The organism is Corynebacterium sp. HMSC034E11, from assembly GCF_001835905.1.
GTDB lineage: Bacteria > Actinomycetota > Actinomycetes > Mycobacteriales > Mycobacteriaceae > Corynebacterium > Corynebacterium coyleae.
On record NZ_KV826370.1, the window covers coordinates 24308 to 71771 of the forward strand.

Genomic DNA, 47464 nt, shown 5'->3' on the forward strand with positions numbered 1-47464 from the left:
TCGCAACAGCATCGACCCATGCCTGGTGGCCACCGTCAGCGTTGTAGGAGATGGTGAACTCGCCGGTGAACGGTGCGATTGCGTCGGCTTCAGCCCACAGACGCTTCGCCTCATCCGGGTCGTACTTCAGTACCTCAACACCGTTGAGGCTGTCGGAGTGGCCCGGCAGCACCGGGGAGGTGAAGTCCGTGGCCGGGGTGCGGGTGCCGTCGAAAATCGTTGCCGTGATCTCCTCGCGGTTGATCGCACGCGAGATTGCTTGACGACGAAGCGCACCCTCCTCACCGCTGAAGTGGTCGGCCTTCTCACCGATCGTCATGGACTGGAAGATCGCTGCCGGCTGGTTCACTGCACGGTCGCCGAGCTCGTCTTCGAAGGTGGCGAATGCAGAGTCCGGGATGGCGTCGAGGACGTCCAGGTTGCCGGAGAGCAGGTCGGCGTAGGCGGCGTCCTGCTGCGCGTAGAAGACGTAGTCCAGGCCGTCGTTCTGGGCCTTGCGCGGGCCGTCGTACTCAGCGTTCGGGACAACAACTGCGTTCTGGTTGTGGTTCCACTCGGACAGCGTGTACGGGCCATTGGAGATCGGCTTCTCACCGTACGCCTCGATGTCGTCGTATGCGGACGGGTGCATCGGGAAGAACGCCGTGTAGCCAAGGCGGCTCGGGAAGTCAGACTCCGGCTGGGCCAGCTCGATAGTGAAGGTCTTGTCGTCGACAACTTCGAGGCCCTCGAGCTTCTTGCCCTCCTCGAAGCCCTTGATCGGTTCGAGGTGGTACGCGCCGAGCAGCGAGTTTTCTACCGTGTAGTTCCATGCGTCGACGAAGTCCTTGGCGGTCACTGCGGTGCCGTCGGACCACTTCGCGTCCTTCAGGGTGACGCGGTAGCCTGCGTCGCCTTCCGGCTCGATGGACTCGGCGATATCGTTTTGCACTTCGCCGTCGCCGTCGTAATAGACCAGGCCTGCGAAGATCTGGTCGATGATGCGGCCGCCACCGGTCTCGTTGATGTTGCCCGGTACGAGCGGGTTCTGCGGCTCCGAGCCGTTGACAAGAACGTAGTTGTCGCCACCGCCGTTGTTGGTGCCTTCAGCGCCACCGTCTGCAGAATCGTTTGAGTCACCGCAGGCGACCAGACCGAGCGTCAGAGCACCGGCGCCAAGAATCGCCGCTGTCTTCTTCAGTTGCATGTGTTCTCCTTCGACCAAGTATGGAGCCAAGGAATGTCCTGTGGCTCACAATTTGGATGTCCATGTATTTCACCACACTTGACGGTCGCCCGTGGGGAGTTTCACAAATATCTTTTGAAACGCTGTGAGCATCGTGTGTCAGGAGGTACGTGCAATACACTCGAGGCCCGTGGCGTTTGCGTCGCAAAGCAGTTGCACCTGTATGAAAGGACCCTCATGGCCGGTGGCCTCCTCGCACTTCTCGACGATGTCGCACTGATCGCACGACAAGCCGCGGCAAGCGTCGACGATGTCGCCACCTTGACCGCAAAAACATCCACGAAAGCAGCCGGGGTTGTAATCGACGATGCCGCGGTCACCCCGCAATACGTCTCCGGTGTTACTCCGGCGCGTGAGCTTCCGATGATCTGGCGCATCACCAAAGGATCCCTGCGCAACAAGCTGCTGTTTATTCTGCCGATCGCGCTGCTGCTCAACGCGATTGCACCGTGGGCATTGGTCCCGATCCTCATGCTTGGCGGCGCATACCTGTGCTTTGAGGGCGCGGAGAAGATCGCCCATAAGCTTTCCTCCGACGCCGAGGAGCAGCAAGAACAAGCGGTCAATAGAACAGAGCAGGACGAGGATTCCCTGGTCAACAGCGCGATCCGCACGGACTTGATCCTTTCTGCGGAGATCATGATCATCGCGTTGGACGAGGTCAAGGACCAGTCAATTTGGATGGAGGCCGCAGTACTGCTCGCGGTTGGCATTTTCATCACGTTTGCCGTCTACGGCGCTGTGGCGCTACTAGTGAAGATCGATGACATCGGCCACGGCATGATCAAGCGCGGCAACGCACCGAAAACCGGTCACGCACTGGTGAAAGGCATGCCGTACGTGCTTAGCACCATCGGCGTTATCGGCACTGTTGCGATGCTCTGGGTCGGCGGTCACCTCATTGTTCGTGGCCTCGACGAGGTCTTCGGCATCGACTGGCCACACCACATCATCGAAAAGGGTCAGGAACTCGTCGGTGGCGGTGTGCTTGGCTGGTTCGTGGACACCGGCGTCTCGCTCGTCGTTGGCCTGATCGTCGGCTTCATCATCGTCGGCATCGTCACTGCTGTGGGCAAACTGCGCGGTGGTGACGCATCCGAGCGCTCCCAAGAGACTGCCCCGACGGACGCTGCGTAGGCTGCGCCTACAATGCGCCCATGGCACAAAAGCTTTACCCACTGGCTCCATCCACATGGGGTGCGGCCGTTGAAATCCCCGTAGATCACGTCTCCCAAGCGGCGTTGTTCTCGGATTTCGCTGGTAAGCGAGGCACCTCCTATGTGCCCGTCGTGCTTGAGGCGAACCCCCTCAACGCGTCGTGGCGTGTGCGGCTACACAATGCAGCATCGCAAAACAGCATGCTGGCTGGACCAGTGCTTGGGGAGGTTTCGCCGCAGTGGCGTTCGCTTTTCGACGAGGTGGAGCGCGTCCACTCCTCAATCCTGAAACCCGTTGCCCTGGCGGCAGTGAAGTTGGAACGCGACATCGGCCAATTCGAGGTCAACTTGTTGCTGCCCGAGCCCCAGTTGGCGGTTCCGCGCAACAACGCACCTGAGACTGCCTCTGTCCTGCGTGCCGGCGACATGTTGGTCATCGACACCACCGAAGGGGAATTTAACGCGGCAGATCTAGCACACCGCTCCCCTGGCCAATGGTTCGTCGGATTGCAAGCGCTCGGCGACACCGCCGTCGCGACCCTGGATGGCAAGGTGCTCGGCTCGCTTGCGGAGCCCGAGGTCGTCGAATGGGTTCGCTCCTACGAGCACGGCAACCTTTGGGCACGCGCGATCCTGCTCGACGGCATGGCGGCGCTGGATGCCGCAAGCCCGGACGAAGGCACCGACACCGTCCCGCCGCTATCGGCGGCGCCGGTGCGCCAGATCACGCCGTGGCAAGTGATCGACTTTCCGGACGGCAGCTGGGCCATCACCGTGGAGCGCGACGCAGCGATCGACCCCCAAGACACGGTGCACCCGAAGCACACCGCACGCTATGTCTCGCTTGAGGGCAAAGGCCGCCCAGACGAGCTCGACGCACCGACGGAGATGTTCGCGCGTCTCGACGAGACCGAAACACCCGACAAGCCCACAGCGCCCGCAGCGCCCGCGAAGCGCCCGGACGCAACACGAGTTGCGCAGAACGACCGCCCAGAGGGCTACCTCACCGAGGTGGAGAAGGTCCAGCTCAGGAGGCGGAACCGGAAGCGTCGTCGTGGTGGAAGGCATCGTCGATAAGCAAAAGCTCCTATGGTGGGAACCGTAACGAACCCGAAGTTTAAGGAGCGATCATGGCTGACCATGGACCGAATCCGTACGTCGTTGACATTGAAAAGGCGACGCTTGATAACGAGGCGTTCCGCGACACCCTGTGGACCGGCAAGTTCCTGCAGCTGACCGTCATGACCATCCCGCCGGGCGGCGAGATCGGCGCTGAGATCCACGACGGCCATGACCAGTTCCTGCGCCTCGAAGAAGGCGAGCTGCGCGCAATGATCGGCGCATCCGAGGACGACCTCGAAGTCGACGAAGTGATCAAGGATGATTGGGCAGCATTCGTCCCGGGCGGCAAGTGGCACAACTTTGTCAACGAGTCCGACAAGCCGGCAAAGCTGTACTCCATTTACGCACCGCCGGAGCACAAGCCGGGTACCCGCCACGAGACCAAGGCGGACGCCGATAACGACCCGGATGAACACGACGCTGTCTAATCCAAACACAGGCAACGTACAGCAATAACGTCACGGCCCCGAGCACCTGCCGGGGCCGTTTTCGTCTGCTACATTCTAAGGGCTTATTCACACGCAATTCGACATCTTTGTTTAAGAAGGCCCTCCCATGCGTTTCCCCTCTCGTCGCAACGCTTTGCTGTGTGCAACCACCGCAGGCAGCTTGCTTCTCGCCGGTTCCGTATGCGCCCCCGCGCACGCCCAGTCCAGCCTGAGCTCTTCTAGCTCGTCTGGTTCGTCCGGCTCGTCGCGCCCCTCATCGCCGTCGAACGAGTCCTACACCTTCCCGAAACCACCTGAGAAGCGCGCGTCCGACCCTGTGACCATGCCCGACGGCACAATCGTGCAGGTGATGGACGATGTGCTGGGCAAGTATTCGAAGCACGTCGGGTTTAAGGACGGCGACCTGGGTGCGATGGCGCCGCTGAACAACAGCAAGGAGTTTGCCATGATCTTCGGCGACTCCTTCCGCGAATCCATCAAGGGCCCCAAGAACGAATGGTTGAGCCCGGTTGGTGTTGTGGCGAAGATGAACGACGACGGTTTTATTGAAATCGTCCGCCCCCTGAACAACGGACGCCGAGTGGAAAGCCTGGTGTCGTACCACCACACCGACAACCTGACGCTTATCCCGTCGGATGTGATCAACCTCGACGGCACCTTGTATATGCAGGGCATGTGGAACAAGGGCATCGGTAACGTGCTCTACACGGAGATCTGGAAGTCCACTGACAACGGCCAGACCTGGAAGTCGATTTCCAAAACCCCAACGAATTACATTCCGGGAGGCCTCGGCGACCTGATCACCTGGGAGAAGGGCCCGGACGGCTACGTGTACGTGATGTCGAGTGCCTTCACCCGCAAGGAAAAGGTTTTCCTTTCGCGTTTTAAGCCGCAGGACATTGCGGATCGCAGCAAGTGGGAGCTCTACGACTACTCCGAACCCGACGCCGACAAGAAGTGGAGCAACGTCGCTGCCCCAATTCTGTCGGACGGTGTCAAGGCCGGCGAGATGAACCTGCGCTACATCAACGGTCACTGGGTGCTCGTGATGTTCAACGAGGAGAAGCTGGCCATCGAGGTACGCATCTCCGACACGCTTGAGCAAAACTGGGACAACGTGCCCGTGGCGACGATTGCCAAGCACGGCTCCTGGCTCAGGCCGCAAAATCCCAAGAACTGGTCGCAGCCTTACGGCGGCTACATCGTGCCTGGGTCCACGATTGACAACATGGACATCGTCGTCTCCCAGTGGAACACCGGCACGAACGACCGCTACATGTCCACCCAGTTCAACGTGAAGGGCCTGGACACCTTCTTCGGCATCAACATGGATGAGGCTATCGAGGACGACAAGGTCCTGGAGGTCGAAGAGCACGCCGCCACCGACACTCCGGACATGCAATCCGAGGAAAACCTGGTCCAGAGCAAGCCGGAGACGCTCCTGTCCTCCGAGAACAACGACGCGCTGCGCACCACAGGCATCGTGTTGGGCGTCGTCGCCGCACTTGGCGCGGCTGGCATGCTGGTGTTCCCGTATGTGAAGGACCAGATCCCGCAGCAGGTCGTCGATATGCTTCCGCCTCAGATTCGACAGATGCTCGGCCTCTAGCCACCCCTGGGAAAGCCCAGTATCATCTCGGCAGTGACTGTCCCTGTAAAGCGCTCGCCGTGGCCTGCTCTTTGGAGCATGATGCTCGGGTTTTTCATGATTTTGGTGGATTCCACCATCGTCTCCGTAGCCATCCCGGCGATCTCTGACGGGTTGGAGGCGTCATATAACGAGGTGTTGTGGGTCAACAGTGCTTACCTGCTCGCCTACGCGGTGCCGCTGCTGATCACGGGGCGTCTCGGGGACCGCTTCGGGCCGCGCACGATCTATCTGATCGGCCTGACGATCTTTACTGTTTCTTCGCTGGCGTGCGGGTTGGCGGAAAGTTCGGCTGCGCTCATCGCCGCCCGCGCTTTCCAAGGTTTGGGTGGCGCGCTGGTGACGCCGCAGACGATGTCGGTGATGATCCGCACGTTTGCACCGAAGGAACGCGGCGGCGCCATGGGTGTGTGGGGTGCGACTGCCGGCCTTGCCACGGTGACAGGACCTCTGCTGGGCGGGGTGCTTGTCGACGCCGCCGGGTGGCCCTGGATCTTCTACGTCAACGTCCCAATCGGCATCATCGGCCTCATCCTGGCCTGGATATTTGTGCCGAAGCTGGAGCAGAATAACCGCCACTTCGACTGGCCCGGGGTGGTGCTCAGCGCGCTTGGCATGTTCTGCCTCGTCTTCGGCGTGCAGGAAGCCCAGCACTTCGGCTGGGACTGGCGCGTGTGGACCCTGCTCGTCGTTGGCGTTGTTGCGATGGTGTTCTTCTTCCGCTGGCAGTCACGCCAATCCACGAACGCATTGGTGCCGCTTGCACTTTTCGACGACCGCAACTTCTCCCTCGCCGCCTTCACCATCTCCACCGTCGGCTTCGCGGTATCCACTTATGTCATTCCGTGGATGATCTACATCCAAACCGTCGGCGAGCTCTCCCCCACCCACGCCGCATTGCTGATCTTGCCGTCTGGCTTGGTCTCCGGGGTGTTGTCGCCGTACATCGGCAGACTCACCAACACGCACGACCCGAAGCCGTTCGCCATAGCGGGAATGACGCTGGCGGCGCTAAGCATCGGCGCAACCGCACTGATCACAACACCTGGGGTTGACCCGAACTGGATGTATGCCATTTCGGTGGTGTACGGCGTGGCCAACTCGATGATGTGGGGGCCACTTTCCATGATTGCCACCCGCAACCTGAACCCGAAGTTGGCGGGTGCCGGTTCGAGTGTGTACAACACCACCCGCCAGATTGGTGCAGTGATCGGATCGGCGGCGATTGCCGCGATGATGTCCGCGCAGCTCGATTCGCGGTTGGGTACACACGCGGGTGCGAACGGCGGCGCCGCGGAGACACCGCCAGCATCGCCAACTGCACCGCCAACGCAGGTTTCCGGCCCCCTGCCGGAGTTTTTGCACGAGCCGTTTGCGGCTGCGATGGCAACGTCGATTTGGTTGCCGTGCCTCGTTATCGCCGCCGGCGCTCTGACTGCCTGCTTCTTTGCAAAAACCAAGTCCTGGGGCAGCGCCTAGAGAGGTAGGACCGTAGCGGAACAGCGCCTAGGTTGGTGCGCTTAAGGGCGCGGCATGATGCGGACGCGATCCCAGTCACCGTGGTCATTGAGCACGTAGGCCACGCGATCCGAGTTCGAGCGGTCGTCCCAAAGGTTGAAAAATTCGAAGTGGTTCGGCTCCACCCGCCAGAGGTTAAAGCGGTCACCATCGACAACGCGCGACGCAGCGCCGCGGATGCGCACTGCCCGGCGCATGGGCTGCCACCAGAAATTCAGCGCAGCGGCCCAGCTCTTTTCAAGCTGGTCTACCTTCGCCGTTCCTGTCGCGGTTCCGAAGTGGAAGCCGTCGGAGTTGAGGTACAACAGGTCAACAACTCGCGCATCGGGCTGACCGTTGTCGTCCACCGTGGCCACGGTTACCGCAGTAGGGTCGCCGACTTCGTTCTCAACGGCTTCTTTAAACCACGTGGCAAACAGTTCGTTCGGGTCCGCAGGAATATTGTCGGGATCAAACTTTCCCAGCGAGATATGTTGCTTGGGTAGCTCACCGATATAATCCTGCGACAAGTAGATCATGCAGCGATCGTAACAACTGGTCCGACCCTGTGCTGGTATTTCCCTTATGAACTCCCCACGGCGTAAACCTCGTGCGCCAAAGCGACGCATCACGGGCACCTACCCCATTGCTTCAGGCCACGCGGCCATCATCGCGGATCCGGACCGCGACGGCGGCTACACGTTAGAGGTGAATAACGTCCCGTCGTCGTATGTGGTGCCCGGCGCGCCCGAGGTGTTGGAGTACGACTACATGCGGTGGATCGCGGGGTTTATCCAGGGGTTTGTGGAGGACCGGCCCCTCGCGCCGTTTGCTGCGGTGCATCTGGGTGCTGCGGGGTGTGCGTTGCCGAGTTATGTGCAGCATCGGTGGCCGAGCAGCAACGTTGCGGTGGAGCTGGATGGTCAGTTGGCGCGGTTGGTGCGCGATGCGTTTGATCCGCCGGTGGCGATCAAGGTGGCGGAGGCGCGCGCGTTTACGCATGCGTTGCTGGAAGGTTCGGTGGATGTGATTGTGCGCGATGTGTTCGCTGGCCCGGACACGCCCCGCCCACTGACCACGGTGGAGTTTTATCGGGCAGTACATCGAGCGTTGTGTCCAGGTGGGTTGTTTGTGGCGAACATTGGAGATGCCGCTGGTCTTGCACGCACGCGTGCGGAATTAGCGGGTTTGAGCGAGGTGTTTCGCCACACCATGGTCGCGGCAAGTGCGCCGGTGCTCGCCGGCGGCGCGTACGGCAACGTGGTGGTCGCGGCGTCTGATCAGCCGTTGCGGTGTTGTGCTGACGTGCCGTCGAAGTTGGGGCAATTGCTTATCGACGACACCCCGCCCCACCACGACTAACCCACCGCAAGGGACTTCAGAGCCGTAACTCAGAGCCGTAACTCAGTGCCCAGCGACGGCTGGTAGAGCGCGGCGTATTCCGCGGTGAGTTCTTTGAAGTGCGGGGATGTGACCTCGGCTAACGCTGCGATGTAGTCCGGCACCATGGCCTTGGGAATACGCAGTCCCATGGTCAGGTGCGGGATCCAGCGAGCGCCGCGACCGTCCGGGTTGGCGGCGCTGACGCGCTGGGCTGCCGTGTCGAGGGATTCGGGGGCTTCAAGCAGCCAGGCCACGGTTTGTTTGGATTTGGTGCCGAAGACGACGACCCCGGTTCGTCGTAAAGCAGCCGGCAATTCTGGCGGCAGGATGACTGCCGCCTCCCCGATAGCGTTGCGGTGCATTGTCGATGCGAAGGTAACCGAGATGTGCGGCCGTTGGTGCTGCTGCGGGAAGCCCCGCTCCGCGAGCTCCGCGTAGATCTGCCGAACTGCGCGTTCTTCCTCCTCCGGGATGCGCAACAAAATATTCTCGGGTGACACGCCAGTAGCGTACCTATTTACATGCGTATTGTGGCTGCATGAATCCTTTCGAGCGCGCGCTGGCCGCCGCACCCGATTACGTTCCGTCGTATTTATCCAAGGTTTCACCGGGGGACTTTTCGCTTATAGGCGACACCTGGCAGATCCACGCCCGCACCTACACCGGCAGCGACGCGGTGTACGGCTTGCGCCTCGGCGAGGACGACACCGTGGAGACCGTGACCATCAACGGTGTGGTCACGCCCGATATCCCCGAGTTGCCGCAGCGACCGGTGACGCTTCTGGACTGGTACGACGCCATCGTCTACCTCGACGGCTGCGGGCGCGAAGCCGACCGGCAGGATCCGCGCTGGCACGGCGACGATCTGGAATCCGAACTCGAGCGCGCCGAGCACAACGTGGTCGAGGTGTCCTACACCCCGGTGCGCCTGGAAGCGTTCGCCGACCCGAAGGCCTGCGAGGACTACCTCAACCGTGTCCTTTCCTCCAGCCCAGTGCGAGTCGAGGTACGCGAGCTGTCCTGGCCGGGCAATGCGACACAAACCGGGCTTGGGGATGCCAGTCTGATTGCCGACACCGGCCACCCCGACGCATACTCCCCAGGCCCCTACACCACCTCGATCGAGCCAAACCAGTGGTACGAGATCCTCCAGGACATGGGCTACGCCTCCTACGTCTACGCCCAGTACATGGACGCCGCCGCAAGCACCCAGCCAACCCAGTGCGGTGCGGCGACCGCGTACCGGATCTCTGACCTGCCGGAATACGTCGCCTTCGAACCGTCGGCTGAGTACAACTGGTGGGCACTGTGCTTTCCCGACCTGAACTTCATGCTCAAGGTCTCCCCTGACGCCACGCTGCTGTACATCACGGTGGATAACAACGGCGGAAGTGTGGTCGTCGAAAATAAGCACCAAGTGCCGTACGCCAAACGCCACGAACTCCAGGAACGATTCCAGCGCAGGTGGGGCCACCTTGCCGACGACTCCATCCCGCACACCGACGCCGAAATCGACGCCGCAATCGCGACCGCACTCGAAGCCATTGGGGGTAAATGATGAGCACACGCTTTACCACCGACACCGTCGATTCGCTGCCACCGATGGACACCGACGACGGCTGGTCCCACAAGGGCTGCAACTGGACCAACGCGCCGTGTGGCGACACCGCACAGTACTTCGTGTCCTATCCCTGCCCCGAACACGGCTCAGCGCACGCGGGTGAAACGCTGCTGTTCTGCCCACGCCACTATGCACTCAGCCTGCTGTACGTGGCCGAGGTCGCTATGCCCGACGGCGACCTGGACTTCGCCGACCTCGTGTTGGAGCACGGGGCGCTCTAGGCGATTCCCCAGCGTCCCCCTAACTCACCCCCAGACACTTGACGCCAAGCCAGGCGTGCCTTACCTTACCTCCGAGGCTTGTAAGGTAAGCCTAATCAATATTTAGAAAGGTACTGGGTTGAAGCTCATCCAGCGCGCAGGGGTAGCCATTGTCTCCGCTGCAACAGTTCTCGGCCTCGTCGCATGCTCCGGCGAGACCCAACCACAAGACACCACCGCAACGTCGGCGACATCCGCCACGGCGTCCTCGACACGCAAGGCGGACGGTAGCGTCCACGTCACAGACGCTGCGGGACGCACTCTCGAATTCGACGAGCACCCCGACCGCATCGTCCTCGCCGAAGGACGCGCGGTCTTTGCTACCTCTGCTCTGCAAGATGACCCATTCGACAACATCGTCGCCTACGGCCAAGACCTGTTTAAAGCCGCACCCGCATTCCGCGAGAAGCTTTTCCAGCAGTTCCCGGAAGCCATCGACATGCCCATGATCGGCTCGATTCAAAAGGGTGACGTCACGGTGGAAAACCTGCTCGCTCAGGATCCGGACGTAGTCATCATGACGCTCGACCAGAAAAAGGCCACCGAAGAAAGCGGCTTCCTGGCGGACATGGACGCCGCCGGCATCACGTACGCCTTCATCGACTTCCGCCAAAAGCCACTGGAAAATACTACCGTTTCCATGTCCCTGCTCGGCGCCCTGCTGGACAAAGAAGATCGGGCAGCGAAGTTCAACGACTTCTACGACACTAAGGTCCGCACTGTGACAGACCGCGTCGCAACCATCAAGGACCGCCCCGACACCTTGGTGTGGACTGCAGCCGGGTTCACCGACTGCTGCAGCGTCGCAGGCGATGTCCACCTGGGCACCCTGGTCACCGCTGCAGGCGGGCATAACCTCGGACCTGATGTCATCAGCGTTGACTCTCCAAAGCTCACCGCAGAGAAGCTGGTAGAGATCAACCCGGAGAAGCTCATCGTCACTGGTGGTGAGTGGGCCCGCGATCCGAACAAGACCGAGCAGTTCCAGCATGTCGAACTCGGCTACCAGGCCGACGCCAACACAGCACTTAAAACCTGCTCTGGTCCGTTGGAGATCCCCGGCATCGAGCTGCTCGACGCCCCGAAGAACGGCAACTACTACGCCATCTACCACCAGTTCTACGACAACCCGTTCAACGTGTTCGCCCTCGAAGCGATTGCGAAGTGGCTGCACCCCGAGGAGTTCAAGGACCTCGATCCGGCAAAAGAGTTCGAAGAGTTCCACGACGAATGGCTGCCGTACGACTACAGCGGCACCTTCTTCGTCAACGCGTCGGATGCTAACTCCTAATGGCTACAGCGGTAACACCTCCAGTCATGTATGACGAGACAGAGGCAATGGAGGCGATTGCGACGTACCGGCAACGGGGTCGTCGCAAAGCAATCGCGATTGCGGGGCTCACCCTCGCCGCGGTTGTGAGCTTCCTCATCGCAGTCATCGTCGGTCCGTTGGACATTTCGCTCGGCCAGGTTTGGAATGCGGTTTTCCGCCCTGAACTTGTCGACGAGCAAACGCGCACCGTCATCTGCACCCTACGCCTTCCGGCTGCGATCATGGCAGTCCTCGTCGGCGTAGCACTGTCGCTCGCAGGCGCGCAGATGCAGACAATCCTGGACAACCCGCTAGCGGAACCGTTCACCCTCGGTATCTCCGCAGCGGCAGCCTTCGGCGCGGCAATGTCCATCGTCATCGGTTGGGTGGTGTTGCCGAACGCGCAACTCAACTTGGCGTTCACCGCAGCATTGTCGGCACTTGTCGCAGTCGCCATCGTTGCTGCGGCCGCAGTATGGAAAGGCGCAAGCGCCGAATCGATGATCCTGCTCGGCATCGCCCTATCATTCCTCTTCCAGGCGCTACTTTCGCTGTTGCAATACGGCGCGAACACCGAAGCGCTCCAACAGATTGTGTTCTGGACAATGGGCTCGCTGCAACGCGCGAACTGGACCACCACGTCCATCCTTGCCGTGGTTATTGCGGCCGCCATCCCATTTTGCGTTGCCAATTCATGGCGCCTTACAGCGCTTCGACTTGGCGACGACCGAGCCGCCGCCCTCGGCATCAATGTCGCCCGGCTCCGCGTCACCACCCTGCTCGTCGCTTCAGTGCTCGCAGCAGCCTCGGTGGCGTTCACCGGCATCATCGGTTTTATCGGGCTCGTCGGCCCGCACGTGGCCAGGATGCTGGTCGGCGAAGACCAAAAGTTCTTCCTCCCCGCCTCCGCTGCAGCCGGGGCAATGCTACTCAGCGTCGCTTACGCCGTATCCCTTTCCATCATCCCGGGCGTGGCGATCCCGATCGGCATCATCACCGCACTCGTCGGCGTGCCGTTTTTCATCTTCCTCATTTTCACCCGCAACAGGCGGAAAGGCTGAAACCATGACAGTCCAAGTAGATGACCTGACAGTGAAATACGGCCGCAACATCATCCTCGATTCCATGTCATTCGGCCCGCTAAAGGAAGGCAATGTGATCGGCCTGCTCGGCCCAAACGCCGCCGGAAAATCAACGCTGATCAAGACCCTGGCAGGCATTAAAACGCCAACGTCCGGCACCTGCACAATCACTCTCGACGGTGCGACTGTCTCCGACGCTAACCGCCCTCACGTCGTCGGCTATGTACCACAGGATCTGCTCACTGGAGCCTCGCTCACCGCGTTCGAGTCCATCGTGATCGCAGCCCGGCGCGGCGGTGGCTCCACCGAAAATCCCGTCGAAGCCACAGCACGCATCATGAGCCGGCTCGGAATCACAGCGCTTGCAGACCGCATGATGTCCGCCATGTCAGGCGGCCAGCGACAACTCGTCGGCATCGCACAGATGTTGGTACGCGAGCCTCGCATCTTGCTTCTCGACGAGCCCACCTCCGCCCTCGACCTCCGCCACCAAGTCGACGTCCTCCAGCTGGTCCGTGAGGTCATCGCAGGCACCGACAAGCTGGCAATCGTCGCCATCCATGACCTCAACCTCGCTGCCCGCTACTGCGACGAGCTACTCGTTATGAAAGGCGGCAAGACGATCACCCACGACTCCCCCAACGATGCGTTCACACCCGAACTGTTGGAGCAGGTCTACGGCATCCGCGCCAAAGTTCTCCACGACGGCAACGTTCCTGTCATTTGCCCGGTGTAGGTGCCGGCACAGATCCAGGGCAGGTACTGAACAGGTAGAGCGCGCCTCTGTCCCCGCCGGACAAAGCAGGCACCTTCTTCACTAACCCGGTCTCTCCCGAAAAGGCTCCGTCAGCGAGGGAAATCATGAGGGTTGAAGAGGCGGGTTAGTCCCACTGCGGGTTGTCCACGTCCACGCCTGCGTTCTTCGCGTGCGCGGTGATCAGTTCGAGCAGGTAATCCTGGGCGCCGTCGTAGGCGGCGTGGAAGCGGTCGTCGCCAACGTACATACGGGCCAGGATGAGCTGGCGCGCCGGGGTGACGTCGTACCACTGGCCGATGCTCGCACGGTGGCGCTCCACCAACGCCTCGGCTTCCTCGGAACCCGGCGCGACGCCGGCATCGCGGGCCGCAACCAGGTCCTTAGCCAGCGCGTCCTGCTCTTCCTGGAGGCGTTTAAAGTCGCCTTCGCCCATCTGCGCCAGTTTCTCTTGGGACTGTGCCCATTCCGGCGTATCGCCCCAGCGTTGCTGCGCTTCTTCCTGGTAAGCCGGCATGTTCTCGCCGAGGTACTTCTTCATTGCGTCCATGTTGATCGCTCCTTGTGTTGATTCGTTAATGAGTTTTTCGACAGAGGCGAGTTGTTCCTCGAGGGCATCTCGTTGAGAAGCAAGTGCTTGCTTGTGATGTTTAAGGGCGCTTGCGAGCGTGTGCGGGGAGGCGTCGAGAAGCGACGCGATCTCCGCGAGTGGCACGCCCACGCCGCGGTAGAGCGCGATGGCCGCACCACGTTCAAGATCGGAATCCGTGTAGATGCGGTGGTCTGCCCACGTGCGCTCCGGTTCGATGAGCCCGAGGGTTTCCCAGTGGCGCAGCGCTTTCGTCGTTACGCCAAGCGCCTGTGCTGCTTGCCCGATCGTGTACCCGTTACCATCTGTCATGATTGTGATTGAACAGGTTGCCGCAGGGGCAAGCGCAAATTGGAGGCGAACATGGACGATGTGCGTGTAGGCGATTCGGAGCGCTCAGCAGCCCTGGACAGGTTGGGCACACTGTTCGCCGACGGTTACCTCGACGTGGGCGAGTTCGAAGAACGCACAGGGCAGGCTGCAGTAGCGCGCACACGCGGCGAGCTTGCAACGCTTTTCGACGACCTCCCCGACCAACCCGCAGCCCCCGCAAAGCCGTCCGTTTCTGAGATCGAACTGGAGCAAAAACTCGCGGCGAAAAAGAAGATGGATGCCGCCATGGTCGCAACCGGTGTCCTCGGCGCCCTCACATACTTCATCCTCCAAATTGGCTTCGACTGGGATTACGCGTGGGCAGTCTGGCCGATAACTGGTGTTCTGATGATCACTTGGTTCCCCGTGTTCAACATCTCTGAAGAAGAGGATGAAGTCCTCGAAGAGCTGCTACAAAAGGACAAGAAGGAACGCGCGAAGCGCCTCAAGCTCGCGTACGAACGCCGCAAAGAACTTGGGAAATAGCCGGATATTTCCTGTGCACGGCGGTTAGAGTTGACGCATGATATTGCGTCGCGCCCTTGCGCTTGTTGCTGCCAGTTCCGTTGCGTTCGTCTCCGCCTGCGCGGGCGGGGATTCAAGAGAGACCGTGGTGGTCACCTCTGTGAAGTGGGTCAACCCCGATGGCTCGGAGATTGAAGGGGAGGATGGCCCGGATGGTGAGAAGGGGTCGTCGACAAGCAATTGGCGCGAACTGTACGCGAAAGTCCTTGACGCGCCAGGCGAGCAAAATTTCGATGTTCCGCTGGCCACGGATGGCGAATTAGACTTCACGCTGAACGGTAATTACAACTATGCGCTCGTTGAAGCCAACGGTGGCGGAAACCCGGAGCTGCTGCTCAGCCAGTGGGGCGACAACATGCACTCGGACCGTTATGCCAGTGTCTTGGTGTTCACCACGGACGGTGGGTCGCTGGAAGTTGCTGATCAATCACTCGTTTATGGCGCTGCTGGCGCCGGCGGCTTCCGGGCTGGTCTCTTTGCTTCCCAGCTTGGGCGTGGCCTGTACCAGACCACGCATTCTTCGGGCACGGGCGAGGGTCAAAGTACCTGGGTGGATCTGGAGGGGTCCTCGTTGGTTGCATCGCAGGAATCCTCTGGTTTCAGCGCTATGAATTCGTCTCCGCTACACCTGGTCATTGACTGGATGACTCCGGAGGATCGCGCGCCCCTTGACGCCGGCGAACTCACCGTCCACCTGGAGGAAAGCACTGTCGAGCGCGTTGGCGGCGAGGACGTTGTTATCGAGGGCACTGTGGTGATGAAAACTGGTGCCGAGCTGCAACCCGAAGGCATGCCAAACGGCGAGGACCCCTCGAGTGAATACTTCCTGCTTGAGCTGGATTCTCCCCAGGAGTTCACGGATTACAACCACGCCGGATCCGTGTACACAAAGTCCACGGATTCCGTGGCCCTGGGGCGTCGGGAAATCGGCGCCCGTGGCCACCAGTACCTCCAAAACCTCGAGTGGGAGAAGGTCGTTGGACAACGCGCCCGACTGACCGTTGCGCCGCAGTACATGCACTTCCAGACCGACGCTGGAATGCCGGTTGGTGCGCTTCGCGTTGGGCGCTACGAGAGTGTGGAGATTCTTTAAATGTTCGAATGCGTGTTCGAATGGGTCGGGTTGATGTCGTGAGGGGTTGATAGGTTTATGACAACTCACGAAAGCAGGGGCCATGACCAGCACCATCACTCAATGCGTCAACGAGATTTCCGCTGCGCTTCGCACATTAAGCTCGCTTTTCGACGACCCCTCCACCCTCGCATTCAACGACATCCGCCGCGACATGGAACGCCTGGAAGAACAATTTAAAAAGAAGGCAACCATCGACGCCGCATTCGCTTTTATTGCCGAACGCGACGACGCCGGCCGCATCGTTGGCGCCAACTACCCCAACGCATACCTCCAGCAGTACCTCGACCTGTCGAAGGGCGAAGCCTACAACCGCCTCGAGCGCGGACGCCTGCTGTTCGGCCCACCGCCGGAACCTGCCGCTCCCCCGGTTGAGGAAGACCAGGATGACGACCTTTTTGGTGCTGCGGACGAGGACCGTCAGGAGCAGCAGGAGCAGCAAGAGCAGCAGCGGGAACAGGACCGTCAGAAGCAGCAGCAAGACGACGCCCGCAAGAACTCCTCCCAAGTCAGCGCCGAAAAGCAAGACATCATCCGGCGCGAACTGGACAAACTTCTCAAGGCCGCCGCCGGCGAGCGCACCCGCATCTACGCCGACGCCATGGCCGAAGCGCTCCTGCGCAGCCCGGAAGACCTCCGGCAGTACGTCCGCCGCGCCGTGGCCGAAGCGAACCGGAAGCACGCTCCCCATTCGAACCCGAATGCGGGGTATGAAAACCGAGGTTTGTCGTTTGGTCGTCGTAAAGCAGATGGCACCGTAGACATCCTCATCAACGCCACCGCCGGCGCCGCCGCGTTGATCAAGGCGCACGCGGACAAAGGTCTCGCGCCGAACTCCAACCTCCCCGCCGACCAACACAACGAGGTCGATTCCCGCACCCCACAACAGCGACGCTTCGACCAGTTCTTCGCCATCTTCCAGCAGTACGAACAGGACTGCCAGAAGAAAAACGGTGGCGCGGCCTCGGTGGTGATCTCGATGACGCTCGACGACCTTGCCGACGGCGACGCCTCCATGCTCTACGACACCAACACCGGCATCGAAGTCGACTGCTTCGACCTCATCCGCCTTGGCATGGACGGAACCACCGACTTCCTCCTCCAAGTCGACGGCGTCACCTCAGTGCCGCTGTGGATGGGCCGGACCACACGACTCGCCTCGGTCGAACAGCGCATCGCAATGTTCGCCATCCAAGGCGTGTGCTCCTGGCTGGGCTGCACCACCCCAATGACGGAGTGCGAAGCCCACCACATCCTCGCGTGGATCAAGGGCGGCAACACCGACATCGAAAACCTCACCGGACTGTGCCGCGAACATCACAGGTGCAACAACGACAACAGAGACGGCTCCTTGAACAAGGGGTACATGGATTACGACCCCCAAACAGGCAAAGCCGGGTACCGAAAACACCCCTTTGACCCGCTGAAATACAACCAATCAGTACCCGCGAAACACTCCGCAGTCAGCAGAATTTACGCAGCCAAAGGAAGATGCGACTGCGCCCGGACCGGGACACTCGACCCTGCCTTTTACCCACCGGGCCACCCACCTGGTAGCCCACCGATGCCCAAAGGTGCCTAACGGTGCCTACCCTCGAAGGCATGCGTATTTTCACCGTCGGCCATTCCAACCTCGAGTTTGACCAGTTCACTGGCATGCTCGAGGCTTCCGGCGTGCGCGCCATTGTGGACGTGCGCAAACTCCCCGGCTCCAGGAAGTACCCCTGGTTCAACGACGACCACCTCGCCACACACCTACCCGAGCACGGCATCGCCTACTCCCGAAGCGAAGGCCTTACCGGGCGGCGCAACGTCTCCAAGACCATCCCCTTTGAGGTCAACGGAAACTGGCGCAACCGCAGCTTCCACAATTACGCGGACCACGCGCTTGGTAGCGAGTTCGTGCAAGCCCTCGCAGAACTCAGAGACCAGGCCGCGGAAACCCCAACGGCGATCATGTGCTCGGAAGCAGTGTGGTGGCGCTGCCATCGCCGCATCATCGCCGACCACCTCCTCGCCCACGGCGACGACGTGCAGCACATCATGGGCATGACCCAGCACGGCCCCACCCTGACCCCCGCAAAGCTCAACGACGGCGCCACCGTCGGCGACGACAAAAAGGTGCGCTACCCGGCGAAAGAAACCGAGTAGCACAGTAACACTCAACAAAGCCCCCTAAACACAACGCTTAGTTAGAACGGCGACGCAGCAGCACCAGGAAGCCAGCAACCACGAGGGCCAAAACGCCCAGGCCGATGGCAACGTTACGCCAGGACGCCGATGGCTCAGCCTGCGATTCCGGAGAGGCGGTCGCGGAGGAATCTGCCGCCTCACCACCAACAACGCCACGGATCCACTCGGCCTGCTCAGCGACCGGCGCCACCGCGACGGCGGCGTTGGAGGTCATTTCCTCCTCGGTCGGGTTCTCGGGATCCTCAAACAGACCGGCCGACATGACGCCAGCGACCTTGCCGTCGGCGAAGATGGCGCCGCCGGAGTCGCCCGGCTGGATGCGGGCGCCGTTCTTGAGGGCGACCTCGAGGGCGGTTGGGGCGTCGAAAAGGGCGAGCGGGGAATCGCCACGCACCTCGGCCTCGGCGGAGGGCAGCTTGGTGGAGCCGCCCGAGCCGTCGGAGGACCAGCCGTAGATGTTGACTGCGCCAGCGGGGATCTCGTCGGCAACCTCTGCAAACGTGTCTAGCTGCATTTCCTCTTCGGTGTGGAGCAGGGCGATGTCGCCACGCGGGGCAATCTCGTGGCGGTCGACCTTGTAGACACGCTGGTCGTCGCCCTGGCCGGTGCGCACCGAGCCGCCCGGCTTGGCGGCAGCCTCGACGCAGTGGCGGGCGGTGATTACCCAGTGGGGGTCGATGGCGGTGCCGGTGCAGACGCCGTCGTCGGGGTCGGAGTCGTCGACACGCACGGAGACTACGGGCTTAGCTTCGTCGGTGTCGCCGGCGAAGGTGGTGCTTTCCATCGCCCATGCGGGTTGGGCGACGAGGGCGCCTGCGACGGCGAGGCTAGCTGCGTACTTTTTCACGATTGTTCTCCTTCACTACCGCGGTGATGCGGCGAATTACAGTTTCAAGCGGCCCGCGCTTAAATATCGCGAGCCAGGCGTAAGCGATCACGATGGCGCCGCCCACGCTCACCCAGACATTGAGCCATTCGGAGGTGAGCACGTGGATGCAGTACAGGGTCAGCGGCATCCGCCCCAGCGGCGCGAGCCATCCGAGCCACCGTTGCGCCAGGCAGCACAGGGAGCAGATGCTTATCGACGCCCCCACGCTGCCCACAACGTCTATGAGCCCGCCGGTGTGTCCGGTGGCGTCGAGAAGCGGTGGCAACGGTGTGGTCCAGCGCAGCGCCACATCCAGGGCGAACAGCGCCCCGCCGACCACGAGGCCGGGCCACAACGGCATGTAGCGTTTGAACAGGATGCCGGCGATCATGAGCGTGGCCCACATCATGGGCGGGTACGGCCAGGACGACGGCGCGAGCACCGCCGAGCCAAAAGTGAGGGCGCACGCGAGCCACAGCAACAGTGGTGTGTCCCAGCGTGGCGCCCAGGCGAGCAGCGCCATGCAGACCCCGATGGTGCCGAGCACCACCACGATCGATCCCGAAAATGGGGCGAGCGCGAAGTGCAGGGCGATCAGAAGGATGCCGCGCACGATGAACTCGGCGGGCTGGGCGCGCATGTACCCCATTGAGACACCGGTGATGAAGGCGAACAGCGCGGCCGGGAAGCCGAACAGCACCTGTGCGGTGATGCCGTCTTGGACGGTGAGGTGCGCGACCATCATGGCGACGAGTGCCACCGCGCGGGCGGCGTCGATTCCTACGTTTCGGGTCTGCATGGCTGTGGAAGTTACGCAACCAGATGTTGCGGTGACGTTAACGTGGACGCAACACCCCCGCCGATACGATCGGGGCCATGACAATTCGGGTACTTGTGGTCGACGACGAAGCCTATCTCGCCGACGCCATCGCCACCGCACTCAACAACGCGAACATGCAGGCTAGTGCCGTTTACGACGGCCTCGAAGCACGTTCGCGTATCGACGACACCCGCCCCGACGTCGTCGTCCTCGACCGGGATCTGCCGGGGCTGCATGGTGATGAGGTGTGCAGGTGGGTCGTCGATACGCATCCTGCGACCCGGGTGATCATGCTGACCGCATCCGGATCCCTGGACGACCGGCTGGAAGGCTTCGGGCTCGGCGCCGACGACTATCTGCCCAAACCGTTCGAGGTGCCGGAGTTAATCGCGCGGGTCAACGCGCTGGCGAAGCGCAACGCCCCGGCGCGCGGCGAGGTGTATCGGTGCGGAGATGTGCGCCTAGACACCTTTCGGCGCGAGGTCACCCGTGGTGACGAGACTGTGCCGCTAAGCCCGAAGGAGTTCGCGGTGCTCGAGGTGCTCATGGAGGCCGACGGCGGGGTGATCTCTGCCGAGGACCTGCTCGCGGAGGCGTGGGACGAAAACGCGGACCCGTTCACCAACTCCCCGCGCGTGACGGTGTCGCACCTGCGCAAGAAGCTAGGTGAGCCGCGCATCGTGCACACCGTGGCCGGCGCCGGCTACTACGTGGCGGAGGAGGAACGATGAGGCTGAGTTTGCGGGCCCGCATCACGGTGATGTTCGTGGCCACGGTGCTTGGGATGGGGTTGGCTCTGATCGGGCTAGTGTATGCCTACCTGAAGCTCACCCCGGTGCCGGTAACGGCCACCTTCCCCACGGTGGAGGACGGTGTCATCATCGACGGTGCCGTGCCGATCACCAGCGAGATCCTGCGCCGCGTCCTCCTCGCCTCCCTGTCGGTACTTGCCCTGTTGACCCTGCTTGCGGGTGTGATCGGCTGGTTCGTGGCAGGCCTGGTGATCAAACCTCTTCGCGACATTGCCGACGACGCCGCCACCGTCACCCGCGGCGACCTCTCAGCCCGCATCACCCACCATGGTCCCGACGACGAGGTCGGCGAACTCGCAGACGCGCTCAACGTCATGCTCGACGAATTGGCGGGCGCAGTGGAGCGCCAGCGCCGGTTCGCCTCCAACGCCTCCCATGAGTTGAAGACTCCGATCGCAACCATCCAGACCATGGCAGACGTGGCCCTGACCGGCGACGACGGCGGGCTGCGTCCCACGCTAACCCGCGTGCGCGAGGTCAACGCCCGCAGCGCCGACACCGTCGCCGCCCTACTCCAGCTGGCCAACGTGGACGTGCGCGACCGGCAGCGCCTCGACCTGGCAGAACTGTGCCGCGAGGTGTGCGCCGACCGCAACGTCCCCGCCGACGCCGTGCCCGTGACCGTGGACGCCTCCCCCACCCTGACCCGCCAGGCGGTGGACAACCTGGTGCGCAACGCACTCACCCACGGCAACAACCCCGCGCTCACCCTGCGCAAGGTGGGCAACTTCGCTGAGGTCACCGTGGAATCCGGCGGCGAGACCTACTCCGCGGCCGAGGTTGCAACCTGGACCGAACCATTCGCGCGCGCCGAACGCACCGCAGGCGCCGGCCACGGGCTCGGGCTGGCACTCGTCGATGCGATCGCAAACGCCCACGGCGGATCCCTGGTGCTTGCGCCGCGGGCCGGTGGTGGGCTCGTCGCAAAGCTATCGCTTCCCGCCTAAAGCTCACGGATGTAGAGCAGCATGCGGGAGCCGTACTCGATGTTGGTCAGGCCGTGGCGCTCGTAAAAGCGGCGGGCGTCGGTGTCTACCTCGTCGACGTTGATTTGTAATTCGCCGGCGTTGCGCTTGCGGATCTCCTCGAAGACCCGTTGCAGCAGTGCCGTGCCGACCCCGCGATTTCGGTGAGCGGGGGCGACGTAGAGCTCGTCGAGCATCGCCACCGGACCGTCGTAATACGGGCTCGGGCGCAGGGTGAGGTAGGCGAATCCGATGTCGCCGGCGAGGAGGACGACGGCGTCGTCGCGTGCGATGATCTGCGCAAACCGCTCCTCAAGGCCTTCGGGTACCGGAGTATCAAACTCTGTGTTGAAGTCGCGCAGCAGCTTTGCGACGACCCCCGCGTCCCCCACCTCCGCGACCCTGATCTCGTTGGTTGTAGTCATATGCGCAAACCTTAGCGGGCCTCTTCTGAAACATTTTGAAGTGACCATTAGAGTATTTCGAGTGCCCTAGCAGAGCAGCATGAGAAAAGTTCGATATTGAGGAGGCCTCGGTTGCGTCATTTCAGCCCACTATTCACGATGGGACCTGCACGACGCGACCACATCCCCGCCTTCCGAACCGCGCTCGGCGTGGCCATCCCCATGTTTACCCTGCTGGCGCTCGGTCGGCTCGACCTTGCCATCTACGCGAACTTCGGCGCTTTTACCGGCGTGTATGGCCGCCACGCCACCCGCGAGGTCCGTCTGAAGCACCACATGCTTGCCGGCACCGCACTGACCTTGATGGTCACCCTCGGCGCCACCATCGCGTGGTTTGATGTCAGCCCCTGGATCCTGCTGATTGTCACCTCCATCGCTTCATCAGTGTGGGCGACGATCGCCTTGGCCACCGATATGAAACCGACCGGCTCCGTGTTCGTCATCTTTGCTGTCGCCGCCGTCGGTTCATTGAGCAACCCGGTGCATCCGTTGCTTGCCTGCGCCATCGCAGGAGGAGCCGCGCTGGTATGCCTCATCTTGGGCCAGTTTTCCCACCTCATCGGCGAAGGCCCTGGCGGCGATGCGAAGGAAAGCGAGATCCCCACCCGCGCCCCCGATGCTGGCCGGGTGCCCCGCCGCCGCCTTGCGGTCGAGGCGAACCGGTTCTTCTTCGCCCCGCTGCTCGCCGGAACCTTAGGTCTGATTTCGGTGACGCTTATCGACCCCCTCTCCCACTCCTACTGGGCCATGGTCGCCGCGGCCGCTCCCCTAGTGAACTCCCGGTTTAAGGTGCAGTACTTCCGTGCCATCGAACGTGTCCTTGGCACCCTGACCGGCATCGCCGTGACCGGCTTCCTGCTGTCCCACCACCCGCAGGGCTGGCAGATTGTGGTGTGGATCGTCATCCTGCAGTATCTGACCGAGATGTACGTGACCCGCAACTACACCATCGCCGCCAGCTTCATTACGCCGACCGCACTGCTGATGGTGCAAGTTGTCGACGCCGCCCCAGTCGTCCCAATGCTGCTCGCCCGCACCGCAGAAACCATGCTCGGCGCCGTGGCCGCTTTGGCGATCATCGCGGTGGGATACGTGCGCAAGTACCCCGCCGTGGTGCTTCCGCGGAAGGTGAGTTAGCGGGGGCCGTCTCCGGTGCTGATGTTCCATGCGAGCTCGAATTTATCCTCGAGCATTCCGAAATGCGCACCCCATGGCGCCAGCGCGAAGGGCATAGTGACCTTGCCGCCGCCTGCGGTAAGGCGTTCGATGAGACGCTCGCCTTCTTCCACCGACTCAACGTCGGCGGTGAATCCAAACACGCCACGGTCGAGAGCGCCTTTCTGATTTTGCAGGTCGTCGCCGCCAAACACGCCGTGATAAAACTCGAGCGCCTCTCAGGCATTGCCGGGGATCGAAACGTAAAGCGATGTCTTCATGCGCGCCAGTGTAAGCGGAAGTCGTCGAGCCCTCGATTGACCATTGCACGCCAGTCACCCGCTGAATACACTGTATTCAGTTTGATGAAAGGGGTACCCATGGCAACGATGACAATCCGGATGGATGACAATGATGCCGAGCTAGTGCGCAAGTACGCGCGCTTCGAGGGCGTAACTATTTCCGACTTCGCCCGCGATGCGATCTTGGAGAAAATTGAGGATGCGCACGATTTACAGGAGCTTCGCGACGCAATCGCTCACGACACCGGCGAGCGCTACAGTCTCGACGAAATTCTGGCCGACCTCGATCAGTAGCAACTTTCAATGAACGCAGCGGCAGGAGAGTACAAGGTCGAATTCACAGCCCGCGCCCGCAAACAGTTGAAGAAGATGGACCGCTTCGACGCGCGGATCATCGCCACCTGGATCAAAGACAACTTGGAAGGTTGCACCAACCCACGAGCATTTGGGAAAGGGCTCATCGCGAATCGGTCCGGCGAGTGGCGCTACCGCGTCGGCACATACCGAATCCTCGCTCTCATCAACGAAGGCACAATCACAATCGAAGTGCTTTCAATCGGTCATCGCCGCGAGATCTATCGCGATTTTTAGCTCGGACGTAGGGTGGGCGGCATGAACGACCTGACCATCGCGCCCGGCCCGGGGATCCCCGGCGGCGTGGTCATCGCGGCCGCCGACCTGACGGAGCGGTTCGCAAAGTCGTCGGGGCCGGGCGGCCAGGGCGTCAATACCACCGACAGCAAGGTACAGCTTTCCCTCGACATCGCCGCATGCGCATCGCTTACCGACGCCCAACGTCGCCGCATCTTGCGCAACCTCGAGCATCGCCTAGACGGCACCGTCCTCACCGTGGCAGCGTCGTCCCAGCGGTCACAGGTCCGCAACCGTGCCGAGGCGCGCGAGCGGTTGGCCGCCCTGCTGCGCGAGGCGCTCGCCCCGCCGCCTCCCCCGCGGCGCAAGACGAAGCCGACCAGGGGCTCGGTGCGGCGCCGTCGAGAAGCGAAGATGCGTCGCTCGGAGCTGAAGTCCATGAGGAAGCGGCCCCAGATTCCTTAGAGCTGTCACCATCGACCACAAGCGCCCTGGGCCAGTAGGCTTCAGCGCATGGAACGGACTTACACATGGCAGCATGTAGACAACCCCTTAATCCAGAACGAAGCAAGGGTGCAGTTCCACCAAACTGGCTTGACGGCTAGCGGTACCCAGGTCGGGGAAGGTTACAAAGCCGCCTGGGATCTGAGGGCTGTAGAAAACTGGGTAACTCAAAACGTGGTGGCCAACGTCGTGGGCGAAGGTTGGGAGCGTCACCTTAAGCTCACACGGTCCGAAGAAGGCGAGTGGAAATCGACTACTAAAGAATCAGGCACCCAGCCGGACCACCTCCCGTCACCGGGTCTTGTACAACCAGCTGATCTGGAAACTGCAGTGGACTGTGACCTGGGTCTATGCCCCTTGACAAACACGATGCCCATTCGGCGCCTCGGGTTGCTCGAAGAGAATGTCCCCAAGACTCCGCTCATCATGGCCTGGATCGATATGCCCTCTCTCCAGGTAATCGCCTCGGATCAGTACTACAGTTCAATCGACTCACACAAAGTTCGCTACGCAAGCGGAACACGAGGAGTCGATGTAGAGCTCGAAGTCGACGAAGATGGGGTTGTCGTCTACTACCCCGACATGGCGCGACGCATTTAAAGTCGCTGACCTGCTACGCCGAGGCAGCCTGGAGCGGCTGAATCCGTTCGATTTCCGCCAGGATTTTGTCTTCTGCCACATCCAGGTCGTACTGGGCCTGTAACCCAAGCCAGAACTGGGGGCTCATCCCGAAAAACTTCGCCAAACGAAGGGCAGTGTCAGCGGTTACAGCGCGCTTACCGTGAACAATTTCGTTGATCCGGCGGGGCGGAACGCCGATGGAGACGGCCAGCTTGTGCTGGGTGATCTCCATTTCCTTGAGAAAGTCCTCCATAAGGATCTCACCCGGGTGAACCGGAGGGAGCTTGTCAGTGGTAGTCAACGATCTCAACCTCCTCTGGCCCCGCGGCGGACCACCGAAAACAGATCCGCCACTGGTCGTTGATTCGAATGCTGAACTGACCCCGCCGGTCGCCTTTCAAGGCCTCGAGCCGGTTTCCCGGAGGAATCCGTAACTCATCGAGAGTCTGCGCGTACCCAAGCTGGCGAAGCTTGCGCAGCGCTACTGAGTGAATGCGGGAATCGATCGAGCGGACCCGCTCTCGATTCCACAGACGCTCAGTGTCCTTGTCAGCGAATGACTGGATCATGTCTCACCCTATCCCCCATAACGCGAAGCGTCAATAACGCACAACGTTAAGTTTGTGCTCGCCCGAATACAAATGCACACCCACTTTACGCAACCACACCGTCGCAAGCTCCGCATTACGGTGGCTACCGTGAAGACAATAAAACGGGAAGCCGATCAGTGAAGATCAGGTTGATGCTTGGGTCGCCGAAGCCGAAAAAGGCTACGACATCGAGTTCTTGCGCTCTCGCGGGAGTGACCCTCGCGATTCAATACGCTCCACTACGCCGGAAGGCTGAGTCCCCGCCCGGACACCATGCTGCGCTTTCTTAGCCCCGCCCCCATAATGATGCCCATGAGCGACCCCAACTTCACGATCCGCCAGATCACTTTCGACTGCCTCGAACCGTCCCAGCTCGCCGAGTTTTGGTCCGCCGCCACAGGTTGCGAAATCGCCGCGGATTACGGCGATTTCGTGATGGTTGATTCCACCCCAGCGCTAGGGTTTCAGCGCGTTGACGATCCCACGCCTGGCAAGAACCGCATGCACATCGACGCTGGCGGGGCGGAGCGCGAATCCTTAGTAGAGCGCCTCAAAGGCTTGGGCGCAACCGAACTCGGCACCCACAAAGCACCGGGATTGGTGTGGACCGTCATGCAGGATCCAGAGGGCAACGAGTTCTGTGTGGGCAGCCCCGAGGCCTAGCTACACGTTGAACTTGAACTCCACGGAGTGTCGTCGATAAATAACTATTCGATGCGCAAAGTACAACGAAATACCGCTAGAAACAGACAACATATGGGGGTGCACAGAAACACATATAGGTTCTGCGGAAAACCTATAGGGATCGTCGCTAAAAACCGCTGTGCGCGAAAAACATAAAGGGTTTACGGACCCGGTCCCAGACCCCTCAATACTCTGAGCCGGGAGAATGGAAAATGGAAGTCGATGTATCCCCACTATTCATTTTTCCGTTCTTCGGAGTACACCGGGAGCTACTCCTTCGGACCAGCTCCGTGTGAACTAGATGAGAAAGCGCAGCAGCGAATCATCGACGCTGGACAGTTGGTGCTGCGGGCACGCGAGCGGCACCCCCAGCGGTCACTCGCGGAGCACTACAACCCGTTATCGATGGACCCAATTCTGCTCAAGGCCCACAACAACTTGGACCGGGAAGTCGATAAGGCTTTCGATGTGGCACGCAAACTCACCAACGAGCGCCAGCGCCAGGAGCTACTGTTCGCCAGCTACGGGGAGTTGGCGAGGGGCTATGTCTCCTCGCTTTCATCAAAATCGAAACCACCAGCAGGGTCGTTCCCCGTGCGGGTGATTTTGATCGGTCCCGCTGCTGGGTGTAGAACCCTGTCGCTGGCAACGCCGGGAACTATGACTGTGCCCGACGAGAACACGTCACTGCCATAACGCGGCTCACGGTAGACGAACATGGGTCGTTCACTACTACTGGTGGATTTCGGTTTTGGTGGTGGGGGGATTACCGCCGCCGGCCTCGATTTTTCCGTTGAGGAGGGCGTTGACTACTTCCCGATTGTGAAATGGGCCGATGGCGCGGTGAAGAGGAACCAGTCACCTGGAAGAGATCGATCCAGTCGCTGGTGTGCAATCTGGGAGGTAGGGTTGCGGGGTCGATTCCTCGCGAGCGCAACCATGATTGTGTCTCTGAACGTGATGAAAACAACCCTGCCCTTCGGAGAATTTCCCCTATCCCGCGTCCCCGGGCGGTGAAAACGGTGTGCACCATCGCCTGAAAGGCTTTGCGTTGCTCTATCGGGATCTTCGGGTCACCCACCCGGCGGATCACTAAGATCCCCCCGTCAACGTTTGGCTGTGGCCGGAAAGCAGTCCTTGGTACCCGAGAACCCAGGTGAAATGTGAACCATGGGGACCACTGAGCCGTCATCATCGTGCTTGCGCCTACCCCGGCCCGGCGGCGAGCGACTTCCCACTGCATGAGGAGTACAGCGTCAGTCCATGCTGGCGCATGCAGCAACTTTCGAAGAATGGCAGTGGTGAGGTGAAAGGGAATGTTTCCCACAATGACGCAGGGAGTGGCGGGTAACCGGAAGTTAAGGAAATCATCATGGACCACTTCGACCGACGCCGAGGCGGTCTTTTTTGTGAGTTTGGCAGCTAGTTTTGCGTCCACTTCAACTGCCGTTATCGCCCTCCCCAAGTGGGCCATCGGGTGAGTGAGGGCACCGCTTCCTGGCCCGATCTCAATGATGGGGCCGGAGGTTTGTTTCACAAGGTCGATGATGGAGTTGATGATCTTGTGGTTGGTGAGAAAATTTTGGCCATGCTCGTGACGGCCGTGTCCGTATGCAGACATCAGGTGTGCTCCTTGGATTTGAAAGGGAGCCGGGCATGGCAAATGGCCGCCCGGCTAAAGGACCGGAGCGGTTTCTAACCTGCGGGAGGGAGAAAACCGCCTTAGCGGCTGGTGAGCGGCCGCATGAAAACGGAACCTGAAATCAACATGGGCCTATCGTATCCAATTAATTTCGCAGGGTCCAATACGGTGAGAAAGAAGACAACCGCACCGCAACAGTGCAAGACCTCTCTGGATTGGAATTTAATTGAACATGGGTTTGGGGTACGACGCGCCCTACTCGGAGTGGCACGGACACTACGGCTGCGCGCCCACACACAACAGTAAAGAGCTCGGCAATGCACAGACACGTAACGAGAGCGCCACAAATGTATGTACGTTTAAGTTACAGCATCGACACTGACGCTCCACATGGAGGGACGGCCGCAGCCCTGCAGCAAGCACACGGCAGGGTGTCTGCTTCGGGCGACGTGAAATTACGCAGAAAAATACGAAACACATCACCGCAGGTCACGGTAGGTATTTGCGGGTCATTTCGTAATCTCGTAAACGAAAAGAACAAAACTACGAAACACAAAAACATACGTTGAGCAGCGTAAATGGTTTTCGTTTCGTAATTTTTCCACTTTTTGAAGAAAATCTAAATAAGAAGAGACACCTTGATTGCGATTGTGTCCCGTGTCACATAGCTGCAACCCCTGCAGCGTGCCTTCAACGAGGACGCTCTGTGTCGTAGACATGTGCCTGCAATGCGTGTCTGTGTCTCTCTCTTAAAAGGTTTGGGTCGAAATACCGCAAAATTACGAAACACCGCCGAAATGTGACGTGTCTATGCAGGTCACAGCGTTATCGCGTGTTTCGTAGTTTTGTTCTTTTCGTTTGCGGAAATCACGAAACCGCAGGTAGAGCGTTTCGTAATTTTTTCGTATTTTGATCGGCAAATTACGAAACGAGGTCAAAACTACGAAACGAACACACAACACCTGTGTTGCGTGTCACACAACGGCGCGCCACGGACGTGTTGCAGCGTGGCAGTATCCCGGCCGTGTCACATAGCCGCAACCCCTGCAGCGTGCCCTCAACGAGGACGCTCTGTGTCGTAGACATGTGCCTGCAATGCGTGTCTGTGTCTCTCTCTTAAAAGGTTTGGGTCGAAATACCGCAAAATTACGAAACACCGCCGAAATGTGACGTGTCTATGCAGGTCACAGCGTTATCGCGTGTTTCGTAGTTTTGTTCTTTTCGTTTGCGGAAATCACGAAACCGCAGGTAGAGCGTTTCGTAATTTTTTCGTATTTTGATCGGCAAATTACGAAACGAGCGCGCTACAGACGTGTCACAGGTCATAAAAAGGCGCGCCCCTTGCGTGTCACCGTGACGCAGCATCCCGGCCGTGTCACATAGCTACAACCCCTGCAGCGTGCCCTCAATGAGGATGGTCTATGTCGTAGACATGTGCCCGTAATGTGTGTCTGTGTCTCTCCCTTAAAAGGTTTGGGTCGAAATGCCGCAAAATTACGAAACATCCCCGAAATGTGACGTGTCTGTGCAGTTCACAGCGTTATCGCGTGTTTCGTAATTTGGTTTTCCGATTTTCGTAGTTCTACGAAACCGCAGGTAGAGCGTTTCGTAATTTTTTCGTATTTTGATCGGCAAATTACGAAACGAGGTCAAAACTACGAAACGAGCACACTATAGACGTGTCACAGGTCACAAAAAGGCGCGCCCCTTGCGTGTCACCATGCCGCCACACAACAGCTGCCCCACCACAACACCCCAGCCGTGCCACGTGGCGTGTAGAAACGTGCTCGGTTCGATTCGTAAAGATTAGGTCGCAGGCTATTGTGCGCGACGCATAAGTTCCGTACGATGGCCCCCAGACCGTATGTGGCGTTTTAATTCGTTTTTGGTTTAGCCAGCCGCATACGGGGGATAACCCCGAGGATAATTCATAAAGAGACAGCCTCTCGACCGTGATAGGCGCGGTTCCTCCGACGAGATAGACCGGTCGGCAACGGCATTGCCAACCACAAAAGCGGTCAGGTAGGGAGTAAGCGCTCCCGTAAAGCGATGGGACGGCAGACCACCGTTCTAGCGAGTTGAGCACGGCACTCCAAGCCGCCTGAATAGCAAGCCGGTAAAGCACCCCGCTCCGGGACAGATCAATCTGCCCAGGAGCGTTTTTCTATGTCCGAAAAGGACACGACTACCGCCGTCGCGCCACGCTTTTACACGCTGCAGGAACTCGCCGATCTCGGCGTCGGCTCCGAGTCCACGTTGCGAAAAGCTATTAAAGAGGGCCGTCTTTCATTCCACCGTTTCGGCACCGCCTATCGGATTCGCCAAGACGATCTCGACGCCTACCTCGCGGCCGCACGCCGCCCTGCCCCGCAGCTATTCGACGGCTTCGTCGATGCCGTCGTGAATGCAGCGCCCCAACTGACAGATGAGCAGCGCCAGCAGCTCGTCACGGTGCTGGGCGGTGTGAAGCACTAATGCGGACAAACCCGCCTACGACGAGATCCCGCCGCTTAGCTCAGCTAGTCAGGCTGGGTCTTGAACTGAGTGCGAGGGCTGATGGGTGATGGCCGTGCTACTACACACGCGCGCTCCACCGTCGTGCCCCGAGTCCAAATAAACAGTTCATTCAACCAAGGAGAACAAACCATGTCTTTCAGAGACGATTACGCAGCAGCGCTGCGCGATGAGCAGCAAGCAAAAGATACCGTGAACGAGGCGCGCCGTGCACACAAAGCGACAAAGGAGCGCCTTGCGCAGTTGCGCAAGTATGCCGAAGAGTTCGAGGTGAATCTCGACGGTGACAAGTCCGCCAGCACCGAAGGGGACGGTGACAAGTCCGCCAGCACCGAAGGGGACAGCGATACACCTGAGAACGGTGACGGCGACACGCCTGAGAGCACCGAGGGCAGTAAGCCGAAGCGGCATCTAGAAGTTGTACCCGACTAACCCTTTAGCCGTACACGCAATCACCTCATGTGTGTACGGCCACGCGGCGTGACGACGTACAGCCGTCACGTTTGATGTCGCCACACACCCCGCTCGCAAGGGCGGGGTTTTCGCGTGTGTGCGGGTGGCTGCGGCACCGCTACACGTGACACTGTCACGATGCTTGCGCCGGTATCGGCGACGGGGCATATACACGTCTGCCCCGTCGCCTGGATCATCCGCCACATGGCTGGCGGTATGTCGCGCTGCTGTTATGCGCGGTTCTGGCCGGCATAGTCTTGTGTGGACTTGAAATATGCCGAAGACGGGGCCGTGGGTGCAGCAAAGACAGCAGCGTGGACAGAGCAGATTTCAGCAGCTGTGCTGCTGAAGATGCAACCGCGACGGCAGATGGTATGCGGCGCATGCCGCATCATGCCGCGTCGGTAGAAACGTTGATGTTCATCACGGCACGCTTGCCGTGATGGAGCGTTTCGTGATGACCCAAACACGACACACAGATGCTGGCATATCCGACTGTATATCGACAAGATATATCGGATTGCCGGCAGTGTCGTGACGTAAAGCATGGGTCATCACACAAGGTGCAGCGCCAGCTGCACTATTGGGCACCTTGACCGGAGCGCAGCGGAGGGAAAGGTAGACCCAGCCAGACCGAGCGAGCGAGGTCTGAGTCTGGGGCTATGAGGGGCGGCGCGCCAGCGCCGGGCACCGGGTTATGCGAGCGCCAGCGAGTAGTAATACCCGGTGCAGTGCCTCGGCTATGCCGAGCGCCGGAGCGCAGCGGAGGCGTCGCACCCCCTTATGCCCTTTTCCCCCTTCTACCCCTATAACGACAAACATATAGGGGTTTTGACACAGAAGGGGGCTGCGACCTGCGTGTTTCGGGTCTTTATGCGGTCTTCGACCCTTACCCGAAACGGCCCGTTGATGCGCGAAGCGCACATGGTGCCTACACAAAATCTGCAGGTCGCCACGCTGTGCGCACCACATACGGCGTCAGTCGTTGTATGTCGGTCTTAAAGTAAGGGCCGATGACGGGTGGAAACGCCGCTTGCGGCGTCTTCCCGCGTCATCGCGCACGCCGTGTGCAACGTGAGCTTGCGAACGTGCCACGGCGTCGAACCGAACGGCAAGACCGACATCGTTAACGTGGTGCGCACAGCCACACCCTGCACTCTGGCACCGCCGCTAGGCGGTCATTGCAGGGTGGTGAACATCCCGCAGCGAGCCATCCGCCGCAAAGCGGTGTTGATGCTGCTGCGGGGGTCAACGACACGGGCTGAGTAACACACTCCATATCGGCCCGTGCTACAAGCACACTATCGGTGCAGACGTATCACGTTCGCGGCGGCCATATGCGCGCAAGCGCATGTAACAGACACCGCCAGCGACGTGTGTTTCGCGAGCGCCCGCTCGCAGCAGATCCAGCGGCAGCTGTTGATGCAAATGTGTAGCGCCGCGACTCGATTGGTTCATCTTTGTGGCAGCGGCTGTACGGCCCTGTGGCGGCCGTAGACGCCTCGGATGGACGGAGTGCGCGTGCAGAAGAACAGTTTCGAGACGTCGCTGTTCGTCGTGTATCTGCCGAAGTCGATGTGCAAGGAGATCCCCGACTACTACACCAGTGAGGTGGACGGGCGCGAAGTGAAACGTCCGCGCTATGCAGCCCGCGACTACGAAGAAGCAATGATGTACCCCGAAGAGTCAATGCGTTGGCTCGCCGAGAACTTCATTCCCGGCGGTATCGACGCAGTCGCTGGCGGTGATATGAACTTCGACGAATCAACGCCACACATCCAGTTCCAGGCGGATACGTTCTCACCGAAGCCCGAAGATCCCGACAAGCTCCGTTGCCGCCCCGGCATCGCGTACAACACTGACACCTCAGTGCGGTACACATCCGGCCCGAAGAAGGGCAAGCAGATCTCGGGTAACCAGAAGTTCATCGACGCGCAACGGGGCCTGCGCGAACACATGCACTCGCTGGGCTATCCGGTGGAACTGGAAGTCTCCGAGCGGCATGACGAGTCGTTGAACCTCGGACGCTACGCAGAACAACAAGACCGGGAGCGCGACCTCGCCAAGCGCGAGGATGATGTGGAAGTCAAGAAGCGATCCGTGCAGCGCGATATGGACGCAATTGATCGTGACCGCGAGCAAACAGCAAAAGAACTTGAACAGGCAAAAGCTGCCAACGAAAAAGCGCAAGGTGTGTTGCAGCACGCCGAAGAACAGGCTCGCGCTGTTGCCGAGCGTGTGCTCAACGAGGCACGTGAGAAGGCAGAGCAAGAAGCCGAGCAGATCCGCAGTGACGCGCGCGAGAAGGCCAAGCAAGAAGCCGAGCAGACCATGGGCCTTGCCGAAGCGCAAGCAGACGAGCTGCTCGAACGAGCCGAAGAGACTGCACAGGCCAAGGCGGGCGAGATTACAGCCGCAGCCCGCAGCGAAGCGGAGTCGATCACACGCCAAGCCGACGAGGCCCGTAAGCAGGCTGAGCGCGACGCTGAGACGATCCGCAGCGAAGCACGAGATGAGGCCACAAGCATCCGCGACGAGGCCACGCGCGACGCTGCAGTAACGCGCACGGATGCCCGCGATGAGGCTGATCAGATCCGCCGCAACGCGCACACGGACGCCGAAGATGAAGCAGCCATCATCATCGAAGAAGCGGTGAAGTCAGGACAGCAGTTGGAGCATCTGGACAAGAAGTTCCTGGTGCAAGAACTGCATCGCAGCCCGGAGCTGCTTGAGCGCTACACGCTGTTCAAGCAGTCGCAGACCTCAGGCAAGAAGGGCGGGGCGCAGCAACGTGCGCGCGAGCGTATCGAGAAGCGCCGCCAGCAGCAACAGCAGCGTGATCGTGACGGCGGTATGGAGCTTTAGCAGCTCACCATGCGCTCTGCACGCCCGTCTGCGGGCCGTACAGGGCGCCGTCGGCGTCGTCGGTCATCTGCGGTATGAAACCGCTGAGATTCGGCGAAAATCGAAGAAATCTCGGCTAAGCGGGGCCAAGTGTCACTACGTTGCGCAGCGAATTGGCCGGTTAAGTGGCGGAGATATTGCGCAGCGCGTCGGTGTGTACGACGGCGCATGTGCTGCACAGCAAACATGCCAGCACACAGACCTGCAGAATGTCGTTGTCATCCTGTTGCGCAGTAAAGGTGTCAATAGGATGACAAACCACTTCACTGCCCAATTCACATGTCATTAAAGTGACAGGGCATTTGATTGCGCAGTAAACGTGTCGATGAAATGGGTGCCCAATACACAGTGCAACCTACGTGTTAATGAAATGTCACAGACACTACATAGTGCAGTGAGTTGCGCAGCAGAAACGCCAGTAAAAGCACCGCACCACTGCACCGTAAAACTGCACAAGTGATTCGCAGCAAATTGGCGTGTGAAATGGTTGAAAAAATAACCCCGCAGCGTATGCGGGGTTCATCCACGATTACAATTGCAACCGGGCTCACACTGCTATCGGAGGGTTAACTCCCCCTGCAACGCGTTCACAACGTCACGGGGAAGTACAGCTAGCGTGGGAGACGGGAATGTCACCACCACCACTATTCGGAGGTAAAACCATGACCCGCATCGCCATCATCGTCGGCAGCACCCGCCCCAACCGCCTGGCACCCCAGGTCGCCGAATGGGTGCACGAGCACGCGCAGCAGCACGGCGGCGCCGAGTTCGAGCTCGTGGACATCGCCCGACCAGAACCTGCCCCTGCTGGATGAGCCCATGCCCCCGGCCATGGGCCAGTACTCGAAGGATCACACCAAGGCCTGGGCCGAGAAGATCGCCTCCTACGACGGCTTCGTCTTCGTCACCCCGGAGTACAACCACTCCGTGCCCGCCGCACTGAAGAACGCCGTGGACCTCCTGTACGCGGAGTGGAACAACAAGGCCATCGGCTTCGTCAGCTACGGCAGCGCCGGCGGCACCCGCTCCGTGGAGGCGTGGCGGCTGATCGCCGCGGAACTGCAGATGGCCGACGTCCGCGCCCAGGTGTTCCTGCCCTTCAGCTCCGACTTCGAGGACATGTCGAAGTTCACCCCGACCGAAGGCGCCACCGGCGCTCTCACCGATGTGTTCAACCAGGTCACCGCCTGGTCGGAGGCGCTCAAGACGCTGCGCGGCTGACCGGTAGTTGGTCTGAACCAGGCCGAACGCGGCGAGAAACCTGTGGTTTCCCGCCGCGTTGTCGTTCGTTGCTCGCCTCAATGCCGAGCCGTTCGAGTTCTTCCGGATTGCCCCGCATCTCCCGGACCACCTCGGGCATGCGGCTCTCAGTCGAGGATCTCCTCCACTGCCCGTAAACCGCTTGTCCGTCAGGTCGGGGTCGTCCTCGAAGGGGACCGGGGTTCCACCCGGTGGATTCTGCCCGGCCACTCCCCGACCGCGGGTCCCGCTCCACGGATGGACGCATCCAGGGTGGCGGTCAGGTAGCTGAAGTTCGCCGATTCCCCCTCGCACAGATCAGTTCTGGTGCCGTGGGAAAAGGGGTCTCTCCCCTGGCCCGGGACGGTGCCGGTTCGGCTGTCATACGCATCTTCGCCTGAATTGGACCCACCACGGCAATCCGCTGCACGACAGGCCCGGTGAGCCCTTGATCCCCGTACCTCGCTCAGCTCGTCAGAGTCCCCTCCACTAGGCTCGGGGCACATGACAACTCGACCGAATTCCCTCCGGCACTGGGAGTACTTCGTCGCCGTGGCCGAGGAGGGCAGCGTCACCGGTGCCGCGGAGCGGCTGAGGCTGACCCAGTCCCCCGTGTCCCAGGGGCTGAAACGTCTGGAGTCGAATCTCGGCCTCGACCTGATCCGCCGCTCCGCCACCGGTGCCACCCTCACCGAGGCCGGCCGGTCCCTGCTCCCGCAGGCCCGGATTCTGGTCCGGGACGCCACGGAACTGCAGAGCATGGCCCACGCCATCACCGACGCCGGGGCCGAGGTACGCGTGGGGCTGGCCCCCTCGGTGCCGCCGGGCATCGCCTTCGACCTCACCTCCGCGTTGCGGGACGTCGGCCGGGTCAGTGTGCACACGGCCGAGGTGTCGCAGCTGGTCACCCGGGTGGGCGAGGGCCGTCTGGACTGTGCCGTCATCGAGGACCCGGCGCCGACGGGTGAGTTGTCTCGCGGGCAGCTGCACGAGGTTCCCCGGCTGCTCGCCGGGCCCGCCGAAAAGCCCGCGACCTGGGCGGCGTTGCGGGGACACACCCTGCTGGACAACACCGCCGCCGTCAGCCCGGCGGCCGCCGGACGCCTGGCCGACGCCTTCTTCACCATCGGCTTGCACCCGGAGACCGAGCTGTGGCCGGACCGGACGGCCCTGGCCGCGCGGCTCGGTGCCGGAGGCGCGATGGTGCTGCTCACCCCCGATCAACTCGGGGGCCTGCCCGCGTTCCCGATGCCGACGGCCTTCCACCTGCGGCTGCGGTGTGTGGTGCCGCCGCAACGGGGCGGGGCCGTCGGAAAGCGGGATCTGCGCGACGTCGTGGACCGTGCCCTGCGGCGCTCCCTCGGGCGTCTGGGAGAGACCGGATGACCAGGAGCCTGCGGGCCCGGATCGGCACCGAATTGGTCGCCGCGGGCTGTGACGGTTGGTGCTGGGCGCACCCGGTCGGCGAAGAGGCGGCCGGCGTCGGGGTCGGCGCCGACAGTCAGACCAGCATCTCGTCGATGTACAAGGTCCACCTCCTGGCCGCCTTCTGCCTAGCCGTGGACCGCGGGCTGCTGAATCCGCTCGACGCGGTGACGCTCAGCACGGATGACGGCCCGGTCGGGACCCCGGGAGTGGGGCTGTTCGCCGATCCCGTGACGATGAGCCTGCGGGATCTGGTGCGTCAGATGGTGGTGCTCTCCGACAGCATCGCCGCCCGGGTGCTGCAGCGGCGTCTCCCACCGGGCCTGGTCGGGGAGGTCGTCTCCCTGGCGAATCTCGAGGACACCACGATCGTCGCCCCGGGCACCACCGAGTCCGAACTCCCGGCCCTTCCAGAGGACGGCTCCGCGGCCAGCGAGGCGATCCGGCTGCTGGTCTCCTACCCCCGGGTCCACCAGGATCCGGCCACCTACCGCTCGGTGAGCACCCCACGCCAGCTGTGCCGCCTGCTGGACTGGATCTGGACGGGCCCGGATCTCACCGGGGTCTCCCGTGCCTTCGCCCGGACCGTGCTCGGGCAGCAGGTGTGGGGCCACCGGATCCCCTCCGGCTTCCCCGCCGGGGGCGTGCGCTTCCACGGCAAGACCGGGACGATCGGCCCCGTGCGCGGCGAGGTTTCCGTGGTGGCCGTCGACGAGGAGGCACCCATCGTCGTCGCCGTGATCACCCGTTCAGCCCGCAGCGGCCCGAACCTCGCGGCCGCGGACGCCGCGATCGGCCGCATCGCCCGGTTACTCGTCGATGAACTGCGCATGTCGCGCTGAGATTTCCCACCGGAGAACACCCCGCCGAGCAGGCGATATTCGTCTCCCGACTGGCCGGAAGTCGTGCGGGAACGTGGTAGCGGTGAGCCCGTGGGCCTAATCTCATCCGGCATGACCACCCGCACCACTGTCCGTGTCTCCGCCCTGCTCGCCGCTACGGCGCTCGCGCTCTCCTCCTGCACCGTGCCCTGGTTCCGGGACGCGGTGGACGAGTTCGTCGCCGCCTTCAACGCCGGTGACGACGCCGGTGCCGCCACACTCAGCGACGATCCCGCCCGGGCCGCAGCCGACCTGGAGCAGCTGCGCGCGGGCATCGGCGGGACCAGCGTGGAACTGGACGCCGGCGGCGAGGAGGACGGCGCCACCGAGATCACCGCCACCTGGACCGTCCCGAATGGCGATGAGTTCACCACCACCGGGACGATCACCCTCTCCGAACAGGACAGCGACCTCATCACCTGGGACAAACGGATCTTCTCCACGGAGCTGAACGGGGACAGCCGCTTCCTCTACTCCGACGACAAGACCTTCACTCTGCCGGTGACCGACCGCAACGGCACCGACATCCTGTCCTGGACACCTGTCACCGTCGTCTCCGCGGGCCCGGAGCTGATCCCGCGGGCCGGGGAGATCGCCGCCGCCGTCCGCCCGGTCGTGCCGACCTCCACCGCCGAATCCGTCACCGCCCAGATCGAGTCCGGGGACGGCTCCCCGGTGGGGCTGTTCACCCTCCGAGAGCGGGACTTCGCCGTGATAGGGGACGCCCTGCGGGCGATCAAGGGACTGGACCTGCGGGAGGAGGGCCGCATGCTCGGCCCCACCCGGGACACTGCCTCCCCGGTGGACGGCGGCCTGCGCGACTACTGGTCGGAGAAGATCACGGCCGACGCCGGCTGGACCCTCCAGGCCACCTCCCCCACCGGCACGACCATCCTGGGGCAGGTGGAACCGGAGGAGAGCGAACCCGTGCGCACCACGATGGACCTCGGGGTGCAGACGGCCGCGAAGCGGGCCCTGGAGCCGATCGAGCAGCCCGCGGCGATCGTCGCCCTCAGCGCCTCCACCGGCGGGGTTATCGCCGTCGCGCAGAACGACGCCGCCGACGCCCTCGGCCCCGTCTCGCTGAGCGGGCTGTACCCGCCCGGCTCCACCTTCAAGACGGTGACCACCGCCGCCGCCCTCGAACGCGGCACCGTGGTACCCGACTCCACCGTCGCCTGCCCCGCCACCGCGGAGATCGACGGCCGCGTCATCCCCAACGACGGCAACTTCGCCCTCGGGGACGTCTCCATGACGCAGGCCTTCGCCCAGTCCTGCAACACCACCCAGGGTTTCATCTCCCAGGATCTGGAGCCGGACGACATGAGGAACACGGCGGCGCGCCTCGGGCTGGGCGTGGACTTCACCGCGCCCGGCATGACCACGGTGACCGGCTCCGTCCCCGTCACCGAGCCCGGCGCGGCCCGGGTGGAGGCCGCCATCGGCCAGGGCGAGGTCCTCTCCTCCCCCTTCGGGCTGGCCGTCATGGAGGCCTCCCTGGGCAACAACGGCCGGATGGTGCTGCCGACCCTGATCCAGGGTGAGGAGACCACCGCCGACCAGGACCCCGAGCCGCTCGACCCGGCGACAGTGCGGGCCCTGCGCGCGATGATGGCGGAGACGGTGGACTCCGGGACCGCCGCCAGCCTGAGCGACATCGACGGTCTCGGCGGCAAGACCGGGACCGCGGAGGTCGGGGGCAACCGGCCCGCCCACGGCTGGTTCGCCGGCATCAAGGGTGACCTGGCGTTCTGCACCTTCGTCGCCGGGGCGGAGTCCTCGGGACCGGCGGTGGCGGCCACGGGCCGTTTCCTGCGCGATGACGCGATGTCGGAGTGGCGCTGAGCGGACCCCATCACCCGGGCCGACGCTCACGTCGATCCCCCAAAAGTAGTATTAGTGCAGGTCAGCCCCATTCAGGGGGCGGAAGAGGACGTTCCGGACAAAAGTCCGCGATACCTCGGGTGGTCACGTCAACTTCTGGGTTAAAAAAATGAGGGGTCGTTCACTGTCGGTCAACATATTCGAGAAGGTAACCCGGTGTTTTCACGGGAAGCGGGCTGACACGTGGTGAAGATACAAGGAAAGTGACCCTTGACCAGGTAAATTAGTAGTTGTTGATGTCACAATTTGCCTGCTCGAAAGGATCACCTTCAGGGTGAAGACTACCAGCTTCCATGTCGGTACCCCCGCTCCTGCTCAACTGTGCTCGAACGCCGGACTCATGTTATTGGCCGCCACCGCCGACGCCGTCAAAGTCGCCGATGCCATCGACGTGGAACTGGCCGAGTGGCAGAACCCGAACCTGCTGCACACCATGACCGCACTAGCCCTGGCACTGGCCCTCAGCGGGGACGACGCAGGCGATGTTGATCTCCTGGGCCCGTTGGTGGCCACCGGCCTGGTCGACCAGGTGCCGTCGCACTCCACGGTGCACCGCCGCCGCAAGGAACTCGCCGACCACGACGACGAAGCTGCCGGTGCCGGCACAACCGCGGTGCTGGCCGGCATGAAAACAGCCCGTACCGCGGACTGGACCGCCTGCGGTGCCCGCAACCCCGCCGCCGCGGCCAGCACCGATGCTCCGTTGGTTCTGGACCTGGACGCCACGGAAATCCTCGCCCACTCAGACAAGGAAAAAGCGGCCCCGACCTGGAAGAAGCACTACGGGTTCCACCCGCTGTGCGCGATCATCGACCACGGCGACGGGCTGACCGGTGAACCCGCAGCCGTCCTGCTGCGTCCGGACAACGTCGGCTCGAATACCGCCGACGACCACAAGGACGTCCTCGACCAGGCCTTGGCCGCGATCCCCAACCGCGTCGATGGTCAGGAGTGGGGGAAGCGTTTGCTGATACGCACGGATTCCGCCGGCGGATCCCAGGCCTTTCTGAGACACCTCAACCAACAAGGCCTGGCGTATTCGGTGGGGTTGCCGGTGACCTGGCAGATCGGCGACATCGCCTCCACGCTCGGCGAGGGCATCAAACAAGGCATCATCCGCGCGGGCGGTACGGTCAGCGACACCACGGACGCTTATGTCGCAGACATCACTTCCCGGATGCGATCCTGGGCCGGGGAACCACTGGGCATTAACCTCGACAAATACCCCACAGATATGCGGATTATCATCCGAAGCCCTGACGATGGCCTGGAAGGTACGAGGAGACCTGAATGGGGCGATTTTCCACTCGGATCACGGCAGTGTTTATACCTCTGAGCAGTACCGGAGGTTGTGTGAGCAGTTCGGCGTCACCCAGTCGATGGGAGCGATCGGGACGAGTGCGGATAACTCGTTGGCGGAGTCGTTCAACGCGTCACTGAAGCGGGAAGTCCTTCAGGATGAGCCTGTTTTTCCAAGTCAGCTGGTGTGCCGCCGGGATGTGTTTCGGTGGTGCACCCGGTACAACACGAAACGTTTGCACTCATGGTCCGGCTACCGCTCGCCGAATGCCTTTGAAGCCGCCTGATTAGCTGCACTGACTATCATGATCACCGCCTCCGCGGAACCGCACGGCGGGGCCGTCGACCCACTGCGGGCTGTCCCATTCGTCGAACGCGAGCAGAGCCCCGACACCGCACCGCTGCGTGCGCGCCCAATTGCGACCATTGATTCCGCTGCCCCACACCGAAGCAGTTTCACGGTCGCAAGCGTCGTGCTCGTCGCCGCCCTTGCTGTCGCAGTGGGCGCTTTTCGACGGATACTCCTCCAGGGCCGACCCCGGCATCGCTCCATTCACCACGGCTAAAACTCGCCGCGAAGGTAGTGCACCGAGACCAGATTGACTGGCGTCGCAGCGCTATCAGTAGGTCGCGGTCAGCGCTGCCTCGCGTGTGAGGGCCGGGCCTTCGGGCAGGAGACTGAGGATGCTCCACGGAACGGTGTCCACGTGCAGTGCGCCGACGACGTCGAGGTTGTCCCTGGTATCCACCAGATGGCGCTGACCTGAAGCGGACACGACGTGGTAGCCGGCACCGGTGTCGACGCCGACAGCACCGGAGGCTAACCCGACGAAATGGGTCGCGGGGCTGTCACCGGACAGCTCGACCGATCCTGCGGTCAAGACATCCGAATCTGGGGCAACGAGTGCAACAGAGCCTGACTCCGTCACGCACACGGCCGATCCTTGTGGATCAACCCACTCCGGCGCTTTCTCCGGAACGGCGATATCTAGCGGGACTTGGGCATCCGGATACGCGGCAATCTGGGAGGGGGAAGAGGTTGAGGTGGGTGCGGCGGCGTCGATAAGCAACTGCTTCTGTAATTCCGAAACGGGCTGAATGCCGCCATGCTGTGTGACAGCCCATGCTTCGTCGGTGCCGTCGGCGAGCAACAGGCGCGGCAATGGGTGTGGCAGGCGGACCGGCGGAAGTTCGCGGATCGCGGACAGCACCGGCGCACTGATGTCTGCGCGGACGACCCGCGCGTCGATGCCCAGGGCGCGTCGGATCAGCCTGCCCTGTGCATCGCTGTCTGGCGGGAGTTTTGCGCGCCCCTCATTGGTGAGCATCCACTCGTTGCCGCCCTGAGTAACCGCGACAGCCTGCCCGTCGGCAAGCTGCTGCACCGGTTCCCCGGCGACAACCGTGACACGCTCCTCCCCCTCGCACGCCGACCACGCAGCATCCACCGCATCACCCGGCGCGAACATCGCCGGCGCCGTGGCGATACCCAACGGCACACCGCGCGGCATCTCGGTGAGTCGCTCCTCCCCCACGCGCTGCGGCTCCTCCGCACTGCCTGCGATCAGTCGCGCCGACGTCAGGTTCGTCACCGGGTGCACTACCTCCCCGACCCGCACGTACATCGCCCCGTCATTGGCCCGCAGAATCGCCGCCGCGCCCGGATCCGGATTCGGCCGCAACCACGCGAACAGCCCCGATCCCGCCGCGATGAGCGCCACCGCGACCATCCCGAAGATCGCCGAACGACGCCGTGCCGCCAATGGATCATGAATCATCCGGATATCCCCGTAAATGAGCCCGTGCTCCACGCGCCGGCGCATGAAACGGTGCCCCGAAACCTGCGAACGCGTCGTCGGCAACAGCCTGCGCGCCTGCTTTGTCTCCCCCGAAACGGCATGAGTGTGCTGAGCCATGTGGACGCCCCCGTCGATTAGCAATGGCTTCTTTAAACGACGCTAAGCGCATGCGGGGCGGGCTTCAACCCGAAAATGCGCACTGAAGTGCGCAACGCTATTCGACGCCCGCGGCCGCCAGCTCCTCACTCGTCGGAGTCAGCTCAGGCAGCTCGGTGGAGCCGCCGTTGGCGACGGCGTCGCGCTGGAGTTCCTTGATCTCAGCTGGGGTGAGCTGCGCGTTGACGGCGAAGATGGTCACGCGACCGCGCTGGTAGACGGGCGTGACGCCGGGGGTGGTCCACAGGGCCTTGTCCACCTGCCAGTTTTTGGGCCCGGGCCAGAAGGTGTTGCCGGAGGAGACGATGAAGCGGACGCCCAGGTCGGCGGCGGCGTCGTCGGCGGGCGATTTCTCGTTCGGTCGGCCGCGTTCACCGGCGCCGAGTTGGCCGGCGCGGTCGGCGAGCAGGTTCGAGTCGACGCCCAGGCCGCCGTTGGGCCACAGGTAGTGGCGGGCGACTGTGGGCACGCCGTCGATGGCGTAGGCCCAGGAATACCCGTCGGTGGATTCGCCCATGACTAAGCCCTCGTGAGCCTCCGGGCGGGAGGCGAGCCAGGCGTAGGCCGTGAGCTGGTCGTCGTCGACCATGCGGTCGTTGAGGCGGGAGGCGTCGAAGGACATCTTCGCGCCGTCGACGGCGACGGTGGACGCCCAGGCGCCGGTGCCCCACCCGACGAGAACCGCGAGGATAGCGGAGGCAATCGACGTGCCCCACACCCACGGGCGGGTGCCGTAGCGGGCAGCGACGGGAGCGAGCGTGAACACGCGGATGATCATCGCGGCGCCGACAGCGGCACCGGCGATGACGGTCAGCGCCACGACCGTGATGATGCGGTGCGCGGAGTTGTAGTGCGGGGACCCGAGCAGGGTCAAAAGCGGTTCCCACAGTCCGTCGAACGGGTGCAGCGCATGCGCCGCGCTGGCCGTCATGAGCCCGTAGAAGACGGGCGCCCACACCTGCCCGCGCCAGACCACCATGGCGATCGCGCCGAAGCCGGCGAGCCACAGCAGGATGGTCGGGTCGAAGTCGGGGAAGAACTCGCCCACGTGGCGGGTGCTCATCTTGAACGCCTTCTCCCAGGCCTCCCCTGAAGTGACATTCTCGCTGGCGTCCCAGGTGTTCACCTCTTCGGCCTGAGTCTGGCCGGCGATGAGCTGCGGGAGGAACGCCACCGTCGCGCCGAGCGCCGGAATGGCCAGCCACAGGACATCGCTAACACGCGAGCGGTCCGGGCGCCACACCAGGTAGGTCAGCCAGTACAGCAGCACGGCGAGCACCACGACGAGCACCGCGGACGGGTGGACCTGCATCATGCCTAAGAACGCGAACAGCGTCGGCAGGGCCAGCGCGCGGTAGCGCGGCACCTGGTGGAACAACGCGATGACGATGCCGGACAGTCCGATCGCCACGATGTAGGGGCGCATGCCCACGAAATCCGGGATCCACACCAGCACCGGCGAGGCGTACACCGCGATGGCGGCCAGTCCCGCGGCGATCTGCGCGACCATGCCGCGGCCGCGCGCCATCGCCCACGCCAGACCAGCGGCGCCGGCGGTCAGGGCGAGACCCGGCAGCACGATCGACGCGAGGTTCACGGCTTCCACGGGGGCGAGGTCGCCCGCGCTGGCAAACAGCGCCGTCGCCGCGTGGAAAGCGGAAGGATAGAAAAGATCGATGTGCGTTTCGGGGTTCTGCAGCTCGCCCATCCGCGTGGGCGAGGCAATGCCTTCCTCCATGATGAAGCGCACCGCATTGACGTGCCACTGGATGTCCCAACCCTGGACAATATTGTCCAGCTGGCCGGGCACCTTCGACTGGAGTTCGAGCTGCTTGGCGATCAGCATCCACGCGCCAGCCACGACGCCGGCGCCGGGCAGCACCCACGACGGGTCGGCGATACTGCCGCGCCGCCAGTCGCCCGGCCACAGGGCACGCACCCAATTCTTCGCCGCGCGTTTTCTCGCCCGCCGCGCGAACGCGTAGCGCCACCCGGCCGCCAGACACAGCATGAGCACTAAGAAAACGATGAACGACGGCCACCCGAAGCGGATTCCCATCGCGCCGTACATCCAGCTGCCCAACCCGACGATGCCGAAGGTCGCGGGCAGCGACGACGCGGCCGCAGCGGGCAGTTTCGCGCCCGCGACCCACGCGAAGATCAGCCCCGGCAATGTGAATACAGCGATGGCCAACCACACGGCACCGACTGCATCCATGCGCTACCTCCCGGGGGCGACTCGTTCGGACAATTCCTGCCCAAGCAGTCTATTCCGTCGCCCGGGAAGACTCGGAGTGCACCTCCGAAGCGTCGCGCCGGTCGCGCGTCACTGCAGCGCGAGCTGCGAGTTCGTTATCTGCCGGGTAGTCGACGCCGAGGAGGGTCAACCCATTTGCGGGTGCCAAACTCACCGCGGCAGAGCGTTCCTTCTCCCCCAGCAAAGCCGCGGCCCACTCACCGTCGCGCTTGCCGGAGCCGACGTCGAGACACGTGGCCACCAGCGCGCGGACCATGTGCCAGCAGAACGCGTCGGCGACGATGACCGCCTCGTAGAGCTCGGGTTCCTCACCGGTGGACACGTCGCGCCACTCGAACGAGCGGACCTCCCGGATCGTGGTGGCGTGCGGCCGCGCTTTGCAGAACGCCGCGAAGTCGTGCAGCCCGACCACGGCATTCGCGAATTCTTGCGCCGCGTCCAGGTCCACCTTCTTCGGCCACACCGCGGTGTCCCTCACGCGCAGGGGCAGCGCGCCGCCGTCCGCGGTGGTCACCCGGTAGCGGTAGGTGCGCGTCAACGCCGAGAAACGCGCGTCGAAGCCGTCGGGCGCGGCGGACACTGCCGAAACGCGCACGTCGGGATCAAGCAATTTCGCTAATCGACGCACCAACCTCCCCGGATCCCCCTCAATCGACCTCTGGTCCAGTGACGACACCGGAATATCCGCATGCGCCACCTGCCCGGCGGCGTGGACTCCCGCGTCCGTCCGGCCGGCCACCGTCAGCTCCACCGGGTAGCGCAGGATCAGGCTCAGCGCGTCCTCCAGCACGCCCTGCACCGTGCGGAGCTCTTCCCCACCGGCAGGTTTCTGGCGCGCCCAACCGTGGAAGTCCGTGCCGTCGTAAGCGACATCGAACCGCAGGCGCACCATCTCTTCCGGATCGTCCGCACGGTCACCTACAACGTCGAAATCACTTTTTCCTGCGCCCATGCCCCCAACCATAAATGGCGCCACTAGATGCGTTTGAAATCGCTTCACAAAACCCCAGGTCGTATGTTTCCCTGCGGGGTTTCGTAGTTAGAACGGTACTTCTTCGCCCTCAGCGCCAGCCAGGGCGGCGGTCGCCGCCTCGCCTCCGCGACGGGCAGCGCGAGCAGCGGACTCCTTCTTGGAATCGATCAGCTGCACCGTGTCGATGCGCGCCACCAGCGGGTACTGCTTCACACCGTCCTTGTCGGTGTAGACGTCGGTCTTGAGCGAGTAGCTCACCGCAACGCGATCGCCGGAGCCGATGCAGCCGAACACACCGGGGTTCACGGCGTCCTGGACGTAGCCGGTCAGCTCCACGATCTCGCTTTCCACCTTGCCGGTGGACTTGTTCTTGAAGGTGTTGCGCGCATAGACGCTGAGCTTCACCGTCGCGCCGCCGTTTGCGTGCTCGAACAGCTTGGGTGCGCGAGCTGCGTTGCCGACGATGGTGCCGTTGTTGAAGGGGTTGGACATGTTGGTTCTCCTTACGTGAGTGGGTGTGATTTGCCGTGCAATTTGGGTACTTAAGCAGCTGCTTTGCTGCTGCGGGGCGGTTGCGCTGTCGTTACAACACTGCCCAGGGCAGCGGTGTGCCTGCCGCCTCTAGGTCGCGCAGTTCTTGTGCTGCGCCCGGATCGGCGTCCTCGCCGTCGATGCCGTCGGCGAGCTGGTAGAGCAGTTCCAGGTCGGTGTGGGTGATGTCGCGCATCACGTGCCTCCTTGTTCGGATTGGTGGTCAATCCGTCTGTTGGAGACAGCTCTGCTGTCTAAAGGTCACTCCCCTGCCTCGTTGCGGTGTCTGTCGTCGCAAGCCAAGGCCCCGCGAGAAAAAGAAACCCCGTTGCATTGCTACAACGGGGTGTGTGGTGCTACTCGGCAAACAAGATCGTGCGGGTCTTCTCAGCGCCCTCGCGGACAAGCTCGACCATCCGCTCGCCCTGGCCGATATCGGTCAGCTTCGCCACCAGCGACGGGAAGTTCTCGTCTGGCCCGATCTCGGTGGCTCGCTGCGCAGCCACGCCAGCTAGCCCCGGCTGGCCTGTGGCGTGAGCGAGCACGGCAACAGTGGCGGTGAGCTGCGAGCGCATGCCTGGCCAGCTGGTCGGGACAGCGCGCATAACCTTCTCTATGAACGCAAGGCCCGCCTGCGGGTCATCGAGCAGTGCGGCAAGCAGCGTGTCCCGCAAGCGCGGCGTGGTGAAGCATTTCAGCGCAGACCGAACAGCGCGAGCGCTCGGCTGGGTGATCCCTGCCGCCGCCTGCTCATACTCACGCTGCAGCACGTCTGCGAACATGGGCGGGATATACGCCAGCGCGTCTTCG

The 47464-nt window shown here is 62.3% G+C and carries 49 protein-coding genes and 2 pseudogenes; 34 read left to right on the forward strand and 17 right to left on the reverse strand.

Features of this window, described 5'->3' with window-relative positions; translation table 11 throughout:
* The coding region (locus HMPREF2690_RS00360) for a peptide ABC transporter substrate-binding protein (protein ID WP_070819863.1) at positions 1-1186 on the reverse strand (1186 nt) is incomplete at its 3' end.
* Positions 1187-1402: 216 nt separating this feature from the next.
* Here HMPREF2690_RS00360 and HMPREF2690_RS00365 point away from each other — a divergent pair.
* From HMPREF2690_RS00365 to HMPREF2690_RS00385, 5 genes are all read left to right on the forward strand, one after another.
* Positions 1403-2362 carry a DUF808 domain-containing protein gene (locus HMPREF2690_RS00365; protein WP_070421626.1) on the forward strand — a complete coding sequence of 320 codons (960 nt, stop codon included), beginning with the start codon at positions 1403-1405 and terminating at the stop codon, positions 2360-2362.
* Positions 2363-2382: 20 nt separating this feature from the next.
* A complete protein-coding gene (locus HMPREF2690_RS00370; RefSeq protein ID WP_070819864.1) occupies positions 2383-3459 on the forward strand; it encodes a hypothetical protein in 1077 nt (358 codons plus the stop codon).
* A gap of 53 nt (positions 3460-3512) precedes the next feature.
* Complete coding sequence (locus HMPREF2690_RS00375; RefSeq protein ID WP_070421628.1) at positions 3513-3932, forward strand: cupin domain-containing protein; 420 nt, start codon at positions 3513-3515, stop codon at positions 3930-3932.
* 127 nt (positions 3933-4059) lie between these two features.
* Positions 4060-5562: a DUF4185 domain-containing protein gene (locus HMPREF2690_RS00380; RefSeq protein WP_070819865.1), complete on the forward strand. Its 1503-nt coding sequence runs from the start codon at positions 4060-4062 to the stop codon at positions 5560-5562.
* Positions 5563-5595: 33 nt separating this feature from the next.
* Positions 5596-7080 (forward strand): DHA2 family efflux MFS transporter permease subunit, encoded by a 1485-nt coding sequence (locus HMPREF2690_RS00385; protein ID WP_246819477.1) that lies wholly within the window; start codon positions 5596-5598, stop codon positions 7078-7080.
* Positions 7081-7121: 41 nt separating this feature from the next.
* Here the strand turns inward: HMPREF2690_RS00385 and HMPREF2690_RS00390 are convergent, their stop codons facing one another.
* Positions 7122-7637, reverse strand: a complete 516-nt coding sequence (locus HMPREF2690_RS00390) for a pyridoxamine 5'-phosphate oxidase family protein (RefSeq protein WP_070452676.1) — start codon at positions 7635-7637, stop codon at positions 7122-7124.
* A gap of 46 nt (positions 7638-7683) precedes the next feature.
* Between HMPREF2690_RS00390 and HMPREF2690_RS00395 the strand changes: the two genes are divergently transcribed.
* Positions 7684-8460, forward strand: a complete 777-nt coding sequence (locus tag HMPREF2690_RS00395; RefSeq protein ID WP_070452673.1) for a spermidine synthase — start codon at positions 7684-7686, stop codon at positions 8458-8460.
* Between the two features lie 29 nt (positions 8461-8489).
* Here the strand turns inward: HMPREF2690_RS00395 and HMPREF2690_RS00400 are convergent, their stop codons facing one another.
* Complete coding sequence (locus HMPREF2690_RS00400) at positions 8490-8981, reverse strand: 2'-5' RNA ligase (RefSeq protein ID WP_070819867.1); 492 nt, start codon at positions 8979-8981, stop codon at positions 8490-8492.
* A gap of 38 nt (positions 8982-9019) precedes the next feature.
* Between HMPREF2690_RS00400 and HMPREF2690_RS00405 the strand changes: the two genes are divergently transcribed.
* The 5 genes from HMPREF2690_RS00405 (at position 9020) to HMPREF2690_RS00425 (ending at position 13492) form a co-directional block, all read left to right on the forward strand.
* Entirely contained in the window at positions 9020-10039 is a 1020-nt protein-coding gene (locus HMPREF2690_RS00405) for a hypothetical protein (RefSeq protein ID WP_070819868.1), read from the forward strand.
* Positions 10036-10323: a hypothetical protein gene (locus tag HMPREF2690_RS00410; protein WP_070421635.1), complete on the forward strand. Its 288-nt coding sequence runs from the start codon at positions 10036-10038 to the stop codon at positions 10321-10323. The genes HMPREF2690_RS00405 and HMPREF2690_RS00410 overlap by 4 nt, the downstream gene beginning before the upstream one ends.
* Positions 10324-10441: 118 nt before the next feature.
* A complete protein-coding gene (locus tag HMPREF2690_RS00415; RefSeq protein ID WP_070484437.1) occupies positions 10442-11653 on the forward strand; it encodes an ABC transporter substrate-binding protein in 1212 nt (403 codons plus the stop codon).
* A gap of 26 nt (positions 11654-11679) precedes the next feature.
* Positions 11680-12735, forward strand: coding sequence for a FecCD family ABC transporter permease (locus HMPREF2690_RS00420; RefSeq protein ID WP_168167268.1), 1056 nt, complete (start codon positions 11680-11682; stop codon positions 12733-12735).
* A 4-nt stretch (positions 12736-12739) separates the two neighbouring features.
* Complete coding sequence (locus tag HMPREF2690_RS00425; protein ID WP_070816873.1) at positions 12740-13492, forward strand: ABC transporter ATP-binding protein; 753 nt, start codon at positions 12740-12742, stop codon at positions 13490-13492.
* 145 nt (positions 13493-13637) lie between these two features.
* Here HMPREF2690_RS00425 and HMPREF2690_RS00430 read toward each other — a convergent pair whose 3' ends face one another.
* On the reverse strand, positions 13638-14411 hold the full coding sequence (locus tag HMPREF2690_RS00430) for a MerR family transcriptional regulator (RefSeq protein ID WP_070819870.1): 774 nt from the start codon (positions 14409-14411) through the stop codon (positions 13638-13640).
* Between the two features lie 51 nt (positions 14412-14462).
* On the opposite strand from HMPREF2690_RS00430, the gene HMPREF2690_RS00435 reads away from it, so the two are divergent.
* From HMPREF2690_RS00435 to HMPREF2690_RS00450, 4 genes are all read left to right on the forward strand, one after another.
* Positions 14463-14957 (forward strand): DUF1707 SHOCT-like domain-containing protein, encoded by a 495-nt coding sequence (locus tag HMPREF2690_RS00435; RefSeq protein ID WP_070819871.1) that lies wholly within the window; start codon positions 14463-14465, stop codon positions 14955-14957.
* Between the two features lie 37 nt (positions 14958-14994).
* On the forward strand, positions 14995-16089 hold the full coding sequence (locus tag HMPREF2690_RS00440; RefSeq protein WP_141761152.1) for a hypothetical protein: 1095 nt from the start codon (positions 14995-14997) through the stop codon (positions 16087-16089).
* Positions 16090-16171: 82 nt separating this feature from the next.
* Positions 16172-17710 carry an HNH endonuclease signature motif containing protein gene (locus HMPREF2690_RS00445; protein WP_070819873.1) on the forward strand — a complete coding sequence of 513 codons (1539 nt, stop codon included), beginning with the start codon at positions 16172-16174 and terminating at the stop codon, positions 17708-17710.
* A 20-nt stretch (positions 17711-17730) separates the two neighbouring features.
* A complete protein-coding gene (locus tag HMPREF2690_RS00450) occupies positions 17731-18279 on the forward strand; it encodes a DUF488 domain-containing protein (RefSeq protein ID WP_070816903.1) in 549 nt (182 codons plus the stop codon).
* Positions 18280-18316: 37 nt separating this feature from the next.
* On the opposite strand, the gene HMPREF2690_RS00455 is transcribed toward HMPREF2690_RS00450, so the two are convergent.
* Both HMPREF2690_RS00455 and HMPREF2690_RS00460 read right to left on the reverse strand, forming a co-directional pair.
* Positions 18317-19168 (reverse strand): trypsin-like serine protease, encoded by an 852-nt coding sequence (locus HMPREF2690_RS00455; protein WP_070819874.1) that lies wholly within the window; start codon positions 19166-19168, stop codon positions 18317-18319.
* Positions 19149-19988, reverse strand: a complete 840-nt coding sequence (locus tag HMPREF2690_RS00460; protein WP_070819875.1) for a DUF418 domain-containing protein — start codon at positions 19986-19988, stop codon at positions 19149-19151. The genes HMPREF2690_RS00455 and HMPREF2690_RS00460 overlap by 20 nt, the downstream gene beginning before the upstream one ends.
* An 83-nt stretch (positions 19989-20071) precedes the next feature.
* Between HMPREF2690_RS00460 and HMPREF2690_RS00465 the strand changes: the two genes are divergently transcribed.
* Positions 20072-20740 (forward strand): response regulator transcription factor, encoded by a 669-nt coding sequence (locus tag HMPREF2690_RS00465; protein ID WP_210385605.1) that lies wholly within the window; start codon positions 20072-20074, stop codon positions 20738-20740.
* Positions 20737-21768 carry a sensor histidine kinase gene (locus HMPREF2690_RS00470; RefSeq protein WP_070568648.1) on the forward strand — a complete coding sequence of 344 codons (1032 nt, stop codon included), beginning with the start codon at positions 20737-20739 and terminating at the stop codon, positions 21766-21768. The genes HMPREF2690_RS00465 and HMPREF2690_RS00470 overlap by 4 nt, the downstream gene beginning before the upstream one ends.
* Here HMPREF2690_RS00470 and aac(3)-XI read toward each other — a convergent pair.
* Positions 21765-22211: an aminoglycoside N-acetyltransferase AAC(3)-XI gene (aac(3)-XI, locus tag HMPREF2690_RS00475; RefSeq protein ID WP_070819876.1), complete on the reverse strand. Its 447-nt coding sequence runs from the start codon at positions 22209-22211 to the stop codon at positions 21765-21767. The two genes, HMPREF2690_RS00470 and aac(3)-XI, sit on opposite strands and share 4 nt — an antisense overlap.
* A gap of 138 nt (positions 22212-22349) precedes the next feature.
* Between aac(3)-XI and HMPREF2690_RS00480 the strand changes: the two genes are divergently transcribed.
* A complete protein-coding gene (locus tag HMPREF2690_RS00480; RefSeq protein WP_070819877.1) occupies positions 22350-23387 on the forward strand; it encodes an FUSC family protein in 1038 nt (345 codons plus the stop codon).
* Here the strand turns inward: HMPREF2690_RS00480 and HMPREF2690_RS00485 are convergent.
* A complete protein-coding gene (locus HMPREF2690_RS00485; RefSeq protein WP_070452630.1) occupies positions 23384-23620 on the reverse strand; it encodes a VOC family protein in 237 nt (78 codons plus the stop codon). The genes HMPREF2690_RS00480 and HMPREF2690_RS00485 overlap by 4 nt on opposite strands.
* A 165-nt stretch (positions 23621-23785) precedes the next feature.
* On the opposite strand from HMPREF2690_RS00485, the gene relB reads away from it, so the two are divergent.
* The 4 genes from relB to HMPREF2690_RS00505 are packed head-to-tail and all read left to right on the forward strand — an operon-like array spanning position 23786 to position 25402.
* Positions 23786-24001 (forward strand): type II toxin-antitoxin system RelB family antitoxin, encoded by a 216-nt coding sequence (relB, locus tag HMPREF2690_RS00490; RefSeq protein WP_070452628.1) that lies wholly within the window; start codon positions 23786-23788, stop codon positions 23999-24001.
* 9 nt (positions 24002-24010) lie between these two features.
* Positions 24011-24298 (forward strand): type II toxin-antitoxin system RelE family toxin, encoded by a 288-nt coding sequence (locus HMPREF2690_RS00495; protein WP_070452625.1) that lies wholly within the window; start codon positions 24011-24013, stop codon positions 24296-24298.
* A gap of 21 nt (positions 24299-24319) precedes the next feature.
* Entirely contained in the window at positions 24320-24763 is a 444-nt protein-coding gene (arfB, locus tag HMPREF2690_RS00500) for an alternative ribosome rescue aminoacyl-tRNA hydrolase ArfB (protein ID WP_070452622.1), read from the forward strand.
* A gap of 48 nt (positions 24764-24811) precedes the next feature.
* Entirely contained in the window at positions 24812-25402 is a 591-nt protein-coding gene (locus tag HMPREF2690_RS00505) for a putative glycolipid-binding domain-containing protein (protein ID WP_083284865.1), read from the forward strand.
* A gap of 13 nt (positions 25403-25415) precedes the next feature.
* On the opposite strand, the gene HMPREF2690_RS00510 is transcribed toward HMPREF2690_RS00505, so the two are convergent.
* Both HMPREF2690_RS00510 and HMPREF2690_RS00515 read right to left on the reverse strand, forming a co-directional pair.
* The gene (locus tag HMPREF2690_RS00510; protein WP_070452758.1) at positions 25416-25676 is read right to left on the reverse strand and encodes a HigA family addiction module antitoxin; all 261 of its coding nucleotides are present in this window, start codon (positions 25674-25676) and stop codon (positions 25416-25418) included.
* A gap of 34 nt (positions 25677-25710) precedes the next feature.
* Positions 25711-25992 (reverse strand): type II toxin-antitoxin system RelE/ParE family toxin, encoded by a 282-nt coding sequence (locus HMPREF2690_RS00515; RefSeq protein ID WP_005290974.1) that lies wholly within the window; start codon positions 25990-25992, stop codon positions 25711-25713.
* A 333-nt stretch (positions 25993-26325) separates the two neighbouring features.
* On the opposite strand from HMPREF2690_RS00515, the gene HMPREF2690_RS00520 reads away from it, so the two are divergent.
* Both HMPREF2690_RS00520 and HMPREF2690_RS00525 read left to right on the forward strand, forming a co-directional pair.
* The gene (locus HMPREF2690_RS00520; protein WP_070452620.1) at positions 26326-26676 is read left to right on the forward strand and encodes a VOC family protein; all 351 of its coding nucleotides are present in this window, start codon (positions 26326-26328) and stop codon (positions 26674-26676) included.
* Between the two features lie 243 nt (positions 26677-26919).
* A complete protein-coding gene (locus HMPREF2690_RS00525) occupies positions 26920-27393 on the forward strand; it encodes a type IIL restriction-modification enzyme MmeI (RefSeq protein ID WP_210401369.1) in 474 nt (157 codons plus the stop codon).
* Positions 27394-27463: 70 nt separating this feature from the next.
* Here the strand turns inward: HMPREF2690_RS00525 and erm are convergent, their stop codons facing one another.
* The gene (gene erm / locus HMPREF2690_RS00530; protein ID WP_070819878.1) at positions 27464-28318 is read right to left on the reverse strand and encodes a 23S ribosomal RNA methyltransferase Erm; all 855 of its coding nucleotides are present in this window, start codon (positions 28316-28318) and stop codon (positions 27464-27466) included.
* A gap of 2187 nt (positions 28319-30505) precedes the next feature.
* Here erm and HMPREF2690_RS00535 point away from each other — a divergent pair.
* From HMPREF2690_RS00535 to HMPREF2690_RS11840, 10 genes and pseudogenes are all read left to right on the forward strand, one after another.
* On the forward strand, positions 30506-30814 hold the full coding sequence (locus tag HMPREF2690_RS00535; protein WP_024058948.1) for a helix-turn-helix domain-containing protein: 309 nt from the start codon (positions 30506-30508) through the stop codon (positions 30812-30814).
* Positions 30815-30985: 171 nt separating this feature from the next.
* Positions 30986-31285, forward strand: coding sequence for a hypothetical protein (locus tag HMPREF2690_RS00540; RefSeq protein WP_024058949.1), 300 nt, complete (start codon positions 30986-30988; stop codon positions 31283-31285).
* A gap of 1542 nt (positions 31286-32827) precedes the next feature.
* On the forward strand, positions 32828-34171 hold the full coding sequence (locus HMPREF2690_RS00550; RefSeq protein WP_231699088.1) for a coiled-coil domain-containing protein: 1344 nt from the start codon (positions 32828-32830) through the stop codon (positions 34169-34171).
* Between the two features lie 701 nt (positions 34172-34872).
* Positions 34873-35431 (forward strand): annotated as a pseudogene (locus HMPREF2690_RS00555) (NADPH-dependent FMN reductase).
* A 522-nt stretch (positions 35432-35953) separates the two neighbouring features.
* A complete protein-coding gene (locus tag HMPREF2690_RS00560; RefSeq protein ID WP_070421285.1) occupies positions 35954-36835 on the forward strand; it encodes a LysR family transcriptional regulator in 882 nt (293 codons plus the stop codon).
* On the forward strand, positions 36832-37716 hold the full coding sequence (locus HMPREF2690_RS00565) for a serine hydrolase (RefSeq protein ID WP_070421284.1): 885 nt from the start codon (positions 36832-36834) through the stop codon (positions 37714-37716). Before HMPREF2690_RS00560 ends, HMPREF2690_RS00565 begins: the two co-directional genes overlap by 4 nt.
* A gap of 111 nt (positions 37717-37827) precedes the next feature.
* Complete coding sequence (locus HMPREF2690_RS00570; protein WP_070421283.1) at positions 37828-39600, forward strand: penicillin-binding transpeptidase domain-containing protein; 1773 nt, start codon at positions 37828-37830, stop codon at positions 39598-39600.
* Between the two features lie 313 nt (positions 39601-39913).
* Complete coding sequence (locus HMPREF2690_RS00575) at positions 39914-40975, forward strand: transposase (protein WP_256375550.1); 1062 nt, start codon at positions 39914-39916, stop codon at positions 40973-40975.
* Positions 40881-41225 (forward strand): annotated as a pseudogene (locus HMPREF2690_RS11600) (integrase core domain-containing protein); the annotation flags it as partial. The gene HMPREF2690_RS00575 and the pseudogene HMPREF2690_RS11600, both read left to right, overlap by 95 nt.
* Positions 41226-41243: 18 nt before the next feature.
* A complete protein-coding gene (locus tag HMPREF2690_RS11840) occupies positions 41244-41504 on the forward strand; it encodes a hypothetical protein (protein WP_141750494.1) in 261 nt (86 codons plus the stop codon).
* Between the two features lie 54 nt (positions 41505-41558).
* Here the strand turns inward: HMPREF2690_RS11840 and eccB are convergent, their stop codons facing one another.
* From eccB to HMPREF2690_RS00605, 6 genes are all read right to left on the reverse strand, one after another.
* Positions 41559-42854, reverse strand: a complete 1296-nt coding sequence (eccB, locus tag HMPREF2690_RS00585) for a type VII secretion protein EccB (RefSeq protein ID WP_070421280.1) — start codon at positions 42852-42854, stop codon at positions 41559-41561.
* 97 nt (positions 42855-42951) lie between these two features.
* Positions 42952-45111, reverse strand: coding sequence for a DUF6541 family protein (locus HMPREF2690_RS00590; RefSeq protein WP_070819879.1), 2160 nt, complete (start codon positions 45109-45111; stop codon positions 42952-42954).
* A 49-nt stretch (positions 45112-45160) separates the two neighbouring features.
* Positions 45161-46042: a tRNA pseudouridine(38-40) synthase TruA gene (gene truA, locus HMPREF2690_RS00595; RefSeq protein ID WP_083279290.1), complete on the reverse strand. Its 882-nt coding sequence runs from the start codon at positions 46040-46042 to the stop codon at positions 45161-45163.
* Between the two features lie 147 nt (positions 46043-46189).
* Positions 46190-46615 carry a single-stranded DNA-binding protein gene (locus tag HMPREF2690_RS00600; RefSeq protein ID WP_070819880.1) on the reverse strand — a complete coding sequence of 142 codons (426 nt, stop codon included), beginning with the start codon at positions 46613-46615 and terminating at the stop codon, positions 46190-46192.
* A gap of 91 nt (positions 46616-46706) precedes the next feature.
* Entirely contained in the window at positions 46707-46850 is a 144-nt protein-coding gene (locus HMPREF2690_RS12070; protein ID WP_016456431.1) for a hypothetical protein, read from the reverse strand.
* A 160-nt stretch (positions 46851-47010) separates the two neighbouring features.
* On the reverse strand, positions 47011-47464 hold a 454-nt coding region (locus HMPREF2690_RS00605), incomplete at its 5' end, for a DUF4192 family protein (RefSeq protein ID WP_141761155.1).

What these genes read in the sequence shown, in the direction of transcription:
- HMPREF2690_RS00425 (WP_070816873.1), top strand. Translation starts at nt 12,740, where the DNA reads ATGACAGTCCAAGTAGATGACCTGACAGTGAAATACGGCCGCAACATC.
- HMPREF2690_RS00495 (WP_070452625.1), top strand. Translation starts at nt 24,011, where the DNA reads ATGAACGCAGCGGCAGGAGAGTACAAGGTCGAATTCACAGCCCGCGCC.
- arfB (WP_070452622.1), top strand. Translation starts at nt 24,320, where the DNA reads ATGAACGACCTGACCATCGCGCCCGGCCCGGGGATCCCCGGCGGCGTG.
- HMPREF2690_RS00540 (WP_024058949.1), top strand. Translation starts at nt 30,986, where the DNA reads ATGTCTTTCAGAGACGATTACGCAGCAGCGCTGCGCGATGAGCAGCAA.
- HMPREF2690_RS00600 (WP_070819880.1), bottom strand. Translation starts at nt 46,615, where the DNA reads ATGTCCAACCCCTTCAACAACGGCACCATCGTCGGCAACGCAGCTCGC.
- eccB (WP_070421280.1), bottom strand. Translation starts at nt 42,854, where the DNA reads ATGGCTCAGCACACTCATGCCGTTTCGGGGGAGACAAAGCAGGCGCGC.
- HMPREF2690_RS00420 (WP_168167268.1), top strand. Translation starts at nt 11,680, where the DNA reads ATGTATGACGAGACAGAGGCAATGGAGGCGATTGCGACGTACCGGCAA.
- HMPREF2690_RS00380 (WP_070819865.1), top strand. Translation starts at nt 4,060, where the DNA reads ATGCGTTTCCCCTCTCGTCGCAACGCTTTGCTGTGTGCAACCACCGCA.
- HMPREF2690_RS00430 (WP_070819870.1), bottom strand. Translation starts at nt 14,411, where the DNA reads ATGACAGATGGTAACGGGTACACGATCGGGCAAGCAGCACAGGCGCTT.
- HMPREF2690_RS00405 (WP_070819868.1), top strand. Translation starts at nt 9,020, where the DNA reads ATGAATCCTTTCGAGCGCGCGCTGGCCGCCGCACCCGATTACGTTCCG.
- HMPREF2690_RS00445 (WP_070819873.1), top strand. Translation starts at nt 16,172, where the DNA reads ATGACCAGCACCATCACTCAATGCGTCAACGAGATTTCCGCTGCGCTT.
- HMPREF2690_RS00590 (WP_070819879.1), bottom strand. Translation starts at nt 45,111, where the DNA reads ATGGATGCAGTCGGTGCCGTGTGGTTGGCCATCGCTGTATTCACATTG.
- HMPREF2690_RS00525 (WP_210401369.1), top strand. Translation starts at nt 26,920, where the DNA reads ATGTATCCCCACTATTCATTTTTCCGTTCTTCGGAGTACACCGGGAGC.
- HMPREF2690_RS11840 (WP_141750494.1), top strand. Translation starts at nt 41,244, where the DNA reads ATGATCACCGCCTCCGCGGAACCGCACGGCGGGGCCGTCGACCCACTG.
- HMPREF2690_RS00410 (WP_070421635.1), top strand. Translation starts at nt 10,036, where the DNA reads ATGATGAGCACACGCTTTACCACCGACACCGTCGATTCGCTGCCACCG.
- erm (WP_070819878.1), bottom strand. Translation starts at nt 28,318, where the DNA reads ATGTCTGCATACGGACACGGCCGTCACGAGCATGGCCAAAATTTTCTC.
- HMPREF2690_RS00440 (WP_141761152.1), top strand. Translation starts at nt 14,995, where the DNA reads ATGATATTGCGTCGCGCCCTTGCGCTTGTTGCTGCCAGTTCCGTTGCG.
- HMPREF2690_RS00390 (WP_070452676.1), bottom strand. Translation starts at nt 7,637, where the DNA reads ATGATCTACTTGTCGCAGGATTATATCGGTGAGCTACCCAAGCAACAT.
- HMPREF2690_RS00565 (WP_070421284.1), top strand. Translation starts at nt 36,832, where the DNA reads ATGACCAGGAGCCTGCGGGCCCGGATCGGCACCGAATTGGTCGCCGCG.
- HMPREF2690_RS00570 (WP_070421283.1), top strand. Translation starts at nt 37,828, where the DNA reads ATGACCACCCGCACCACTGTCCGTGTCTCCGCCCTGCTCGCCGCTACG.
- HMPREF2690_RS00510 (WP_070452758.1), bottom strand. Translation starts at nt 25,676, where the DNA reads ATGGAGGACTTTCTCAAGGAAATGGAGATCACCCAGCACAAGCTGGCC.
- HMPREF2690_RS00450 (WP_070816903.1), top strand. Translation starts at nt 17,731, where the DNA reads ATGCGTATTTTCACCGTCGGCCATTCCAACCTCGAGTTTGACCAGTTC.
- HMPREF2690_RS00560 (WP_070421285.1), top strand. Translation starts at nt 35,954, where the DNA reads ATGACAACTCGACCGAATTCCCTCCGGCACTGGGAGTACTTCGTCGCC.
- HMPREF2690_RS00365 (WP_070421626.1), top strand. Translation starts at nt 1,403, where the DNA reads ATGGCCGGTGGCCTCCTCGCACTTCTCGACGATGTCGCACTGATCGCA.
- HMPREF2690_RS00470 (WP_070568648.1), top strand. Translation starts at nt 20,737, where the DNA reads ATGAGGCTGAGTTTGCGGGCCCGCATCACGGTGATGTTCGTGGCCACG.
- HMPREF2690_RS00505 (WP_083284865.1), top strand. Translation starts at nt 24,812, where the DNA reads ATGGAACGGACTTACACATGGCAGCATGTAGACAACCCCTTAATCCAG.
- HMPREF2690_RS00480 (WP_070819877.1), top strand. Translation starts at nt 22,350, where the DNA reads ATGGGACCTGCACGACGCGACCACATCCCCGCCTTCCGAACCGCGCTC.
- HMPREF2690_RS00375 (WP_070421628.1), top strand. Translation starts at nt 3,513, where the DNA reads ATGGCTGACCATGGACCGAATCCGTACGTCGTTGACATTGAAAAGGCG.
- relB (WP_070452628.1), top strand. Translation starts at nt 23,786, where the DNA reads ATGGCAACGATGACAATCCGGATGGATGACAATGATGCCGAGCTAGTG.
- HMPREF2690_RS00370 (WP_070819864.1), top strand. Translation starts at nt 2,383, where the DNA reads ATGGCACAAAAGCTTTACCCACTGGCTCCATCCACATGGGGTGCGGCC.
- truA (WP_083279290.1), bottom strand. Translation starts at nt 46,042, where the DNA reads ATGGTGCGCCTGCGGTTCGATGTCGCTTACGACGGCACGGACTTCCAC.
- HMPREF2690_RS00460 (WP_070819875.1), bottom strand. Translation starts at nt 19,988, where the DNA reads ATGCAGACCCGAAACGTAGGAATCGACGCCGCCCGCGCGGTGGCACTC.
- HMPREF2690_RS00515 (WP_005290974.1), bottom strand. Translation starts at nt 25,992, where the DNA reads ATGATCCAGTCATTCGCTGACAAGGACACTGAGCGTCTGTGGAATCGA.
- HMPREF2690_RS00520 (WP_070452620.1), top strand. Translation starts at nt 26,326, where the DNA reads ATGAGCGACCCCAACTTCACGATCCGCCAGATCACTTTCGACTGCCTC.
- HMPREF2690_RS12070 (WP_016456431.1), bottom strand. Translation starts at nt 46,850, where the DNA reads ATGCGCGACATCACCCACACCGACCTGGAACTGCTCTACCAGCTCGCC.
- HMPREF2690_RS00395 (WP_070452673.1), top strand. Translation starts at nt 7,684, where the DNA reads ATGAACTCCCCACGGCGTAAACCTCGTGCGCCAAAGCGACGCATCACG.
- HMPREF2690_RS00435 (WP_070819871.1), top strand. Translation starts at nt 14,463, where the DNA reads ATGGACGATGTGCGTGTAGGCGATTCGGAGCGCTCAGCAGCCCTGGAC.
- HMPREF2690_RS00535 (WP_024058948.1), top strand. Translation starts at nt 30,506, where the DNA reads ATGTCCGAAAAGGACACGACTACCGCCGTCGCGCCACGCTTTTACACG.